35 protein-coding genes and 1 tRNA gene are annotated in these 44700 nt (G+C 59.0%); 23 read left to right on the top strand and 13 right to left on the bottom strand.

The genetic code is table 11. From position 1 onward, the window contains the following. Positions 1 to 123 precede the first annotated feature (123 nt). The 4 genes from queA to NW849_RS04330 all read right to left on the bottom strand — a co-directional run bounded on the left by queA (position 124) and on the right by NW849_RS04330 (position 5002). The gene (gene queA / locus NW849_RS04345; protein WP_414356113.1) at positions 124 to 1302 is read right to left on the bottom strand and encodes a tRNA preQ1(34) S-adenosylmethionine ribosyltransferase-isomerase QueA; all 1179 of its coding nucleotides are present in this window, start codon (positions 1300 to 1302) and stop codon (positions 124 to 126) included. An 83-nt stretch (positions 1303 to 1385) separates the two neighbouring features. Then, complete coding sequence (gene dcd, locus NW849_RS04340) at positions 1386 to 1967, bottom strand: dCTP deaminase (protein WP_011433274.1); 582 nt, start codon at positions 1965 to 1967, stop codon at positions 1386 to 1388. 73 nt (positions 1968 to 2040) lie between these two features. Further along, positions 2041 to 2748, bottom strand: a complete 708-nt coding sequence (locus tag NW849_RS04335; protein ID WP_414356112.1) for a cob(I)yrinic acid a,c-diamide adenosyltransferase — start codon at positions 2746 to 2748, stop codon at positions 2041 to 2043. A 1042-nt stretch (positions 2749 to 3790) separates the two neighbouring features. Then, positions 3791 to 5002, bottom strand: a complete 1212-nt coding sequence (locus NW849_RS04330; RefSeq protein ID WP_414356111.1) for a phosphodiester glycosidase family protein — start codon at positions 5000 to 5002, stop codon at positions 3791 to 3793. A gap of 336 nt (positions 5003 to 5338) precedes the next feature. On the opposite strand from NW849_RS04330, the gene NW849_RS04325 reads away from it, so the two are divergent. Then, the gene (locus NW849_RS04325) at positions 5339 to 6265 is read left to right on the top strand and encodes a D-isomer specific 2-hydroxyacid dehydrogenase family protein (RefSeq protein WP_414356110.1); all 927 of its coding nucleotides are present in this window, start codon (positions 5339 to 5341) and stop codon (positions 6263 to 6265) included. A 56-nt stretch (positions 6266 to 6321) separates the two neighbouring features. Here the strand turns inward: NW849_RS04325 and NW849_RS04320 are convergent, their stop codons facing one another. The 3 genes from NW849_RS04320 to gltX form a co-directional block, all read right to left on the bottom strand. Beyond that, positions 6322 to 7404 (bottom strand): isocitrate/isopropylmalate dehydrogenase family protein, encoded by a 1083-nt coding sequence (locus NW849_RS04320; RefSeq protein ID WP_414344678.1) that lies wholly within the window; start codon positions 7402 to 7404, stop codon positions 6322 to 6324. A 167-nt stretch (positions 7405 to 7571) separates the two neighbouring features. Then, positions 7572 to 10829, bottom strand: coding sequence for a GAF domain-containing sensor histidine kinase (locus NW849_RS04315; protein ID WP_414356108.1), 3258 nt, complete (start codon positions 10827 to 10829; stop codon positions 7572 to 7574). A gap of 79 nt (positions 10830 to 10908) precedes the next feature. Further along, positions 10909 to 12348: a glutamate--tRNA ligase gene (gene gltX / locus NW849_RS04310; protein ID WP_414356106.1), complete on the bottom strand. Its 1440-nt coding sequence runs from the start codon at positions 12346 to 12348 to the stop codon at positions 10909 to 10911. A gap of 234 nt (positions 12349 to 12582) precedes the next feature. Here gltX and NW849_RS04305 point away from each other — a divergent pair, with 234 nt between their 5' ends. From NW849_RS04305 to NW849_RS04290, 4 genes are all read left to right on the top strand, one after another. Continuing rightward, positions 12583 to 12933 (top strand): hypothetical protein, encoded by a 351-nt coding sequence (locus NW849_RS04305; protein ID WP_414356105.1) that lies wholly within the window; start codon positions 12583 to 12585, stop codon positions 12931 to 12933. A 111-nt stretch (positions 12934 to 13044) separates the two neighbouring features. Next, positions 13045 to 15837 carry a cation-translocating P-type ATPase gene (locus NW849_RS04300; protein ID WP_414356114.1) on the top strand — a complete coding sequence of 931 codons (2793 nt, stop codon included), beginning with the start codon at positions 13045 to 13047 and terminating at the stop codon, positions 15835 to 15837. Positions 15838 to 16078: 241 nt separating this feature from the next. Beyond that, the gene (locus tag NW849_RS04295) at positions 16079 to 20401 is read left to right on the top strand and encodes a PAS domain S-box protein (RefSeq protein ID WP_414356103.1); all 4323 of its coding nucleotides are present in this window, start codon (positions 16079 to 16081) and stop codon (positions 20399 to 20401) included. A 34-nt stretch (positions 20402 to 20435) separates the two neighbouring features. After that, positions 20436 to 21668, top strand: a complete 1233-nt coding sequence (locus NW849_RS04290) for a response regulator (protein WP_414356102.1) — start codon at positions 20436 to 20438, stop codon at positions 21666 to 21668. Positions 21669 to 21703: 35 nt separating this feature from the next. Here NW849_RS04290 and NW849_RS04285 read toward each other — a convergent pair whose 3' ends face one another. Continuing rightward, positions 21704 to 22075 (bottom strand): HesB/IscA family protein, encoded by a 372-nt coding sequence (locus tag NW849_RS04285; RefSeq protein ID WP_414356101.1) that lies wholly within the window; start codon positions 22073 to 22075, stop codon positions 21704 to 21706. A gap of 113 nt (positions 22076 to 22188) precedes the next feature. On the opposite strand from NW849_RS04285, the gene NW849_RS04280 reads away from it, so the two are divergent. From NW849_RS04280 to dusB, 5 genes are all read left to right on the top strand, one after another. Then, complete coding sequence (locus tag NW849_RS04280; RefSeq protein ID WP_041437346.1) at positions 22189 to 23157, top strand: ribonuclease Z; 969 nt, start codon at positions 22189 to 22191, stop codon at positions 23155 to 23157. 29 nt (positions 23158 to 23186) lie between these two features. Continuing rightward, positions 23187 to 24050 carry an RDD family protein gene (locus NW849_RS04275; protein ID WP_414356098.1) on the top strand — a complete coding sequence of 288 codons (864 nt, stop codon included), beginning with the start codon at positions 23187 to 23189 and terminating at the stop codon, positions 24048 to 24050. 91 nt (positions 24051 to 24141) lie between these two features. Continuing rightward, on the top strand, positions 24142 to 24336 hold the full coding sequence (gene rpmG, locus NW849_RS04270; protein ID WP_011433240.1) for a 50S ribosomal protein L33: 195 nt from the start codon (positions 24142 to 24144) through the stop codon (positions 24334 to 24336). 29 nt (positions 24337 to 24365) lie between these two features. After that, positions 24366 to 24581, top strand: a complete 216-nt coding sequence (rpsR, locus tag NW849_RS04265) for a 30S ribosomal protein S18 (protein ID WP_011433239.1) — start codon at positions 24366 to 24368, stop codon at positions 24579 to 24581. Positions 24582 to 24597: 16 nt separating this feature from the next. Beyond that, a complete protein-coding gene (gene dusB / locus NW849_RS04260; RefSeq protein ID WP_414356096.1) occupies positions 24598 to 25683 on the top strand; it encodes a tRNA dihydrouridine synthase DusB in 1086 nt (361 codons plus the stop codon). 81 nt (positions 25684 to 25764) lie between these two features. Here the strand turns inward: dusB and leuB are convergent, their stop codons facing one another. The 3 genes from leuB to petB all read right to left on the bottom strand — a co-directional run bounded on the left by leuB (position 25765) and on the right by petB (position 28346). Beyond that, positions 25765 to 26880: a 3-isopropylmalate dehydrogenase gene (gene leuB, locus NW849_RS04255; RefSeq protein ID WP_414341994.1), complete on the bottom strand. Its 1116-nt coding sequence runs from the start codon at positions 26878 to 26880 to the stop codon at positions 25765 to 25767. 207 nt (positions 26881 to 27087) lie between these two features. Next, positions 27088 to 27600 (bottom strand): cytochrome b6-f complex subunit IV, encoded by a 513-nt coding sequence (gene petD / locus NW849_RS04250; RefSeq protein WP_011433236.1) that lies wholly within the window; start codon positions 27598 to 27600, stop codon positions 27088 to 27090. Between the two features lie 98 nt (positions 27601 to 27698). Further along, the gene (gene petB, locus NW849_RS04245; RefSeq protein WP_041436518.1) at positions 27699 to 28346 is read right to left on the bottom strand and encodes a cytochrome b6; all 648 of its coding nucleotides are present in this window, start codon (positions 28344 to 28346) and stop codon (positions 27699 to 27701) included. 188 nt (positions 28347 to 28534) lie between these two features. Between petB and NW849_RS04240 the strand changes: the two genes are divergently transcribed. The 4 genes from NW849_RS04240 (at position 28535) to NW849_RS04225 (ending at position 32587) form a co-directional block, all read left to right on the top strand. Continuing rightward, positions 28535 to 29812, top strand: coding sequence for a S41 family peptidase (locus NW849_RS04240; protein WP_414356094.1), 1278 nt, complete (start codon positions 28535 to 28537; stop codon positions 29810 to 29812). Positions 29813 to 29947: 135 nt separating this feature from the next. Then, positions 29948 to 30502: a phycobiliprotein lyase gene (locus NW849_RS04235; protein WP_414356093.1), complete on the top strand. Its 555-nt coding sequence runs from the start codon at positions 29948 to 29950 to the stop codon at positions 30500 to 30502. A 74-nt stretch (positions 30503 to 30576) separates the two neighbouring features. Beyond that, a complete protein-coding gene (locus tag NW849_RS04230; RefSeq protein ID WP_414356092.1) occupies positions 30577 to 31101 on the top strand; it encodes a tetratricopeptide repeat protein in 525 nt (174 codons plus the stop codon). A gap of 145 nt (positions 31102 to 31246) precedes the next feature. Next, complete coding sequence (locus NW849_RS04225) at positions 31247 to 32587, top strand: hypothetical protein (protein ID WP_414356091.1); 1341 nt, start codon at positions 31247 to 31249, stop codon at positions 32585 to 32587. 123 nt (positions 32588 to 32710) lie between these two features. Here the strand turns inward: NW849_RS04225 and NW849_RS04220 are convergent, their stop codons facing one another. After that, complete coding sequence (locus tag NW849_RS04220) at positions 32711 to 33028, bottom strand: DUF3067 family protein (protein ID WP_414356090.1); 318 nt, start codon at positions 33026 to 33028, stop codon at positions 32711 to 32713. 183 nt (positions 33029 to 33211) lie between these two features. Between NW849_RS04220 and NW849_RS04215 the strand changes: the two genes are divergently transcribed. Both NW849_RS04215 and NW849_RS04210 read left to right on the top strand, forming a co-directional pair. Next, positions 33212 to 33730 carry a cytochrome b6-f complex iron-sulfur subunit gene (locus tag NW849_RS04215; RefSeq protein WP_011433228.1) on the top strand — a complete coding sequence of 173 codons (519 nt, stop codon included), beginning with the start codon at positions 33212 to 33214 and terminating at the stop codon, positions 33728 to 33730. A gap of 228 nt (positions 33731 to 33958) precedes the next feature. Then, complete coding sequence (locus NW849_RS04210; protein ID WP_414356089.1) at positions 33959 to 34942, top strand: apocytochrome f; 984 nt, start codon at positions 33959 to 33961, stop codon at positions 34940 to 34942. 62 nt (positions 34943 to 35004) lie between these two features. Here NW849_RS04210 and NW849_RS04205 read toward each other — a convergent pair whose 3' ends face one another. Next, a complete protein-coding gene (locus NW849_RS04205; protein ID WP_414356088.1) occupies positions 35005 to 35835 on the bottom strand; it encodes a PhzF family phenazine biosynthesis protein in 831 nt (276 codons plus the stop codon). Between the two features lie 208 nt (positions 35836 to 36043). Between NW849_RS04205 and groES the strand changes: the two genes are divergently transcribed. From groES to NW849_RS04170, 7 genes are all read left to right on the top strand, one after another. Then, positions 36044 to 36355: a co-chaperone GroES gene (gene groES / locus NW849_RS04200; protein ID WP_011433225.1), complete on the top strand. Its 312-nt coding sequence runs from the start codon at positions 36044 to 36046 to the stop codon at positions 36353 to 36355. Positions 36356 to 36445: 90 nt separating this feature from the next. Continuing rightward, positions 36446 to 38080 carry a chaperonin GroEL gene (gene groL, locus NW849_RS04195; RefSeq protein ID WP_414356087.1) on the top strand — a complete coding sequence of 545 codons (1635 nt, stop codon included), beginning with the start codon at positions 36446 to 36448 and terminating at the stop codon, positions 38078 to 38080. Positions 38081 to 38420: 340 nt separating this feature from the next. Continuing rightward, positions 38421 to 39215 carry a DUF429 domain-containing protein gene (locus NW849_RS04190; protein WP_414356086.1) on the top strand — a complete coding sequence of 265 codons (795 nt, stop codon included), beginning with the start codon at positions 38421 to 38423 and terminating at the stop codon, positions 39213 to 39215. Positions 39216 to 39330: 115 nt separating this feature from the next. Further along, complete coding sequence (locus NW849_RS04185) at positions 39331 to 40494, top strand: GuaB3 family IMP dehydrogenase-related protein (protein ID WP_414356085.1); 1164 nt, start codon at positions 39331 to 39333, stop codon at positions 40492 to 40494. 41 nt (positions 40495 to 40535) lie between these two features. Beyond that, positions 40536 to 40607, top strand: a tRNA-Val gene (locus NW849_RS04180). 299 nt (positions 40608 to 40906) lie between these two features. Continuing rightward, on the top strand, positions 40907 to 42487 hold the full coding sequence (locus NW849_RS04175; RefSeq protein ID WP_414356083.1) for an iron uptake porin: 1581 nt from the start codon (positions 40907 to 40909) through the stop codon (positions 42485 to 42487). 444 nt (positions 42488 to 42931) lie between these two features. Then, the gene (locus NW849_RS04170; protein ID WP_414356081.1) at positions 42932 to 44515 is read left to right on the top strand and encodes an iron uptake porin; all 1584 of its coding nucleotides are present in this window, start codon (positions 42932 to 42934) and stop codon (positions 44513 to 44515) included. Positions 44516 to 44700 lie beyond the last annotated feature (185 nt).

The following is a 44700-nucleotide window of genomic DNA, read 5'->3' as shown; positions in this document are numbered from 1 at the left end:
TTCTACTCAAAGCTTTGCGGGATACCGCCATTCTGTTTGGAAACAAACAGAATGCTATCGCTGCATAGTTGAACAGTAATGTTCAGCAGTGTTCAGCGTAAATGTATCAGGTCAGCCCCAGCCCTAGGGCAAGATGAGCATGCCATCCCCAAAGGAATAGAAGCGATATCCCTGCTCGATGGCCTCTCGGTAGAGATCCAGCAGCCTTTGCCGCCCGATCAGCGCAGCCACCAGCATCATCAGGCTGGAGCGGGGCAGGTGAAAATTGGTGACCAGTCCTTGAATCACCCGCCAGGAGTAGCCGGGGTAGATGAATAGATCGCTTTTCCCCTGCCAAGGCTGCAAGGTGCCAGAGGCTGCCGCGGTTTCCAAAGAGCGCACCACAGTCGTTCCCACCGCGATCACCCGCCCCCCTCGGGCTTGGGCTTTTTGGATGGCTGCCACCGTTTCTGCCGGCACCTTGAGCCACTCGCTGTGGAGACGATGCTCGGTTACCCGCTCCGCTTCCACCGGTCGGAAGGTACCCAGGCCGATGTTCAGGGTGATGTAGGCCGTTTGGATCCCTTTTTGGGCCAGCCGCTCCAGCAGCTCCTGGGTAAAGTGCAGCCCTGCCGTGGGAGCAGCCACCGAGCCGGGGTGTTTGGCCCAGAGGGTTTGGTAGTCTTCAGGGCGAACTTGTCCTGAGCCCGGGGATCCGGAAGCCTTGATGTAGGGAGGAAGCGGGATCCGGCCCACCTGTTCCAGGATTTCCTCAAAAGGTTGCGCCCCTTCCCACTCAAACTGCACCACTCGCCCGCCGGTTTCCAGATCCAAAGCCAGAACGGTGGCCCTCAGCCCAGAGGGGGATCCCTGCTTGCTCCAAAAACCAATCCGATCCCCCACCTTCACCCGTTTGCCCGGCCTGACCAAAACCCGCCAGCTCCACGCCTGATCCGGCAGAGGTTGGGCGGCGGCAGGGATCCCTTCCAGGCAAGGCTCCAGCAGCAACACTTCGACCCGCGCCCCAGAGGGTTCCTTAGCCCCGAACAGGCGGGCCGGGATCACCTTGGTATCGTTGAGAACCAGCAGATCCCCTTCCTGCAGGTAGTCGGGCAGATGGCAGAAGCGGCGATGCTCGTGCCTATCCGGGTGCACCACCAGCATCCGCGCCTGATCCCTGGGCTCCACCGGCGTTTGCGCAATCTGGTCTGGAGGGAGAGTGTAATCGTAGGAAGCTGTAAGCAGATCGGGATTGGACTCCCTATCGCCCAAAGGCTCAGCCTCACCGGGGGGAGCGGCAGCAGGCGAAAAAGAGTCAGGCATGGAGATGAATCAAGATGGGGTTCTACGTGGATCCAGCATAGCCAACCGGATCCCGCCAACCCTCTCCCTTTTGAGGGAAGCAGCTAAACCTTGGCCACCACCACCTGCTGCGGCTGATCCTGATACTTGCCGGCGCGGTCGGCGTAGGTCACTTGGCAGGGATCCCCTTCCAGAAACAGAAGCTGTACCACCCCTTCGTTAGCGTACACACGGCAGTCGGCGCTGGAGGCGTTGGAAAACTCCAGAGTGAGATAGCCCCGCCATCCCGCTTCAGCCGGCGTCAGGTTGGCAATCAGACCCACCCTGGCATAGGAAGATTTGCCAATGCAGATCACGGTAATGTTATCCGGGACTTGCAGCCGTTCCAAGGACACCCCCAACCCATAGGAATGGGCCGGGATGATAAAGTAATCCCCCATCTCGTCGTGGTGCAGCTCCACCGCTTCCAGATTCTTGGGGTTAAACCGCTTGGGATCCACCACCGTGCCGGGCACATGGCGAAAGATCTTGAACTCCACCGGCGACAGGCGGATGTCGTAGCCGTAGGAAGACAGCCCGTAACTCAAAACGGGCCGAGATTCAACAGCGCGCACCAGCTCAGGGCAGAACGGCTCGATCATCCCTCGCCGCGCTTGCTCACAGATCCAGCGGTCGTTTTTTAACATGGATGCAGCCGGTTCCCTAGGGAGTGGGGGGAAAAGCAACAGTTACCATATGTACTGTTTCTGTCAGCTTCTGTCAGCAGTGCGGAGCAACATAGGGTGCCGTAGGCATAGCACTTGTGCCGTTGAATTGAGGGGGATCCAGAGAACAGGCAACATTCCCATCGGCAGTGCGGAGCCCTGGGCCTGGGATGCCACGTAGGCGCAACTGCGTGATCAAGTCGGCCCGCTCCAGAAACGAATCTGGCATCTCCGGCCCGGTGATCACCATGTCCATGGAGATGGGGCGTTGGTCGATTAAGCTCAGCACTTCCGCTTCTGGGATCAGGCCCAACTTCACAGCCAAGCTCAGCTCATCCAACACCACCAAGTCATAGCGGCCACTCCTGACAGCCTCCTGGGTAAATTGCCACAGCTCATCCAATGCCACCCGCTCCTCAGGCTCTAGGTGAGGTGTATCGATGCAGCGGTGCAGGCGACAACGAACCCACTCCAAGGATCTGCCCAGGGAGAGACGATTTTCGGGCCCCTGATTGATCCCACCCTTGAGAAATTGCACGATCAGCACCCGCGTTCCCTGGCCTGCCAAGCGCATCGCCTGAGCCATGACGGGCGTAAACATGCCCCGGCTGGGGTGGGTGTAAAGCTGCAGGGATCCCTGGGGAACCAACTGGGCGGAGAGGGCTCCATCCCGCTGAAGGAAGCGGTCGCCGGCAGCAGAGCTGGCTTGAGCAGTAGGCTGTTTGACGCGGGCCACAGGAAAGGCATCCTTGGGGGAGGGCATAGGATTTGGGGAGGCAGTGCAAACCACGTTCTAATCTCAAGAGCAGGCTAGTGGACACGGCCCTAGGTTATAGGGCCTACAAGTGGTGGAGAGCGTCGGCTATGGATTCCATGAAACACCACCTGTGCGTATCCGTCAACGAGTCGGTTCTGCTTCCGGCCAGCATACAAATCATCCTAAATAGAGTGATAGAAAATACAATCCTTGCCCATCCTAGCTTTTCGGCACGAGAGGCAATACCTGAAAAGAAAAGCTTTGACAGAGGATCTTAATAAAATTTCAGGCCCAGCACAAAAGCTTGTGTGCAGGGCTACCTTACTTGAGTATAGAGGTGCTCTATAAAAATTCGAGGAAAAGATAATTTCTTCCAAATAAGGTTGACTCTCACAAACGGGAATGCCAGCACCGGCAGCCTATCCACCGAGAGCAGCGAGACTTAGCCCACCCCAGAAGCCTTGCCCGACAGGAGCTCCACTCTGTCGGGAGTTGGATAGATCCACACATTGCCGAACATTCGCAGTGGAAAGAATTGCGACCACAACTCCAAATACTTAATTTCCAGACTCGAAATTAACAAAATGCAAATTCGTCAATTATCTTCGTCAAAAAATGATTTATTGACAATATTTTTGAGAATCGCATCCGATTCAGCGAGAAACACAAGGGATTGTGTACATTTTAGATTCTGAGGCCGTTTTCTTCGAGAGATTGACTCTTTAATTATTTTTCTTACCGATCTCGGAGCCGATATTTCCATTTAATTTAACCTCTATTTCTACTCTGAGAAATGAGCATTGGGCATTCAGTTTGGATCCCATTTAAGATTGACCTGCACAAGCTCCGGAGCTTTGGGTGCCGAGATTGCCGGGATCCAGAGCCGAGTCCTTTCCTTCTTGAGAAGTCTTCTCCTAGCAAGGTAGATCCAATCCTGGAGAATACCTGATCCCTCATCCAAGCAGCCGGGAAGTCCAGGGATCCCACCCTCGATCCCTGGATCAAAAAGACACTTCCTGCCAGTACGAAAGGCTGCCTTTGTTCTCTGCTACCGACTTGGACTTGGGAAAAATCCCAAGCCATTGTGAACTCGGGGTGTGCGCCGCCGGGAGGGACTGGGATCCGTCTCACTGTTGGGTGGGCTGGCTTCTGGGTGTCGGTGTTCCAAATTGACGGCTTCTCCCCCCAGCACCAAGGTGGAAGCATTGCCCCCATCCAAGTTCAGGGCATGGCGACAGCCCAATTGCTGCATCAACTGTGCCATCTCCAGCAGGGTGAGCCCTTGATTTTCCTGGGCATTGCCGGCGGTAACCAGCAGCAAATGTCCGCTGTCCAGTTGGCCGATGGCACTGCGGGCGGCTCGCTGCCGGCGAAAGAGAGGCTGAAATCCCTCCAATCGGGCATCCAAAACCACCTGTCCATCCAAGAGCAAGAGCGGCCCTGCGCCCAAGAGGTGAGGATAGGCTTCCAGCTCAGGCGGATCCAAGCGCAGATAAAAGCTGAGGCGATCCCCAGGAACCAGCTTGCGGGCTTCTAGGGCACCTTCTAGCCCCCGCCCTGCCAATACATACCCCTCACTGGGAATCTGTACCGTTAAACTGCCGGCCAGGCCAGCCATCAGAATCTCTTGCACCCGATCCTCCCGCACCATCACGAGCATTTCGTCGTCCGTTTGGGTGGTGTAGGTGGATCCCCAGTCGGGGGTGAACTGGGAGATGCCGGGCAGGATATAGCCTGTATTGATGCCCACCACTGGGATTTGATCCCCAATGGCATTGCGCAGCTCTGCTTGCATCCGCAAACGGGCAAAGCGCACGGATCCCCCTTCTTGCCCTGCCGTCCCATCCGACCAGGCGATGACCCCACGACCCAAAATGGGGCTGGAGATCCAACGGCCATCCCGACGAATTGCCCCCAGCGGCTGACGGGTGTTGCGGTTGAAAAACCCACCGTTAATGGCGGCTACTGCTCCCTGTTCGGGGCCAAAGGAAGACAGCTCCCCCAGACCCACCAGCCCCGCAGGTGCAGCCCAGATAGGCCGCAGTTGGCCCGCTGCGAGAGAAATGACCACGATAGAAACGGGGATCCGATTGTCTCCAACCCAAACCTCCTTCTGGTACAAAGGGATCCCTTGCACCACCCGCACCGGCTGCACACCGAGGGTCACCTGAGCTTGAGCAGCCACGCTGGGCAAAAAGAGAGCAGCAGTGCAGGCTAACCCCCAGCCCATGACCCAGGCGCTCAGCTTGGTTTTGGACATGTCTTCACGTCTTTAGGGCTTCACCATTGTCATTGGGAGATGATTATCCCCCTGCGGCAAAGGTTCCCATCACAATGAGCGACAACAGGATCCCGGGAAAGAGCAGCGTCACCAAGATCAGCAGTTCGGATAGGGTCATTGGGGAATGCTACCTACTTAAGGATTGAGCCAACACAGCAGCCCTAATTTTCACCCTAGCGATCCTATGGAAGTGGCCCAGGATCCCTTTGGGATCCCTTAACACTCGATCACCGGTTTTTGCGGCTGCCCGTGCATGCCATCTCTCGCTCTGCCGACAGTATCCTGGCAAGGGGAAAGCCTTATCCAACGGTTCCTATGGGCATCCAAGGCAAACGCATTGCCGTCGAACCCGACAATCTTCGCCCCTGGCTCAAAGAGGCTGTTTTGGCAGGGGGTGGCGAAATTGTGCCCCTGGCAGAAGCAGAAGCCTTGGTCTGGGCCGATGCCTTTGATGTGCCCGGCCTGAAGTGCTGTCTGGCGGAAGGGAAAGGGATCCGCTGGGTGCAGTTGCCCTGGGCGGGGGTAGAGCCTTTTGTCCGGGCAGGGGTTTTGCATCCTGCCTATGTGTGGACTTGTGGCAAGGGAGTCTATGCTCAACCGGTGGCGGAACATGCCTTGGCCCTGACCTTGGCCGGCTTGCGCGACTTGAAGATCCGCGCCTTGGCCCAAACTTGGCAGGAGGGCTCCGGTACCAGCCTCTGGGGTAGCCGTGTGGTCATTTTCGGGGCCGGGGGCATCGCCCAAGAGTTGATCAAGCTGTTGCAGCCTTTTCAGTGCTCCATCGACGTGGTGCGTCGTAAGGCGGATCCCTTGCCGGGGGCCACGCGGGTGGTGACACTCGCGGAACGGCAAACGGTGTTGGCAGAGGCAGACGTGGTGATCTTGGCCTTGGCTCTCACGCCGGAAACTGAGGGGATCATCGCCCAAGCTGAGTTGGAGCAGATGGGATCCCAGTGCTGGCTGGTGAATGTGGCGCGAGGCAAGCACATCGTGACCTCCGACTTGGTGGCCGCCCTGCAGCAGGGGGTCATTCGCGGGGCCGCCTTGGATGTCACGGATCCCGAGCCCCTACCGGATGGGCATCCCCTCTGGAGCTTGCCCAACTGCCTGATTACCCCCCACACTGCTCTTACCGATGCCATGATTGTCCCAGCCCTCTCTAAGCGGGTGCGAGAAAATGTGCGGCGCTTCCGGGCCGGGGATCCCTTGCTGGGGGTGGTGGATCCGGTTTTGGGGTATTGAGTCCTCTAGCCCCCCTCCCTTGAGGAGCCTGGGATCAGAACATTTGACGCCAAACCCTACTGCGGAGCCATCTCCTGCACGCGGGCAGCAATGGCCTTGGCCATTTCCTGAGTGCCGACAGGATCCCCTGTGGCCAGGTCATAGGTGACCTGCTTGCCCTCGGCGATCACCGCCTGCACCGCCGCCTCCACCCTTGCGGCAGCCTCCCGCTCTCCTAGGTAGCGCAGCATCATCGCCCCGGAGAGGATCAGAGCGCAGGGGTTGACTTTGTTTTGGCCAGCGTACTTGGGAGCAGAGCCGTGAATGGCCTCAAAAACCGCAATGCCGTCGCCGATGTTGGCCCCCGGCGCCACCCCCAGCCCGCCGATCATCCCCGCGCACAAGTCGGAAATGATGTCCCCATAGAGGTTGGTGAGCACCAGCACATCGTAGAGCTGCGGCTTTTGCATCAGTTGCATGCACATGTTGTCCACGATGCGATCTTCAAACTCGATGTCGGGGTACTCCTGGGCCACCTCCCGTGCCACCTGCAAAAACAAGCCATCGGTGAATTTCATGATGTTGGCTTTGTGAACTGCCGTCACCTTCTTGCGGCCATTCTGGCGGGCGTACTCAAAGGCAAATTTGACAATGCGGCGGCTGCCGAAGTCCGAAATGGGCTTGATGCCGATGGCGGATCCCTCGCGGATGGGTTTGCCGGAGAGGCGCATCATTTCCTCCCGCGCTTGGATGGCTTCCGGCGTGCCCCGTTCAAACTCGATCCCGGCATAGAGATCTTCGGTATTTTCCCGCACCACCACTAGGTCGATGTCTTGAAAAGGGCTTTTGACACCGAGCATGGATTTGGCCGGGCGCAGATTGGCGAAAAGATCCAGCTCCTTGCGAATGGCCACGTTGACCGAACGAAAGCCAGTACCTACGGGAGTGCCAATCGGCCCTTTGATCGCCACTTTGGTTTCCCGAATGGACTCCAACACCTGGGGTGGCAAGGGGGTGCCGTATTTTTCAATCACCTCCACCCCTGCCTCTACCGGGATCCATTCGAACCGAACCCCAGTAGCCTCCAAGACCGTGGTCATCGCCTTGGCCACTTCCGGGCCGATGCCATCCCCAGGGATCAAAGTCACACGATAGGCCACAGATGCTTCTCCTCGCAGTGTTAACGACAGCGCAAAAACTCCGTCCTGCCGGCGTGAGAGGATCCCTCCACCAGACAGGTTAGAGAACCGGGAACCCTTGAGCTTAAACGACTATAGAACAGGTTGAGACTGAAAATGCTGCGTCTGCTACCTCAGAAAAGGGGGGGCTAGCCGCAAGATCGGGGACTCGGCGGCAGAGGGACTCGCAGCTCTACAACTGTGCCACTGCCAAAGCGGCGATTACGCCAAGCAATGCTTGCCCCGATCAACTCGGCTCGGTAGCGCATGTTGAGCAACCCGTGTCCATGGCCAGACGGCTGGGCGGGATCCACCCCACTCTTGGACTCCGGCATACCGCAGCCATCGTCGATGATCTTCAGCTCCAAGTGGGTGTAGGGAGCCTGAGGGTTGGTAGAGGAACCCGCGTCCTGTTGCGCCTTGGGCTGAATGATGAGATCGATGCGCCGTGCCCCTGCGTGTTTGACGATGTTGTTCAGAGCCTCCTGCACGATGCGGAAAATGTTGCTCTGGCAGGTGGGGCTGAGACGGGAGAGCAGGCCATCGGCTTGGTTGTCGAAACGGGTGAGGAGAGGATGGGGGGAACGTTGGGCGGCCCGTTCCAGGAGACTGCGCAGAGCGGGGCCAAGGTTAAAGGCCCGCATGGCCGTCGGCTGCAAATCTTCCACGATCCCGCGCAATTCGGCCATGGTCTCTCGCAGTTGGGCGCTCATGGCCCGCAACTGAGCCTGTCCGGCTGGGCCAATGGTCGGATCGCCGGATAGCTCTTGGATCTGGCGAGACAAAGCTCCCAGATCTGCCAAGGTTTGGTCGTGCAAATCGGCGGCCAACCGACGACTTTCCGCCTCTCGCCCCTCGGTTAGGCCCCGCAAAGCTGCTGCCGTCGCCTCCTGACGGCGAACCTGCTCGTAGAAAGAGGCCCGCTGCAAGGCTACTGCCGCAATGTCCGCCAGCGCGTTCACCAAGTCCGTATCTCTGGGGGAAAATCCGGCGGCTTCTGAGGCGATATCGGCGGTTTTGCTTCCCCGAACTGCCGGCTCAAACGGCGGCATGAAGGCGCAAAGCACCCCGGCCACCTGGCGAGCATCGGTGACTATCGGCACACCCAACAGGGAGCGGATGCCCTTTTGCAGCAGATGGCGGCGGGCGTGGGCAGACAATGGGAAGGTGTTGACATCTGGAATCAGCAGCGTGTTCAGGTGGCTGTAGCAATTGACCCAGAGGAGCTGGCTTAGCTCAGGGGGCAGCGTCTGTCCCCTTTGGGAAGGGATCCCCGGCTGACGGCAATACTCTTGGATGATGGCCAGAGGTTCTGCAGGAGCGCCGGCCAAGGGTTGCTGAGCCAAAGGACTCCGTCCCGCCTCTGGTGGGGCTGTTGCTCTGCCTACGGCAGGGGAAGGGGAACCGCAAGGCTGTCGCGACGAGGCTGCGAACGGCTCATGGCCACTGCAGGGCGCCACAAAACTGCACCGCTCAACCTGCAAAGCCTCTGCCATGCCCTCGAGGGCAATCTGCACCACCTCCTGGGGATTGTAGGTGCCGCTGAGGCGCTGGGCAATCTGGCGCAAAAGGCTTTCCCGCTGGGCAGAGCTACGGGTTTGCTCGTAAAGCCGCGCTTGCTTGAGGGCGATCCCCGCCTGCTCGGCCACGGCTTCTGCCAACTCCAGATCCTCCGGCTGCCAAGGACGAGGGGTCAGGGAATCGCTGCCAGGGTAGCGGATTAGGGCAATGCCCCCCAACAGTTCTTGGGGCCTGTCCGGATGCTCAGAAGCAAATAGGGGCACCAACAACAGCCCACTCCCCTGGCTCTGAGGCTTTAGATCGGCCCAGGACTGAGCCGTCTGCGGCTCCGGCACCACCACAGGCCCCCTCAAGGTGGCGAGCAAACTGGCCCCCAAGCGCAACTTGGCTCGAATCGTCTCCGGCAAGTCCGGCGGGATCCCAGGCTCAACCCAGGGGCAATCTGGGGATCCCACCAACGGCCCCCTTGTCGGCAACAGAGTGTCCAGCAACGACTCCGTCCCGCCCACGCGAACGGTGGGGGAAAGCTGCGGCGCATAAAGGCCAACAGGGTGTAGCAGCTCCTGCTCCGGCTGCCAGAGGGCCAAGATACACACATCTGCCTGAAAAGCCGCCCCGATCTGCTGGGTGATCGCATGGAAGAGGGTGGTGGGCTCCAGGCTGGAGCGAATCGCCGCCGTGATCGAGTGCAACAGAGCCAGCCGTTCCGTCTGCTGATGGGCATGCTCGAACAGGCTGGAACGGGTGAGGGCAATGGCCAGTTGAGAGGCCACCGAGCGCAACAGCTCGATCTCCTCCGGCTGCCAAAGGTGGGGTGTGGTGACGTACACTCCCAACAACCCAATCATCTCCCCTGGCTCTGCAGCCAAACCGGGCCGTCCCCCATCCTTCCCGCCAACCTCCGAAAGCCCTACTCCTGCCGAGCCCACCGACTGCACCGGGATCAGCACCGCCGAGCAAGCCTGCAGCGCCTGGAGAGCGGCCAACCCCTCTGGGGTCAGGAGATCTCGATCCGGCAGCAGAGGCAAGGCTATTTGCACCACCTGCCCCGTCCGCAGGCGCTCGCACAGCGAGCCAAAGTCCTGGATCCGGTACACCTCTCCTAGGGAGGGGGTTAGCCCAGGGCTCAGGGCCTCATGGCTGACCCGAACCGTCTGCTGATCCGGGCTGAGACTGTAAAAACAGCAGCGGCTCAGCCCCTTCACCCCTTTCGAGAGAAAGGCCTGCTGCAGCTCCTTCAGGGCAGTGCTGACGATTTGATCCCACTGCAAAAAGCGGTGAACAGTGCTGGTGATGCGGTTGAGCAGCGCCTCCCGCACCGCCTGCCGTCGGCTGCGCTCCAGCAGCTTGGCATTGATGATGGCGCTGGCGATATAGGAACAGAGGAACTTCACCACTTCCAGAAAGCTGGCTTCCAGAGGTGTCCGGCTCAACAGAGCCAAAGCCCCCAGCCGCTCCTCCCCTCGGTTAATCGGGTAGGCAACAAAGCCCCGCAAGCCATTGGCCTTCACCCACTCCGGGGCGGGCATCCAGGCTTCTTGGGCGGGATTGTTGCTCAAAAGCGGCAGCCCCTCCTGGGCCACCCGTCCTAAAGGGCTGTCGTCAGGATAGATCCGCTGAATTTGGTCGTGAGCAGGGCTGAGCAGGCCGGCATGGGCCACCGACTGAAAACATCCTTCCTGCGGGTCGAAAATCCAAAGGCGAGCTGAGGCCGCGCCCAGGCGATTTACCATCTGCTGTACCAAGGTCTGGGCCAGCTTGAGCACACACTGCTCCAGCTCCCCCATCTCTACAGAGTCCGAAGAGGATGGGGAAGATAACTGAGAAGAGAGCAGCACCAGTTCTTGGACAATTTGGTTTGCAGCCTGTAGCTGGCGTGACAGCATGGGATCCCGATTGCGGCAGCGGTGCGGAGCACTTTCAACAGAGGCAACCGAAGGCATGACAGCAAGAGATGGGCTTCCATCAACAAGAAACCAACTTCTGCACAGCCTCTAACCGCCCCAAAGCCCAGCCCCGCCGCTGGAGAAGGGCAAAAGATTCCAGCAAATCCGGCCCCTGCAGATCCCCTGTCAGGGCGGCCCGCAAACTCTTCATCAGCAGGCCCTTTTTCATGTTCTGGCCCTTGGCCACCTGATCCACCAGCGGTTTTAAGCTGTCCGCCGAAACCTGGGGCAGCTCGGCAGCAGCCAACGTGGTGGCCATTGCAGCCATAGCCTCTGCCACCCCAGGCAGGCGCAACTGTTCCAGAGCTGGCAACGTGTAGCTGAGGGGCTCCTGAAACAAAAAGCGGCTGAGCGGAGGAGCCTCTGCCAGGCGGTCGATACCATCGGCAATCAGGCGGGCCACATCTTCCAACCAGGTGGGATCCGGCACCTCGGAAAGGTCAAACCCTGCCGCCTGCCAAAAGGGGGTGAGCCGTTCTACCAGTTCTGGCGGAGAAAGCCGCTTGATGTACTGGCTGTTGATCCAGTTGAGCTTGTCCCAGTCAAAGCGGGCAGCCGCACGGTTAACCCGGTCAAAGTCGAACAGCGCAGCCGCCTTTTCCAAAGAGAAAAGCTCTTCCCCATCCGGGGGCGACCAACTGAGCAAAGCCAAATAGTTCTTGAGAGCTTCCGGCAAAAAGCCCAGTTGCTGGAACTCTGCTACCGAAGTTGCCCCATCCCGTTTGGAGAGCTTTTTCCCCTCCGGGTTCAGGATTAAAGGAGAATGCGCGAACTGGGGAGGTTCGTAGCCAAGAGCACGGTAGAGCAAAATCTGCTTGGGGGTATTGCCGATGTGATCTTCGCCGCGAATCACATGGGTGATGCCCATGTCAATATCATCCACCACCACCGCCAAGTTGTAGAGAGGGTAGCCATCCGCTCGGGCAATGACCATATCCCCCCCCAAGTCCTGGGTGTTCCAGGTAATGGGGCCGCGAATGAGATCCACCCAAGACACTTCCAGGGGCTCCTCGATTTTGAAGCGGATCACCGGCTGCCGACCCTCGGCTTCGTAGGCCCGTCGCTGGGCTTCGGTGAGAAAGCGGTGGCGGTTGTCGTAGCGGGGGGCTTTGCCGGCGGCCTTCTGGGCAGCGCGCATCTCCTCCAGCTCCGCCTCGCTGACGTAGCAGCGGTAGGCCAACCCTCGATCCAGAAGCTGCTGTACCACCGCTTGATAGCGCTCGATGCGCTTGGATTGGTAGACCGGCCCTTCGTCCCAGTCTAGGCCCAACCAGGCCAGGCCCGCCAAAATGTTGCGGGTGTAGCGGGGCAAAGAGCGGTCGCGGTCGGTGTCCTCGATGCGCAAAATGAACCGGCCACCGTGGCGACGGGCATACAGCCAGTTGAACACTGCCGTTCGGGCGGTGCCGATGTGCAGATTTCCGGTTGGGCTGGGGGCAATGCGAACACAAACACTCACAGGTCTAAGGATCCCAAGCAGAGTATCCCGATCCTAGTCGGCGGCGAGATCCTTTGTCATGTTGGCGTTCTATTGGGTTGCAGGCGGTTGCCAATCGAGGCATTTCGAGTAGAATCCGCCTTAGCTGCCGGTCAAAAGGTAGGCTTCATGGGGATCCAAGTCAATGAGCAACGTTCAAACCCCGCTTTTTTCCGGTGTTGAGGAAAAGCTGTAGCGCAGGAGGAATCACAGCACATGCGTCTGACTTCGGCCATTCTTCTGGGTTGTCTATCCGCCGGGATCCCGATTGGATCCGCCTTGGCCCAAATTGCCTATCCTTCCTATCCGGTGGGAGATGCCCTGGATAGGATCCTGTTGGATACAGGCAGGAATGTGGATCCGGTCATTTTCCCTGAGGAGGTGGTGCGCTCCCAGGCCCGGCAGACCACCGCCTTCTTCACCACGCTGCTGAACCAACGCACCAACATCCCACCCCTGCGCTCGCTAGATTTGCCCAGTCCCTATCAGGCTTCGGTTCGTACCCAGGCCGGATATTACCGCGTCACCCAGACAGAGCCCGTTTTGGATTTTGAAATCTTGCGCTAGGCAGGGCAGGTATTCGGGGCCTACTCCAGCACCGGTCTGCTGCTGTCAGAATCCTCCTCCTGTGGGGCGGGGAGTATGTCAAAATGCGGCAAGAACCCTCGAGTGGTCGCGATGATCCCACCGGATGGATCCCCCCTTGCTTCTGTTCCTGCCTGGCATAGCCTCACCCTTGCCGCCGCCATCCAGAAGTTGCAGACCGATCCCGATCGTGGCCTCACCACTCAGCAGGTGATCCAGAGGCAGCGGCAATATGGCCCCAATGAGCTGATCACCACTTCTTCTGGCCGTAGCTCCTGGCAAGTCCTGCTGGATCAATTCCGCAACATCATGCTGCTGATGCTGATCGCCGTAGCGGCGATCTCAGCCACTTTGGACTTGCAAGAAGGCGAGTTTCCCAAAGATGCCCTGGCCATTTTGTTGATCGTTGGCCTTAACGGTGGCCTGGGCTATTTGCAAGAAAGTCGGGCGGAAAAAGCGCTGGCGGCCCTGAAAAAACTGGCCTCCCCTACCGTGCGGGTGGAGCGGGATGGCCTGTGGCAAGAAGTTCCAGCCAGCCAACTGGTGCCGGGGGATCGCGTGCTGCTGGAAGCCGGGGTACAGATCCCAGCCGATGGGCGCTTGGCCGAGGCCGTGAACCTGCAGGTGCGGGAAGCAGCTTTGACCGGAGAAGCCACCCCTGTAACCAAACAGGCAGATTGCGTACTCCCGCCGGACATCGAGCTGGGGGAACGGCGCAACATGGCCTTCATGGGCACCGAAGTGATTCAGGGGCGAGGGATCCTCTTGGTTACTGCCACCGGCATGAACACGGAGCTGGGCAAGGTGGCGAAGCTGCTACAAACGGTGGAAAACGAGCCCACTCCCCTGCAGCGGCGCATGAGCCAACTGGGCAATGTGCTGGTGTCGGGATCCCTGGCTTTGGTGGCCTTGGTGGTGGGGATAGGGTTGCTGCAAGCCGGGAGTATGGCCCCTTTCACCTCGCTTCTGGAAACCTCCTTGAGCATGGCCGTGGCCGTGGTACCAGAGGGGCTGCCTGCGGTGATCACTGTCACCCTAGCCATTGGCACCCAACGCATGGTGCGCCGCCATGCCCTCATCCGCCGCCTGCCAGCAGTGGAAACCCTGGGATCCGTCACCACCATCTGCTCCGACAAAACCGGCACCCTCACGGAAAACAAAATGGTGGTGACCGACATCGTTACCCCCGACCGCCACTACCACGTCAGCGGCAGCGGTTACATCCCCAAGGGCTCCTTCTACTGCGGCGGCCAGCTCATGGATCCAGAGAGCGCCCCAGATTTGCAGGCCATCTTGCGGGCCGTGGTGTTCTGCAACGATGCCCTGTTGCAGGCCAGTCTCCAACCTGTTGCCGGGCGTAACCCTCGGTCTGCAGTTTCTTCCCCCCCTTCAACGCCCACCTGGTCCATCCTGGGGGATCCCACCGAGGCCGCCCTGCTGGTGGCAGCCGCCAAGGCCAACCTCCACAAAGGCTCTTTACAGGAGCGCTACCCACGGGTGCAGGAGCTCCCCTTCAGCTCGGAACGAAAACGCATGAGCGTGGTGATCCAAGAAAACGGCGGCTATTGCGTCTACATCAAGGGATCCCCAGAGCTGGTGCTGGAGCGGTGTGATCGCATCCAGAAAGGGGGAACTTGGCAGGAGCTGTCGGAAACCGATCGCCAGGCCATCCTCGGCACCAATAACCGCCTGGCCGCCCAAGGTATTCGGGTTCTGGGGGTAGCCACCCAGAGGCTAGAGCGGATCCCGGACAACGGGGAAGAGGTGGAGCACAACCTGGTTTGGCTGGGCCTGATGGGGATGCACGATGCTCCGCGACCAGAGGCACGAGAGGCCGTGGCCCGCTGCCGAGAAGCTGGGATCCGCACGTTGATGATTACCGGCGACCACCAACTGACAGCTGTTGCCATTGCCCGCCAGCTGGGCATTCTCGAGTCGGAGGATCAGGCGATTGACGGACGCACCCTCTCCCGCCTGAGTTTTGAGGAGCTGCTGCAAACGGTGCAGACGGTCAACGTCTATGCCCGCGTGGCACCCGAACACAAGCTGCGCATTGTCCAGGCCTTGCAAAAGCAAAACGAGTTCGTGGCCATGACCGGGGATGGGGTCAACGACGCCCCTGCCCTGCGCCAAGCGGATATTGGCATCGCCATGGGCATCACGGGCACCGATGTGAGCAAAGAGGCCAGCGATATGGTGCTGCTGGACGACAACTTCGCCACCATCGTGGCAGCCATTGAAGAAGGGCGAGTGGTCTACAGCAACATCCGCCGCTTTGTGAAGTACATTTTGGGCAGCAACATCGGTGAGGTGCTGACAGTGGCTGCTGCCCCCATCCTGGGCTTGGGGGATGTGCCGCTGACACCCCTACAGATCTTGTGGATGAACTTGGTGACCGATGGCCTGCCCGCTCTGGCCTTGGCTTTGGAACCGGCGGAGCCAGGGGTGATGCAGCGCCCCCCCTTCAACCCCAAAGAGAGCATCTTCGCGCAGGGCCTGGGAGCCTACATGGTGCGCATCGGCGTGGTTTTTGCCATCTCCACAATCCTCATGATGGCCATTGTGGAAGCCTACATCCCCCACTGGCGCACGATGGTCTTCACCACCTTGTGTATCGCCCAGATGGGCCATGCGCTGGCCGTGCGCTCCAACGAGAAGCTCACCATCGAGACCAACCCTTTCTCCAACCCCTACCTGCTGGGCGCGGTCCTGACCACTCTGCTCTTGCAATTGGCTCTGCTCTATGTGCCTTTCTTGCGCAGCTTCTTTGGCACAGAGGAGCTAACCCGCACTGAACTTTTGATCTGCTTGGGCTCTAGCACCGTGGTTATGGTCTGGGTGGAGTTGGAAAAACTCTATTGCCGCTGGCGCAAGGGATCCCGCTGAATCTTCACAATTATTTTTCACAATAAAGCATCTTCACAATAAAGAGTCTCTCTCCCTACTGCACCCAGAAACAAAGCTTTGAGCCAAGACTCATTTCCCCAAAAAGCCACTCTTGAGGAATCCTGCCCATTGCATAGAGGCCATTTCCGCAAGTTAGCTGAGCTTCCCCTTTTGACCTCCAAGATAAGCTGGAAAGACTTGCTGGGATACTGTGGAAAGGGGGCAGGAATCTCTGGGTTCTATGCACAGAGAGCTATGGGCGGTAGGGAAAACGGTGGGCCTGGTGGATCCCTCTGGCCTTGCCTTTTGGCTGCTGGGATCCCTCTTCTTGGCTCTCCTGCTGCTTGGCGTCAGCCTGGGGGAAAGTCAGCCGCTTTCTGTCTTCAGAGGGATCCTGGGATCCCTTTCTCGAAGATTTCCCTTCCAACCTCCTAGAGGCACCCCCAGCCCAGAGGCTCGTTTTCGGGCAGCCTTGGAAGCCAGCTTGGATGCTATTTACCTGCTGGAGGCGGTGCGCGATCCCGTTACCCGCGAGATCCGCGACTTTGTCTTTGTGGATGTCAACGCCAAGGGGGAAGAGCTCATTTCCCTCCAGCGCCGGCAGATCATCGGCCAGCGGCTGTGCGAGCTGCTGCCCATCAACCGCTGGGGGGGCTTTTTTGAGAAATACAAGCGAGTGGTGGAAACCGGCATTCCTCTGGAAGAGGAGTTCCCCATTTCGGGGCAGCCGGGCTTGAAGGCCAGTTGGATCCATCACCAAGTGGTGCCGGTGGGCGATGGGATCCTCATCACCAGCCGCGACATCAGCGAGCGGGTCAAGATGGAGCGGGCTCTACAGGAAAGCGAGTCTCGCTACCGCGCCCTCTACGAGGCCATTCCCGACTTGATTTTTGAGCTCAGCGCCGAGGGAGTCATTCTTCATTGCAAGCCTTCCCCTTACGTTCCCACCCGACATCCGCCTGAGTTTTACGTGGGTCGCCGCGCCCAAGACGTGTTTACTGGCTCGCTGAAAGAGCAGTATCCATCTCTGGCGGAGGGGGCCTTGGTCAGCCAGACGCCGCAGTACCTAGAGTACGAAGTTGAGATTGAGCCGGGGATCCGCTGCTATCGGAGAGCCTGCGTTGTCGCTCACGGGAGAGACAAAGTTTACATCCTGGTGCGGGATATCACCGAGCGGAAACAGGCGGAGTTGGCCCTTAGAGAAATGGAAGCCACCCAGCGGGCCATTCTCCAAGCCATCCCCGACCTTATTGTTCGCCTGAATCGCCAGGGCATCTGCCTGAGTTTTATTTCCGGCGGCGATGTCCATCTTGACTGCCCAGCAGAGCGCCACTTAGGTCGATCCCTCCAGGAGATTCTGCCGCTGGAGCTGGCAGAGCAGCGGCTTTTCTATGTTCAGCAGGCTCTGGCCACCCAAACCCAACAGCGCTACGAGTACAGCATTGAAGTCCGAGGGGAGGTACGCCACGAAGAAGCCCGCATTGTCCCTCTCAACAGCCAGGAAGTCCTGGTGATCGTGCGGGATATTACAGAAGCCAAGCAGGCAGAGCTGGCCTTGAAAGCCGCTGAACAGGTGCAGCGAGCCATTCTAGAAGCCATTCCCGACTTGATCTTTCGCCTGGACAGCCAGGGCATCTGCTTGAGCTTTGTCTCCGGGGGCGAGGTTCTTCCCTATGGCTCGCCGGACACCTACGTGGGCCGATCCCTGCAGGAGCTTTTGCCACCGGAGTTGGCCGAGCGGCGGCTTTTCTTTGTTCAGCAGGCTATAGCTACCCAGACGCGGCAGCGCTACGACCAAAGCATCGAGATTGAAGGGGAGACCCGCCACGAAGAGGTGCGCATTGTGCCCCTCAACGCCCAAGAGGTGGTGGTGATCGTCCGCGATGTAACCGACAGGGTGCGATCCCAGCAGGCCGTCCAGGAAAGCGAGCAGAAGTTCCGGGCGCTGTTTGAGAATGCCGCTGTGGCCATCCTCATCCGTCATGCCGAGACCGGCGAGATCCTGGAGGCCAACTCCCAGGCCATTGCGGCCTATAGCTTCTCCAGTTTGGAGGAGCTGCGAGCCTTCGACGCTTCCGAGCAGTCTCCCTATCGCCAGGCTCTTCGGGGCGGGGAGTTCTCGCTGCAGTCCTACTTGGAGCAAGCCCGCCAGCAGGGATCCGCCCGCTTTGAGTGGCAATGGCAGCGGCAGGATGGCCAGGTTGTCTGGGAAGACGTGTTTGTGCAGCCCCTTGTCTTGCGCGGGATCCCGTGTTGGGTGTTTACCGCGGTGGACATCACTGCCCGCAAGTCGGCAGAAGCGGAGCTGGAGCAGTTTTTCTCGGTAGCTCTGGATTTGCTCTGCATTGCCGATGCCCAAGGGTACTTTCGCCGTCTCAACCGCGCCTGGGAGACTACGCTGGGCTATTCTCTGCAGGAGCTGCAGAGCCGACCCTTTTTGGAGTGGGTTCACCCGGAAGATGTCCCCGCCACGCAGGCGGCCATGCAGCAGCTTGTCGAAGAGAAACGGCTGGATCACTTTGTCAACCGCTACCGCACTCAGGACGGCAGCTATCGCTTCATCGAGTGGCGAGCCTCTTTGGCCGGATCCCTGTTCTACGCCGCCGGACGGGATATCACCCTAGCCAAGCTGGCAGAAGAGCAGATGAAAGCAGCCAAGGAAGCTGCCGAAGCCGCCAGCCGGGCCAAGAGCGAGTTCCTGGCCACCATCAGCCACGAGATCCGCACCCCCATCAACGCCATCCTGGGAATGGCTAACCTGCTGCTGGACACCTCTTTGGATCGACAGCAGCAGGATTGGGTGCAGACCATCCGCTATGGAGGCGAGGTGCTGCTGAACCTAATCAACGACATCCTCGATTTCTCCAAGATCGAGTCCCAGAAGCTGGAACTGGAGGAAATACCCTTTTCCTTGCCGCAGTTGGTGGAGGAGCTGCTGGATTTGATGGCCGCCCAAGCCCAGAGCAAGGAGCTGGAGCTGATGGCCTGGGTGGATCCCAACCTGCCGCCAACCTTGATAGGGGATCCGGGCCGCCTGCGGCAAATTTTGGCCAACCTGCTCAGCAACGCCATCAAGTTCACCCCCCAGGGAGAGGTAGTGGTGACGGTCGAGGCAGGGGAGAGGGATCCCGAAAAGCAATGGGTCAACGTTCAGGTGCGGGATACAGGCATTGGCATTCCCCCCGAAAAATTGGATCGCCTCTTCAAGCCCTTCAGCCAGGTGGATAGCTCCATCAGCCGCCAGTTTGGGGGCACCGGCCTGGGCCTGGCCATCAGCCAGCGTCTCTGCCAGCTCATGGGGGGAGCAATCGGGGTGGAAAGTCAGCCGGGCCAGGGATCCACTTTTCGCTTTCGCATCCCCCTAAAGAGGCCAGACCAGGAGCTGTTGCCAACCGCCGCGCCGGATCCGTGCTTGGCCGGCAAGCGGGTTTTGCTGGTGGAAGACAACGCCAGTCAACGGCGGTTGCTATCCCGACTGCTGAGCGCTTGGGGCATGGAGGTAACCTGTTGTGCCTTGGCGGCAGAAGCCCAGGCTGCAGTTAGAACTCGTCCTTTTGACCTGGCCCTTCTGGATGCCACCCTGCCAGACCGGGATGGCTTGACCCTGGCGGCTGACCTGCAGACAGCGCAACCCCGCCTGTTGCCCATAGTGCTGACGGGGCGCAACTTCATCTCCACAGGAGACCCTCTCCCCACTTTGGCCAAGCCGGTCAAAGCCTCCCAACTGCGGAAGCTGCTGCTGGGGCTTGTGGGAGAAAAAGCTCCTTCCTCCTTATCTTCCTCTCCCGCCGCTCCTCCCTCCATTTGGGACGCGACCCTGGCCAGCCGCTACCCACTGCAGATCCTGGTGGCAGAGGATAACCCGGTTAACCAGAAGGTGATTCGCCTCATGCTGGAGCGATTGGGCTACCGGCCCGACATAGTCGGCAACGGTCTGGAAGCCGTCCAAGCTCTGCGCCTGCGACCCTACGATCTGGTGTTGATGGATATGCAAATGCCGGAGCTGGATGGTCTTGCGGCCACCCGTCGCATCCGTGCTGAGCTGCCCCCTGAGCGCCAGCCTCGCATTGTTGTCCTCACGGCCAATGTGTTTTCGGAAGGCCGTGCTGCCGCCGAAGCTGCCGGGGTGGATGGCTACCTCACCAAACCCTTGGAGCCAGCCGCCCTAGTCCGGGTTCTTCAGGGATCCCCTCCCCTTCCCAAGCCGGCCAGCCAAGAAGAGGATCCGCCCCTCGACCCCGTTATCCTCGCCCAGATGCGGGCAGTCTTCAGCTCTCCAGAAGCCTGGCAGGAGATGATCCAAACCTACCGGCAGGACAGCGAAGCTCTATTGGGATCCCTGCGGCAGGCCCTAGAGCAGCGGGATCCCCAAGCCATTGCTCGGTTGGCCCACCGCCTCAAAGGCGGCAGCAGCACCCTAGGCGCCAAACGTCTGGCCGAGCTGTGTCAGCAGTTGGAAAAGCTGGTTCATGCCGAGCCAGCCAGTTCTGTAAAATGGGATACTATAGAGCAAGCCCTGCAGAAGCTGGAGGTGGCATATCGGCAAGTTATCCTCAGTCTCTGAGTGCAGAGCTTTTCTCCCTCTCCTCTCGATGCCTATGCTGAAGCCCAATCCCCACCCTCCGGCCAGCTCGCCGGCGGTTCCTGGGGCCAAGGCGGGATCCCCCTCTCCTGAAAAGAAGCCGTTGTTGTTGATCGCGGACGATGAGCCCAGCCAGCGAATCTTGGTTCGCTACGCCCTTGAGCGAGAAGGCTACCAAGTCCTGGAAGCCAGCAGCGGCGAAGTCTGTCTGCAGCTAGCCGCTCAACACCCAGTGGATATGGTCTTGCTGGATGCGGTCATGCCGGATGTGGATGGGTTTGAGTGCTGTCGCCGCCTCCATGCTCAAAACTCGGATCTGCCCATTCTCATCGTCACGGCGCTGGAAGATGAGTCCTGCGTGGATGAAGCCTTTGCTGCCGGGGCCAGCGATTACATTTCCAAGCCCATTCGTTGGGCGGTTTTGAAGCGGCGTATCCGTCACCTGATCCAGGCCAGCCAAGCCCAACGCCACCTGCGGGAACTCAACCAAGCCCTAGAAGCCAAAGTGCAGGAACGTACCGCCCAGCTGGCCTGCCAGGTACAGGACTTGCAGCAGCTCAGCCGCCTTAAGGATAGCTTTCTGGCCAGCGTTTCTCACGAGCTGCGCACTCCCCTCACCAAGATCAAGCTGGCCCTGGAACTGTTGGGCCGCACTCCTCTCAACGAGAAGCAGTGCCAATACCACCGCATTGCCCTGGAAGAATGTCAAGCTGAAATCGAGCTAATCAACAGATTGCTGGATCTGCAGAGCCTAGAAGCCAAAGAGTTGGGCTCTGCGGCTGCCGCCATCGATCTCCACAGCCTTTGCACAGGCCTACTCAATGGGGTGCGAGAACGGGCTCAGGCTCGGCAACTGAAGCTGGAGATGGCGGAGCTGACCTCATTCCCGGCAGTGCTCTACAGCTACCCGCAGCAGCTAACCCTGATCCTGAAGGAACTGCTGGAAAATGCCTGCAAGTTTACCCAGCCGGGCGGAACCCTCCGCTTGGAGGTGCAAGCCTTTCCCGGTGGGGTTGAGCTAAGGATTGGCAATACCGCCCAAATCGAGCCTGACCACCTGCCCCACCTTTTCGAGCGCTTTTACCGGGTGCCCTCTGAGGATCCCTGGGCGCAACCGGGCAGCGGCCTTGGACTGGCCTTGGTGAAGCAGTGGGTGGAGTATCTGCAGGGCCAAATCCGGGTCACCAGCCAGAAGGGATGGACTTGGTTTGTCCTTTGGCTGCCCAGCCTAGAGCCCTCCAACCGTTGACGCCCAAAGGCGGGTGGGAGGCAGCGATTGAGACTTTAGTGACCAACGACAGCAGCAGTCTCAGCAGTGGCAAAGGAGGTGCCACACCCACAGCTAGCTATTGCATTGGGGTTCCTGAAGCGGAAACCGCCCCCCAGCAGATCCTCGGAAAAGTCGACGGTGGTGCCGCTGATCAAGGTCATACTCAAGGGATCCACTGCCACCTGGATATCCCCAAAGTCGAAGGTGTGATCGTCAGGGTTGGCCCGAGACTCGAAGTTCATTACGTAAGAGAGGCCAGAGCAGCCGCTCGGCTTGACCCCTAGACGCAGGATGGGCTGGGATCCCTCTTTTTCGTACTTGCTGCGCAGGCGCTTCAACTCTTGGATGGCGCTATCGGTCAGGGTGATCATGACGAGAAGGCTCAAGGGTACGTTCTACTCCCCATCCTATCAGGGGTTTTTTCTCGGCCAGCGGGAGCAGTTGGTAAGCTAGGGATCCCAATCCTTGAGGTCTTGCCCCTGTGACAGATCCCAATGCCATTCGGATCACCTTTTTGGGCACCAGCTCCGGCATGCCCACCCGCCAGCGCAATGTCTCTGGGGTGGCGGTGCAGTTTCCCCAGCGGTCGGAATGGTGGCTGTTCGATTGTGGCGAGGGCACCCAGCACCAGTTGCTACGCCTAGACGAGCTGCGCCCCAGCCAGTTGCGCCGCATTTTCATCACCCACATGCACGGGGATCACATCTACGGCCTGCCGGGGCTGTTGGCCTCCTGTGGCTTGGGCAGCACCCCTGAGCACATCGATATCTACGGCCCGCCGGGCCTGGAAGAGTACCTGAAGGCGGTGTTGCGCTACAGCGAGACGCGCATCCCCTACGGCTTCCGCGTTCACACCGTCGAAACCGGTCTCATCCTGCAAGAGCCGGAATACTCCGTCTTCTGCGCGCCCTTGGATCACCGGGTGCCCGCCTTCGGCTACCGCGTGGTGGAACAGGATCGGCCAGGCAGCTTTAATGTGGCCAAAGCCCAAGCCGATGGGATCCCCTTTGGCCCTCTGTATGGGCAGCTCAAGGCCGGCCAATCCATCATCTGGCAGGGCCGCTGCTTTCACGGACGGGATTATGTCGGGGATCCCATTCCGGGCCGCAAATTTTCCTACTGCACCGACACCATTTTCTGCCGCAACGCCGTCGATCTCTCCCGGGCTGCCGACTTGGTGATCCACGAGGCCACTTACGCCCAGGCTGACTTAGAGCTGGCCCGCCGCTCCAAGCATTCCACCGCCGCCATGGCCGCCCAAGTGGCTGCCGAAGCCAAAGCTCAAGCCCTAATCCTCACCCACTTCAGCCCCCGCTACACCCCAGAAGCCCCCATTACCTTGGAAGACCTACTGGCAGAAGCTCAGGCCATTTTTCCCAATACCCTGCTGGCCCGCGATCGGCTGACCTACGAGATCCCCCGTCGCAGCCCGTCCCCTCTGCCGGTGGGTGTGGGCTTGCCTCGCTAGAATGGTAGAACTGACTGTCTCAACCGGCAATGACGGATCCCAGACCCTACCCCGAACGCCCCCAATTTCCAGAGCGGCCCAAAACCGAACAACTGGATCAAAGTGCTGGCGAGTGGCGAACCTTCAGCGCTTTGCCCCCTGCCACTTCTCTGCCCCCGGTTCAAGCCGAGCGGCCAGTCCCGCAAACGGCTGCTGAGGGGGAAACCCTGCCGAAATTGGCTCCCTGGAGTAAACGGATAGGGGCCTTTGCCCTCGACTTTGGGCTGGGGCTGGGGATCTCCTACCTAGCCCAAGGCTTGGCTGCTCTGGTAGGGGCCAATGCAGGCGCCGTGGACATGACCGGCTATCTCGCCTTCTTCGCCACCTGGCTGGTGAACCGCGGCTATTTCCAATCCCGTCCTGAGGGCCAAAGCCTCGGCAAATGGCTGCTGAACATCAAAACCCTGGATCCCGAAACCGAAGCCTCGCCGCACCTGGTTCGCTCTCTGGCTCGAGAGGGAGTGCTCTCCCTCTTTGTGCTTACAGAGGCCCTGCTGGTGCCTCTGGCTGCGGATGGGCTGTTTGCCGTCTTCGACAAGGAAAAACGCCAAACCATTCACGACCGGGCTGGACGCACCCTGGTCGTGGAAGCGGAGCGGGGCTATCACCTGGATGAAAAAGTCCTGCAGTTTTTGCAGGACATCCTAGAGGGGGACGCTGCTGACGACGTCAAATCGGCTGCTCGCGACCTGCTGCGCCAAGCCCAGCGCAATGACACCGTGCGGGATCTGTCCAAGCAGTTGCAGCGCCTGAGCAAAGATGTGGATCGCAACGCCCGTAGCCTACGGCAACAAACGGGCAAGCAAGTGAAAACTTGGGTTGATTCCGTCAAGGAAAAGTTGGATAATTGGTGATCGCCCTTATTGAGGCAAACCCATATCTCCAGCCTCAGGATCTGGGATTGCAGTTTCCTCATTGCCGTTTACCTTCGTCTTGGGATCCGTCATGGCCAAAGCAAAGGGTGCCCGCATCATCATTACTCTGGAGTGTACGGAGTGCCGCACCAACGTCAACAAACGTTCTCCAGGCGTGAACCGCTACACCACCACCAAAAACCGCCGCAACACAACAGCCCGCTTAGAGCTGAAGAAATTCTGCCCCCACTGCAACCGCCACACCGTCCACAAAGAGATTAAGTAGTTCAAGCCGTTTCGCCGTTCTCCTGACCTATGGTTTACGCTCGCCGCCGCCTGTCTCCCATTAAGCCGGGAGAGCCCATTAGGTACACCGATGTGGAGCTGCTCAAGAAATTTGTTACCGAGCGAGGCAAGATCTTGCCCCGCCGCATCACCGGCCTGACCGCCAAACAGCAGCGGGAGCTCACTGCCGCGATCAAACGAGCGCGCATCATGGGTCTTCTTTACTTTGTCAACAAAGAGGGATAGCTTTCTCCGGATCCCGATGGGCCTGCAGCTTTCGCCGGAACTCCAAGCCCGCTTGTCCCCACCCCTCGATATCGGTGGGGTGAAGGTTTTGAGTCGCGTCTTTCAGGCGCCGCTGTCAGGGGTAACCGACCAAGTCTTTCGAGGGCTGGTGCGCCGTTTTGCCCCCCACAGCTTGGTTTACACGGAAATGGTCAGCGCGACCGGCTTGCGCTATGCCCGCCAGTTGCCCCGCATCATGGAGGTTGGTGAGGGGGAGCAGCCTATTGGCATCCAACTGTTTGATTGTCGGCCCGACTTTCTGGCGGAAGCAGCCCGCATGGCTGTGGACGAAGGGGCGACCTTGGTGGACATCAACATGGGCTGCCCGGTGAACAAGATTACCAAAAACGGCGGCGGCTCTTCTCTGGTTCGCGATCCCGACACGGCAGCACGAATTGTGGAGGCGGTGGCCAAAGCGGTGGAGGTGCCCGTAACCGTAAAAACGCGCCTGGGCTGGTCGGATCAGGAGATCAACATTTTGGATTTTGCCCACCGTCTGCAGGAGGCAGGGGCGCAACTGCTCACCCTGCATGCCCGAACACGCGCCCAAGGCTTCAACGGCAAAGCCCGCTGGGACTGGATCCGCCGCGTCAAACAGCACCTGCGCATTCCCGTCATCGCCAATGGGGATATTTTCTCGACAGCCGCAGCGGTGAAGTGTTTGGAGGAAACCGGCGCCGATGGGGTGATGTGCTCCCGTGGCACCATGGGCTACCCCTTTCTGGTAGGGGAGATTGATCACTTCCTGAAAACCGGTCAAGAAAGACCAGCCCCCACTCCCCTGGAGCGAATTCAAATGGCCTTAGAGCATCTGCGCGGTCTCTGGGAGTACAAGGGAGAACGTGGCATCCGTCAGGCCCGCAAGCACATGACTTGGTACATCAAAGACTTTGCCGGAGCCTCTCAATTCCGCGCTCTCCTCTGTCGCATTGAGACGGTGCAGGAAGGGGAGGCTCTGCTTCTTCAAGCCATGGAGCGCTGCCAAGAAGCCACACTTCGACCGGAAGAGACGGTTGAAGCGACTGAAGAGGTCGACCTTCTCCCTGAAGCCGGTTGGGCGTAGCTCCAAGGATCCCCACAATTGGAAATTGCTTGGAAATCGCCGCACGTCTGCCTTGGCTGTAGCCTGTGGCCCCGAAAAAGGCTATTGCGCCTGCTGCTGGGACAGGGCTGCCACCAACTTTTCTCCCATTTCCTGGCAACCCACTAAAGTCATTCCCTCAGAGTAGAGGTCTGGGGTGCGGTACCCTTGCGCCAAAACGGCTTCTACCGCCTGTTCGATGCGGTCGGCAGCTTGCGGCTGATCCAGGGAGTAGCGGAGCATCAGGGCGCCGGAGAGCACCTGGGCAATGGGGTTGGCTTTGTCTTGTCCGGCAATGTCGGGAGCCGACCCATGTACCGGCTCGTATAGGCCGGGGCCAGAGGATCCCAGAGAGGCAGAGGGCAGCATGCCAATGGAGCCGGTCAGCATGGCCGCTTCATCGGAGAGGATATCGCCGAAGAGATTGCCCGTGAGGATGACGTCGAACTGCTTGGGCCAGCGCACCAACTGCATGGCGGCATTGTCGATGTACAGGTGGGAAAGTTCCACCTCCGGGTACTCAGCCGCAATGACATTGACCCGCTCCCGCCACAGTTGCGACACCTCGAGAACGTTGGCTTTGTCCACCGAGCAGAGCTTGCGCCGACGCTTGCGGGCCAGCTCGAAGGCAACTCGGGCAATCCGATCCACCTCAGCTTCGCTGTAGACCATGGTGTTCACGCCACGCCGGGATCCCTGGGCATCCGTGAAGATTCCCTTGGGCTGGCCGAAGTAGATGCCCCCCGTCAGCTCCCGCACCACCACCAGGTCGATCCCCGAGATCACCTCTGGCTTCAGGGAGGAAGCCCCCACCAGTTGAGGGAAGACTTTTACCGGGCGCAAGTTGGCAAACAGCCCCAGCCCCGCCCTCAAGCCCAACAAGGCCCGCTCCGGGCGTTTCTCAGGAGGCAGAGCGTCATACTTGAAGTCGCCGACAGCAGCCAGATAAACGGCATCGCTCTCTTGAGCCATTTTCAGGGTTTCTGCCGGCAAGGGATCCCCGGTCTGTTCGTAGGCGGCCCCGCCGATCAGGCCCTCTTGCCACTGAAGAGCAAATCCCATCTGCCGGGCAACTGCATCCAAAACGGCTCGTCCCACCCGCATGATTTCGGGGCCGATGCCATCTCCGGCAAGGGCTGTGATCCGATAGGTTCGAGCAGTTGAAGAAGAAGTGCTCATGAGCGGTCAAGCTGAAGATGAGGGCGTAGAGATACTACCATTTCGGCGGACTGGCCCATCCCTTGGCACACAGGTTTGCAGACAACTCCTCTAAAAAGCTCTCCAAATAACAAAGTGCAGCCTGGCCACCAACCTGCTGCACTCTGATGGTGATTCTGATGGTGATGATGACGATCAACCCATCAAGCGGGAGTCCCAGATGTTCTTTTAGAACAAGCCCAAGGTGACCCACTTATCCAAGGGCAAGGTGGCACCTATGCCCAGGTAGAGGGTGACCAAGGTGCCGATCAGGAACACCGTTGTCGCCACTGGGCGGCGCAAGGGGTTTTGGAACTTGTTGACGTTTTCGATGAAGGGCACAAACAAGAGACCCACAGGAATGGCAGACATCAGAGCAATTCCCAACAGCTTGTTGGGAGCAATCCGCAGGATGTGGAAGGCGGGGTAGAGATACCATTCCGGCAGAATTTCCAGAGGCGTAGCAAAGGGATCCGCCGGCTCCCCTACACCTGCCGGATCCATGACTGACAGGCCAACGATCACTCCAATAGTGCCCAGGATCACCACCGGAAACATAAAGAGCAAATCGTTGGGCCAAGCGGGCTCACCATAGGTCATGTGGCCCATGTTTTTCTTCAGCTTGGCTACAACTTTGGGGTTGTCTAGATCAACCTTGCGGGTAATGGCCTCGGTCGCTATCACCTGTTTTGAGACGGCCATGGGAGTTCTCCTTATCTAGGGACAAAAGTTCTGAAAAAGTGGCAGGTAAAGATCCCAGTTACCAGGAAAGTCAAAGGCGTCTGGGAGTCAAACCTTGCTCACAAAGGCCCAGAAATGCCTTGGCGGCGGATCATCAAAAAGTGCATGGTCATAAAGACTGCGGTCAGCCAGGGTAGCACGAAAGTGTGCAAGCTGTAGAAGCGAGTCAGGGTAGCTTGACCAACCGCTTCGCCACCCCGGATCAGTTGCACCAACAAGTCGCCCACCACCGGAATGGCACTGGGCACACCTGAGACGATCTTGACTGCCCAGTAGCCCACCTGATCCCAGGGCAGGGAGTAGCCGGTAACGCCGAAGGAGACGGTCAGCACCGCCAAGATTACACCGGTTACCCAGGTCAGCTCGCGGGGCTTCTTGAATCCCCCCGTCAGGTAAACCCGGAAGGTGTGTAGGATCATCATCAGCACCATCATGGAGGCACTCCAACGGTGGATGGAGCGCAGCAGCCAGCCGAAGTTCACCTGGGTCATGATGTAGTTCACCGACTCAAAAGCCTCGGCCACCGTCGGACGATAGTAAAACGTCATGGCGAAGCCGGTGGCAAACTGAATTAAGAAGCACACCAGCGTCACCCCGCCGAGGCAGTAGAAGATGTTAACGTGAGGCGGAATGAATTTTCCCGTTGCGTCGTCGACGAAAGGCGTAATCTCCAGCCGCTCGTCCAACCAGTCGTAAACTTTGCTCATAATGTCTGCATTTTTTGAAGTTGGCTCTCGAGGGCGGGGCAAGCCCACTCTCCTCAGCAATGTAACACAATCTTTTAACACTATCCTGGCGCCGGGCTCAGCTTGGGAACCAAGATCTTGATCCCAGTAGGCCAGACGAGCTTTTGATATTGCGTTTTGTTCATGTTTCTTAATGTTTTTTGGGATCGATGGTTGTGCAGAAGCCGAGATACACAGGGATCCTTTGGAGAGGGTGGGGGATCCGCCTTGTCTTGCTTGGGTGTTTGCTCTGGGCGAGTTTGGCCATAGGCCCCTGTCCGGTGCAGGCCAGCCGTTGGGGAGAAGAGCAGCAACTGCTGGCGCAGGCTTGGGCCTACGTGGATCGGGCCTACGTGGATCCGGGGTTTAACGGGCAAAACTGGTGGCAGGTGCGGCAGCGGTTTCTCTCCCGGCCCCTGAAGGAGCGCAAGCAGACTTACCAGGCCATCGAGGAGATGTTGGCCACTCTGGGGGATCCCTTTACTCGCTTTCTGGATAAAGAGCACTACCTCAGCCTGCAGACCTCCACAGCCGGCGAGCTGAGCGGTGTCGGCTTGCAGATTGCCATCGATGAGCAGGGGGCGGTGCGGGTGATTGCCCCCATGGAAGGCACTCCTGCCGAGCAGGCCGGGATCCAACCCCAGGATGAGATTTTGGCGGTGGATCGGGTGCCGGTGGCGGGGCTGAGCCTGGACGAAGTGGCCGAGCGGATGCGGGGGCGCAGCGGCACGCCGGTTACTTTGAAGCTGAGGCGGCAGGATCGCATTTGGGAGGTGGAGCTGGTACGCCAATCGATCACCATCAACCCCGTGCGCACCCGTTTTTTTGAGCTGCCTCAGGGATCGGTGGCCTACATTCGCCTCAGCCAGTTCAACGGCAATGCTGCCGCTCAAGTCCGCCAAGCCATTCGAACCGCAGAAGCTCAAGGGGTGCGGGGCTACATTCTCGATTTGCGCAACAATCCGGGGGGACTCTTGCAGGCGGCTATCGAGATCGCTCGCTTCTGGATCCCCAAGGGCGACATTGTGCTGGTGACGGATCGCCACGGCATTCAGGACAGCATTCCCGCCACCGGCGAGGTGCTTACAGAGGCGCCGCTGGTGGTCTTGGTAAATCAGGGCAGCGCCAGTGCCAGTGAAGTGTTGGCCGGGGCACTTCAGGACAGTGGGCGAGCCCAACTGGTAGGAACGCGCACCTTTGGCAAGGGGCTCATTCAATCCCTGCTGGAGCTGGCGGATGGCTCGGGGCTGGCGGTGACCACGGCCAAGTACCTCACCCCCAGCGGCCACGACATCCATCGCCAGGGGATCCAGCCCGATGTGGTGGTGGCGGAGGGATCCGTTCCTCTGACGGCGGAAACCTTGGCCGGGCCGGAGGACATCCAGCTCCAGCGAGCCCTGGAGTTGTTGGGGCAGCTCCAAGGGATCCGGGTGGCCAAAAGCCCGTGAGGAAGGGGATCCCACGGTAGAACTCAATCGTTGGCATTCAGGATTTGGATTCCTGGTTGTTTTCGATTCGTTTTAGGATCGAAAGCAGGGTTTCCCGTCCAGCGCTGATCTCTGACTCTGTCCGCTCCCGCCCGCATGAACGCTATCCAGCAATTTCACCACTTTTTCAACTGCTGCATTGGAGCTTGGCGCACAGAGCGCACCTACCATTACCTAGACCGTGGCGAGGTGGAGCGCTCCCGCACCGAGTTCACCATTCGCACCCTCACCCCTGAGCTCAAGCACAAGGTGCTCGCCGACAACAACTACCCCAACCACAACGTGGATGGTTTTCTGGGCTTTCACTTGGCTTTTGAGACGGTTTCCGAAAAGGGTGAGGAGGCCGGGCAAGAGCTGAACATGCTGTTCGTCCCTCGGCAGGAAACCCCCTTGGGGCTGCAGGGAGACTACCTGCGGGATCGGGCCTATGAGGAAGATCGCCCGATGGTGGCGACTTTCCGGTTTGATCCCGGATCCCTGCAACTGGTGATGACCACCACCTACACTCGTGTGGTTGCCGTAGATACCATCACTCTACTGAATCCGCGCCTGCGCCTGCGGCAGATCCTCACCTACCAGCGTCCCCCTCAGGGTCAGCCTTTGCAGGAGCTGTTGCTGGTGGGGTTTGGGGTAGAACAGAAGCTGACGTGACCTACTCCCGCACTCATGCTGATGCATAGAGGACGGGGCTTCCCGGCGGTCTAGCTAACCTGCGGATCCTGAGCATGACGCTTCCCGAAGACTTGAGATTGTCTCAGCACTTGGCCCTGATCCAGTCGAGGTTCGAGCGAGGACAATATCGGCAGGCGCTAGAGCAGGTTAGGCAGGCCCAAAGCCGCTATCCGCAGTCGGGTAAGCTACGGCTCTGGCAGGCCCTGGCCCAAGAGGCCCTTGGCGAAACGCAGGAGGCCATCCTGTTGGTTCAAACCTTGCTGCGCAACCCAGATCCAGAAGTCGCCCAGCAGGCTCGCTATGTCTTGGGCATCTGGCAAGCCCCTCGTCTGCGACGTTCGGCGGAGTGGTTGAGCGAAATTCCCGATCTCAGCCGGCTGGAGGAAACTGATCCCCCGGAATACCGCTTGGCCTATGGGCGCTCTCAACGCAAAGGCCCTTCCCCAAGATCTGGCGCTCCTTCTGGGGATCCCCTCAGCCGCCGTGAAGTGGATCCCCCGTTGGATACCCAGCCCCTCATCTGGGTGTTGATCGGGATCCTCTCGACCCTGCTGGCCGTGATGGCTTGGCTGCCCTAGAGGGGGGTATAACCCTCGCCGCTGCTGGGTTAGTGGGGAGATACTGGGAGTAGAGGAAACGATAGGTCTAGCTCAGGGGAGCGGATCTGCGTCCAGGGATCCCGACAGGCTCCTCGGCAATTGGGGCAGAAAGCGGAGGTTAAGAGTGGCTACACAAACATTGGTGATGGATGCAGTGGAGCAGTTGGGCCTGCGGGTCACGCTGGGAGATATTGCATCCAGCACGGGCTTGGCTCTACACGAGGCCAAACAAGAGCTGCTGAATTTGGCCCAAAAGGCGGAGGGGCATCTCCAGGTTTCCCGGCAGGGGGAGATTACCTATGTTTTCCCGCCGGATTTTCGCAGCATTCTCAAGCGCAAGGAGCAGCAGGATCGGCTAGCAGCCCTGCGTCGCCGGTTGTGGGGGGGCTTCCTCTATGGGTTGCGCATCTCCTTTGGCATTCTGCTGGTGGTGTCAATTGTCTTGATCGTCCTGGCGTTGATTGCCTTGCAGATGGCCAGTAGCCGCGAGCAGGACAATCGCAGCCGATCGCGGGGGATAGGGTTTTATTACTTCCCCAACCTTTGGATCGGCAACCCCTTCTGGGATCCTTACCCCTACTATGGGAGCTACTCCGGTCGGACGCGCCCCCGCCAGCCGCAAAAATCCGAGCTGAACTTCCTGGAAGCGGTGTACAGCTTCCTCTTTGGGGACGGGGATCCCAATGCCAACCTGGAGGAGGAGCGCTATGCCCTCATTGGCCAACTGATTCGTGCCAATGGGGGGGTGATCGCAGCGGAACAGGTGTTGCCCTACCTGGATGTGGAGCCGGGATCCCCGGCCTTGGAATACGAAGATTACATGCTGCCCATTTTGCTCAAGTTCGACGGTCAGCCGGAGGTCAGCGAGGACGGGGACATTGTCTACCGCTTTCCGGAACTGCAGGTGGCCGCCTCAGAGCGTGAGCCCAAGAGGATCCCCGAAGTGTTGCAGGAGAAACCTTGGGTGTTCAGCCGGGCCACGCCTGGTCAACTGACCCTGGCAGGGGGTTTGGGAGTTCTCAATTTCTTTCTGGCCGCCATTCTCTATGGGGCACGGGAAGAGGTGGCAGCGGCAGCCGGCAGCAATGCTTTTTTAGCCTTCATCTACCCGTTGATTGGGTTTCTGTTTCTCTACGGCAGCCTCTTTTTGGCGGTGCCCGCCGTTCGCTGGCTAGCCTTGCAAATCCGCAACCAGGGGGTGGAGCATCGCAATCGTGTCCGGCAGCTTTGGCGAGAGCATCTGCAGCATCCCACAGAGGCGCTGCTGCGCAAACTTAGCTTTGCCCGCCGCTTCCGCCGTCAGGAAGTTGTGCCAGAGTCAGACACCATTTACTCAACCGATCGGGATTTGATCGAGCAGCGGGACTACCGTCTGGACGATCCGGTGTTCCGCCAGCTTTTGGAATCCAAAGCTCAGCAGGATCGCCCCGAAACCGAACAAGTGCGCCAGCAGCGTCCGCTCTAGAAAGGGCATGGCCTTTGGGCAAACTCCCGGTCTACCGTTTAGGCCGAGACAGATTCGAGTTTCTTGGCCAGCCGGCGAATCCAGCGCTTAGGTTTGCTTGGACTTCTTTCTCCCCAGGAGAACTCACAACAACCACTCGGAGACTCGCTCCCCCACCTTCTGCAAATCCAGAGGAATGGCCACCGCCTTGCCCATACGAGGTCTCTGACGGGTGGACTCGATCTCCCGACGCACCGCTTCCCACACCCCCCAAGCCTGCAAATGGGCCAGCACGTTCTCCAAGTGGGCCAAATACTCGGCCTCGCTCAAGGGGAAGGAGGGCTGCTCCAGATAGCGCCACATCACCAGCAACACCACCTTCTGCTGGATACGCCGCAGCTGCACGTCGTAGGAATAGCCCCACTTCTCGCGCAACAAAGCTTGAAAGTCGGATCCCTTCATCAGGACTGCTTGAGACTGGCTTGGATCTGGCTCCAACCTTGCCGGGTGGGCCGCTCACCTTGGGAAGAAAGGCTACGGCCTCTTCCAGCGTTGCATTTCTTAACGATATTGGCCAGAGGGGTCGGTTAGGATGATGTCGCTTGTCAACGAACGTTAAAACTTCTCAGGTTTGCATTTGCCATTATGACGGAAGCGGTTAGCAACTTTGAAGCGCCCCCCATGAGCCGGCGGGTTCTTCTCAATGCCCTGCTCAGCGGCTCTGTGGGAGTCGTGGTGGTGGGCGCCCTCTACCCGGTGGTGAAGTACTTTATTCCGCCCTCTGCCGGTGGAGGGGGTGAGGGCCTCATCGCTCAGGACGCCCTCGGCAAGCCCATCAGCGTCAGTGAGCTGTTGGCCACCCATGCTGCCACGGACCGGGTGCTGGCCCAAGGTTTGAAAGGGGATCCCACCTACATCGTGATCGACAATGGGGCGGTGGCCAACTACGGCCTCAACGCGGTTTGCACCCACCTTGGCTGCGTGGTGCCCTGGAATGTGGGGGAAAATTTGTTTAAGTGCCCTTGCCACGGATCCCAGTACGCGGCCAATGGCAAGGTGATTCGGGGGCCGGCTCCCCGCTCGCTGGAGCTGGTGAGCGCCACGGTGGATGGCGACAACGTTCGCTTCAGCCCCTGGCAAGGCCCTGATTTCCGGGAGACCTAAAGGGCAAGGGATCCCGCCAGTTCTGCCCAGGCAATTGCGTCAGCGGTGCGGAGCACCTTTCCAGTCCAACTGTTGACCGGCCCCTGATCTCCCTGATCTAGAAGGATGGTGAGGTAAGGATCCTGGCTGTGCCGGCTTTTGCCAAGGGATTTGGGGCAAGTCGTCGAGATGGCTATTTCAAGACTGTGTCCTAAAGCTGTGATTGAAATCCATTCTGAGCTGAGAGTTATGAAGCGAATTGGCTTAGTCTTCTGCGCGCTGCTGCTGCTGCTGGGGATGGGGGCACGTCCGGCGGCAGCCTACCCCTATTACGCCCAGATGGCCTACGACAACCCCCGCGAGGCGACCGGAAAAATTGTCTGTGCCAACTGCCACCTGAACGCCATGCCCACTCGCGCCGAGGTGCCCCAGGCAGTCACCCCCGGCCAGGTGTTTACCATCAAAGTTGGGATCCCTTATGACCTGAGCAAGCAGCAGGTGCTGGCAGACGGCAGCAAGGGTGGGTTGAATGTGGGCGCGGTGGTGGTCTTGCCGGAGGGCTTCCGTTTAGCCACCGAAGCCGAGATGACCGAGGAACAACGGCAAGAAACTGCCGAGACCTACATCACCCCCTACAGCGACGCGAAGCCCAACATCCTCCTGGTCGGGCCTTTGCCGGGCGAGCAGCATCAAGAAATCGTCTTCCCGGTGGTGGCCCCTGACCCGAAAGAGGATCCCTCGGTGGCCTTCATGAAGTATCGCGTTTACATTGGGGCCAACCGGGGTCGCGGTCAGCTCAACCCCGACGGCAGCCTCAGCAACAACAACGTCTTCCGCGCCCCAGCCACGGGGCGTCTAGTCAACATCGCCACCCTCAACTCCGATATCAGCGATCTGCCGGCTGAATTGGCCAGCCTGGTGCCCCCGGAATACGAGCTGCCGGGCACGAGAGTTCTCAGCTTCGAGACCGAAAGCGGGATCCAAAACCTGGTGGTGCCGCCTGGGCCGGAACTGGTGGTTGCCGTTGGCGACAGCGTCAAAGAAGGGGATCCCGTCACCAACAATCCCAATGTGGGCGGCTTTGGCCAGGTGGAGCGGGATCTGGTGCTGCAAAGCCCGGAGCGGGTGAAATGGCTGGTGGCTTTCCTGGCAGCCGTTACGATTGCCCAGCTCTTATTGGTGCTCAAGAAAAAGCAGGTGGAGCTCATTCAAGCCGCCGAAATCCTTGGCTAGCTCAAGCTCTTTCCTGGCCTGCACCTCGGAGGTATCCGAGGTGTTTTTTGTTCGGTAGGGTTCTAAGGTAGCCTCAGCTCTCCTCTGATCACCTGCACAGCCTGCCCGGCAATCTCCACGCGAGAGCCGAGATCGCGACACCAGAGCTCCCCGCCGCGGCTGGATAGCTGGTGGGCCTGTAACTCAGAGCGACCCAGGCGTTTGGCCCAATAGGGCATCAAAAGACACTGGGCGGATCCCGTCACTGGATCTTCCGGGATCCCCAGCCGAGGGGCAAAAACGCGGCAGACAAAATCCGGCCCATTCCCCAGAGCCGCCCCAGAGGCTGTGACGATCAACCCCGGAACGGGGAGTGCTTGAACCTGGGCCAGATCCGGTTGCACCTGCTGCACCTGTCCCGCCGAAGCCAGCACCGCCACCCCCATACCCCCGCGGTACAGCTCCACAGGTGGGATCCCCAAAGCCGCTGCCACCTGCTCCTTGGCTTCTGGCCAAGGTTCCGGAGTTTGAGCAGGAAAATCCATGGCCAGGCGATCCCCTTGCCGCCGCACCTGCAACAGGCCACTGCGGGTGGAAAAGGCTACCCTCTCCGCCTCAGGATGCACCTCGGTGAACAGCACATGGGCACCAGCCAAGGTGGCGTGGCCACAGAGATCCACCTCCGTCGTCGGCGTAAACCAGCGCAGCCCATAGTGGGGAACCTCGCCCTGGGATCCCTGAGGCAGTAAAAAAGCCGTCTCCGATACATTGTTCTCTGCGGCAATGGCTTGCATCAGCGCCTCTGGCAACTCCTGGGGCAGCAGACACACCGCTGCCGGATTGCCGCCGAAAGGCACCGCCGTAAATGCATCCACCTGAAAAAACGGGATCCGCACGTTCTCAACCCAGCCCAACTCAGGCCATGATCCCACACCGGCACCAAAAGTAGGGGGATCCGCACCCCGACCGCACCTGCCAAAAGCGGGATCCCGCTGACAAAGGCTATTGTCAGGCCAGAAAGTTGGCTGATAAACTAGCACTCGTAAGTCGAGAGTGCTAAGTCGCTTCCCCTCGGGAAGCGGAATTAATGGAAATTCGTTAGGATCACGGAGGACATTCGTCATGGCTGCAGTGGCTCTTAACGTCTCTACCCTGAAGCCGCTGGGCGACCGCGTGCTGGTCAAAATCGCTCAGCAGGACGAGAAAACCGCAGGTGGGATCTTCTTGCCGGACACTGCCAAGGAAAAGCCCCAGGTGGGGGAAGTGGTTGCTGTTGGCCCTGGCAAGCGCAACGACGAGGGCAAGCTGATCCCGATGGAACTGAAAGCCGGCGACAAAGTGCTCTACTCCAAGTATGCCGGAACCGAAGTCAAGCTGGGCAGCGATGAATATGTGCTGTTGGCCGAGCGGGACATTCTCGCCATTGTTCAGTAATGGTCAGTGATTCAGCAGCAGTTCAACGAACGATTGAATCCTTGAGACTCTGTTTCACCCTTACCTGCATTTGCATCGGAGAGGTTGACTATGGCCAAATCAATCATCTTCAGTGAAGAAGCCCGCCGCGCTCTAGAGCACGGCATGGATATTTTGGCAGAAGCCGTAGCCGTTACCCTGGGTCCCAAAGGGCGCAACGTCGTGCTGGAGAAGAAGTTTGGCGCCCCCCAAATCATCAACGACGGGGTAACCATTGCCAAAGAAATCGAGCTGGAAGACCACATTGAGAACACAGGCGTTTCCTTGATCCGGCAGGCGGCTTCCAAGACCAATGACACGGCTGGGGATGGCACCACCACGGCCACGGTCTTGGCTCACGCCATGGTGAAAGAAGGTCTGAAAAACGTGGCTGCCGGCGCCAACCCGATTGCCCTAAAGCGGGGGATCGACAAGGCGGTGAAGTTTTTGGTAGACAAAATCGCCGAACATGCCCGCCCGGTCGAAGATTCCAAAGCCATTGCCCAGGTGGCGGCCATTTCCGCCGGTAACGATGAAGAAGTGGGCCGTATGATTGCCGAGGCCATGGACAAGGTGGGCCGCGAAGGGGTGATCTCCCTGGAAGAAGGCAAGTCCATGACCACCGAGCTGGAAGTGACGGAAGGGATGCGCTTCGACAAGGGCTACATCTCCCCTTACTTCGTCACCGATACCGAGCGGATGGAAGCGGTTCTGGAAAACCCCTACATCCTCATCACCGATAAGAAGATCACCCTGGTGCAAGACCTGGTACCGGTTCTGGAGCAGGTGGCCCGCGCCGGTCGTCCTCTGCTGATCATCGCCGAAGACATCGAGAAAGAAGCGCTGGCTACCCTGGTGGTGAACAAGCTGCGGGGTGTGCTGAGCGTGGTAGCGGTAAAAGCCCCTGGCTTCGGGGATCGCCGCAAGGCTATGTTGGAAGACATTGCCATCCTGACCGGTGGTGAGGTAATCAGCGAAGAGCGCGGCCTGAAGCTGGAGAACGCTCGCCTCGATTCCTTCGGCACTGCCCGTCGCGTCACGGTAACCAAAGACAATACCACCATCGTGGCGGAAGGCAACGAAGCGGCCGTGAAAGCTCGTTGCGAGCAAATTCGCCGTCAAATTGAGGAAACCGACTCCACCTACGACAAAGAAAAACTGCAAGAGCGCCTGGCCAAGCTCTCCGGCGGTGTGGCAGTGATCAAAGTGGGCGCGGCCACTGAAACCGAGATGAAAGACCGCAAGTTGCGCCTGGAAGATGCCATCAACGCCACCAAAGCGGCGGTAGAAGAAGGGATCGTTCCCGGCGGCGGTACCACCTTGGCACACCTGATCCCAGTGGTAACCGAGTGGGCGCAAGCCAACCTGTCCGGCGATGAACTGGTGGGGGCCAACCTGGTCGCCCGCGCTCTGGGTGCTCCGCTGCGCCGCATTGCTGAGAACGCCGGCCAAAACGGCTCCATTGTGCTGGAGCGGGTGAAAGATAAGCCCTTCAACACCGGCTACGATGCTCAGAACAACGCCTTCGTGGATATGTTCGAGGCGGGCATTGTAGACCCGGCCAAGGTTACCCGTTCCGCCCTGCAAAACGCCGCTTCCATTGCGGGGATGGTGCTGACCACCGAAGCAATCGTGGTGGACAAGCCCGAGCCCAAAACCAACACGCCGGCAAGCAGCGGCAGCGGCATGAGTGACTACGACTACTGATCTGTTGATTGCCACAGGGAGGCGGATCCCTTAGGCTCACCGAAGAGTTTGGGGGCACTCCGCTTCCGGGCTGAGCATCTTGGATGAATCTCTGGGGATCCCCTGGTAGGATCCCTTTTCTTGTGGATTTTCATCAAGACGCAGGCAATCCGGCGGGATCATTCCCAACGACCGTGAGACAGCAGCGAAACTGTTTGTGATGCTGATCCCTAACCCCTTTTCTCAGAGGGAGAGGGTCTGGGGGTGAGGGCGCTAGAGCCATGCAATCGGGAACTGCCTCAAACTGGTTTTTTGATAACGACTCTGATTCTGTCCAACTTGAAGAGAAGGGGAAGGCGGTGTGGCTCAGTTGATCTGCATTGGCCTGGATCTGGCCTGGTCAACCCGCAACCCTTCCGGTCTGGCCACGCTGCGAGTCCAGCTCGGGGATCCCGGCAGGCAGAACTTGACAGGCCATCTGGTCGATAGCCGCATTCTCCAAACGGATGAGGAGATCCTGGACTATATTCAAGCTCAGGCGGGCGAAGATCCCTGCTTGGTGGCGGTGGATGCCCCCCTGCGCGTCCCCAACCTCAGCGGACAGCGACGGGCCGAGGCCGAACTGAACCGGGTGTTTCGCGCCTATGCAGCCGGGGCCCACCCAGCCAACCGCCGGCTTCTAGAAAAAAACGGCCAGGTGAGAGGGGAAGCCTTGGTGCAAGCCCTAGCCAGTTATGGCTTTCGGGAGCAGGCCAGCATCGAGCGAGGAAAACTTACCCGCCAAGTGACCGAGGTCTTCCCCCACAGCGCCTTGGTCAGCCTCTTTGGCCTCAGCCGCACCCTAAAATACAAGGCCCGCCCTCGACGCACCTGGCCGGAACGGCAACAAGCTTGGCAACTTTACCAGCATCATCTGCGCTCTCTGGCTGCCGCTGACCCGGCTCTCCAGGATCACGAAGAGCTGCTCCAAGTGAAGGTGGGATCCCTCAAGGGCCGTCGACTCAAAAACTACGAAGATCAGGTGGATGCGTTGATGTGTGCCTACATCGCCCTCTACGGGTTCCGTTGGGGATCCGAGCGCTGCCGCAGTTTCGGCAACCTGCAAGAAGGGCACATTTTCACGCCCTTGCCCCCTCGAACCTCTGAGGCTGATTGAGACCCGCTCCGGGATCGCAGGTGGAAATCCCAACCAGAAGAACAAAACTCTCGCTAGCCTTGGATCCCTCCTTGGCGGCATGATAAAAACAAGGGATCCGCAGAACAGGGGAAAAATGGACGTGCAACTGGGCCGCAATCGGCAGGCAAGACGCGCTTACGGGCTGGATGAAATCGCGCTGGCCCCAGGCAGACGAACGCTGGATCCCAGCCTGGTGGACACCCACTTCACTCTGGGAGGGATCCAACGGCAAATCCCCATCATCGCCAGCGCCATGGATGGCGTGGTGGATGTGCGAATGGCCATTTTGCTCTCGGAGCTGGGAGCTTTCGGGGTGTTGAACCTGGATGGCATCCAAACCCGCTACGCCGATCCCGATGAGGTGTTGGATCAGATTGCGTCGGTGGGCAAAGACGAGTTTGTGCCCCTAATGCAGCGCCTCTACGGCGAGCCGGTGAAGCCAGAGCTAATCCAAGAACGCATCCGCCAGATTAAAGCCTCCGGCGCCATTGCCGCCGCTAGCTGCGTGCCCGCCCACGCCGCCCAATACGGCCCCCTGGTGGCGGAAGCCGGGGGGGATCTGTTCTTCGTTCAGGCCACGGTAGTTTCCGTCCACCACAAGGTTCCCGAAGGCATGGAACTGCTGGATCTGGCCCAATTTTGCCGGTCGATGCCCATTCCTGTTGTGGTGGGCAACTGCGTTACCTACGATGTCGCTCTGGAGCTGATGCAGGCCGGAGCTGCCGGTGTCTTGGTGGGGATCGGCCCTGGCGCTGCCTGTACTTCCCGAGGCGTGTTGGGGGTGGGAGTGCCGCAGGCTACGGCCATCGCCGACTGTGCCGCTGCACGGGAGCAGTTTTTGGCGGAAACCGGCGCCTACGTTCCCATCATTGCCGATGGCGGATTGGTGACCGGCGGCGATATTTGCAAGGCCATCGCCTGTGGAGCGGACGCAGTGATGATCGGATCCCCCTTGGCCCGCGCCCATGAAGCCCCCGGTCGCGGCTTTCACTGGGGCATGGCCACCCCCAGCCCCATCTTGCCCCGCGGCACCCGCATCCGCGTGGGATCCACCGGCACCTTGGAAGAAATCTTGCGCGGCCCCGCCCGCCTGGACGACGGTACCCACAACCTCTTGGGCGCCCTGCGCACCAGCATGGCCACCTTGGGGGCTGCCAATCTTCGAGAAATGCAGCAGGTGGAGATCTGCATTGCCCCTTCCCTGCTCACAGAGGGGAAGGTGTACCAGAAGGCGCAAAGCCTGGGCATGGGGAAATAGTCCCTTGGGAATGCTAAACTCGGTGGACTGGGATCCCTCGGGGGCGGTTAGCTCAGCGGTAGAGCGCCTGCCTTACAAGCAGGATGTCACTGGTTCGAGTCCGGTACCGCCCATCCCCACCGGAGCTTGCAGCTTGAGAGCTCTGTCTCAGTTTGAGATACACCCGCTAGCCAGAGCCGGATCCCTGAGGTAGAGTAGTGGATATCGAGCCTCGATCATCTACCGCAGTTGGGTCTCGCATTGAGTCTTGCCCAGAAAGTGTGTAAAGTGGTAGACGATGTGGACTTCGGCTGTATCATGTCTTCCCAGAGTCCGCGATTGCCAGGCTCGTTGTTGAGGTAGGCAGTTTGTCGCTTCTATGAGGACATCCCTACAGCCAAAAAGGTGTGAGGAAAAGAACAAGGAGAGAAACATGCCCGCGAAACACGCGAACTACTGGAAAACGCTGCTGGCCGGCACTCTGGGTGCAGCAGCGGTCCTGACCCCTGGAGTGGCTTATGCCCAAGCTACCGGGCCGGTCACCTCCATCTCTGAGCTTTCGGATGTGCAGCCCACCGACTGGGCCTTCCAAGCCCTGCAATCCTTGGTGGAGCGCTACGGTTGTATTGCCGGCTACCCTGACCGCACCTTCCGCGGCAACCGGGCTATGACTCGCTTTGAGTTTGCCGCCGGTATGAACGCCTGCTTGGATCGCATCAATGAGTTGATTGCAGCCGGTTTGGCCGACAAAGTCTCCAGGGAAGACTTGGCCACTCTGCAGCGCTTGCAAGAGGAATTTGCTGCTGAGCTGGCAGCCCTGCGCGGGCGGGTGGATGCCCTGGAAGCCGATGTTACTGATTTGAAAGGGAAGGTCTTCAACCCGGTTACCAAGTTGAATGCCCAAGTCATCGCCGCTGTTGTAGGCAGCGCTCTCACGGAAGACAGAGTTGTTGATGGGAAGGTAGTAGCAGAGCAAAACCAAGCCAACATGACTCTTCCCTATCGGGTACGCTTGAACTTCGATGCTTCTTTTGTGGGTCGCGATCGCCTGCGCATTCGTCTCCAAGCTCGCGATGCGGTAACCACCTTCTTTGAGGGTGACCCAGGCGTTGGCTTCCAAGGAGGCGCGGGTGGTACCTTCACCCTTGCCCAGCTGGTTTATCAATTTCCTGCTTTCGACCGCGCTGCTACTATCTACACGGGCATTACGGGTACGGGAGTGTCGAGCGTTCTGCAGTACAGCACGCCCTTTGATGCCCTGTCGGACTTTGCCGATGCTCCCAACTCTACGGCAGATGTGCCCAGCGGAACCCTATTTGGTTTTCGCTACCGTTTGAGCGACCAGTTTCGTTTAGCCTACGCCTACAGCACCAGAAGAGGGCAAGCCTTGGGGAGAGGCTTTGGCGACAGTGGCTTAACAGGTGATGATAGCGCTCACACCGTCGAGCTGGGCTTCTTGCCAACCGAGAGCTTGGAGTTTTACCTTCAGTTTGCTTCCACCTACCTGCAGCAGGCGAACGACGGCCCCACCTTCCTGGCCACGGGTAAAAGTCTCTTCCGTGGACCGGTAAGAAGAACTCGGGTAGATGTCTCTGCGCGGGTAAACGCCTTTACAGTCGCAGCCAACTGGGAGATTAGCCCTCGCATTACCTTGTCTGGCTGGTTTACGGCTGGCAATGTGGATTACAACCTGCCCAATGTGGTACCAGCTGGTACTGTTGATCCGGGTGAGGAAGACTTTAATGGTTTCCTCTTTGGCTTTGTTTTCCCTGACCTCTTTGTGGAGGGTGCCAAAGGCGGGATTGTATTTGGGCAGCCAATCGTGACCACAGACAACGACGGAGTGTGGGATACTCGCCCCTTCGTTGTGGACGTCTACTACAGCTTCCCGGTCAACGAGTACATTACTCTAACGCCTGCTGCCTACTTTGTGAGCAACCCCAATGGCGGCAGACCCGGAGACAACGACCCAACCATTGGCGTGGGGGCTTTGCGAGCTGTGTTTACTTTCTAGTTCCTAGCTCCTCACGCTTACAGCCAAATTGCCAGGCAGGGATCCACTACGGTGGATCCCTTCATTGAATAAGAATAATCAACTCCTCTGTGGGGATAAGGATGCTGGCATTGAAGAGCTTGAGGTTGAGCTTAAGACGAGGCCATGGGCTACAAAAAGCGCACTGCGTGAGATCTGCCCAGGTCTTTGCCACAGGCTCGGTGTAGGTGTGAGAATGGCGGGAACAGATACCCATGTCTTGGCCACAGATGTGGGGACACCGCATTAACTGTAGGGCAGACCGGACAGCAAGAGGATGTGGACTTCGGCTGTATCATAATCTCCACATCATGTCTTCACCGAAGTCCGCAGTTGCCAGACTTGTTCTTGAGTTAGGCAATTGGTTATCTCTAGAAGACATCCCTACAGCCAAAAAGGTGTGAGGAAAAGAACAAGGAGAGAAACATGCCCGTGAAACACGCGAACTACTGGAAAACGCTGCTGGCCGGCACTCTGGGTGCAGCAGCGGTCCTGACCCCTGGAGTGGCTTATGCCCAAGCTACCGGGCCGGTCACCTCCATCTCTGAGCTTTCGGATGTGCAGCCCACCGACTGGGCCTTCCAAGCCCTGCAATCCTTGGTGGAGCGCTACGGTTGTATTGCCGGCTACCCTGACCGCACCTTCCGCGGCAACCGGGCTATGACTCGCTTTGAGTTTGCCGCCGGTATGAACGCCTGCTTGGATCGCATCAATGAGTTGATTGCAGCCGGTTTGGCCGACAAAGTCTCCAGGGAAGACTTGGCCACTCTGCAGCGCTTGCAAGAGGAATTTGCTGCTGAGCTGGCAGCCCTGCGCGGGCGGGTGGATGCCCTGGAAGCCGATGTTACTGATTTGAAAGGGAAGGTCTTCAACCCGGTTACCAAGTTGAATGCCCAAGTCATCGCCGCTGTTGTAGGCAGCGCTCTCACGGAAGACAGAGTTGTTGATGGGAAGGTAGTAGCAGAGCAAAACCAAGCCAACATGACTCTTCCCTATCGGGTACGCTTGAACTTCGATGCTTCTTTTGTGGGTCGCGATCGCCTGCGCATTCGTCTCCAAGCTCGCGATGCTGTGACTGAGTTCTTTGATGGGGATCCCGGCCTTGAGTTTGGCGGCCGTGGCGGCGGCACTTTCACCCTGGCCAAGCTGATCTACCAATTCCCAGCTTTCAACCGAGCAGCTACCATCTACACGGGTATCGTTGGCTCAAGTGTGTTCGATGTATTCAACTACAGCACACCCTTCGAAGCTCTCTCCGACTTTGCTGATGCTCCCAACTCCACGGCGGACGTGCCAGGTGGAGCTCTGTTTGGCTTCCGCTACCGACTCTCGGATCAACTACGCTTGGCCTACAGCTACAGCACCAGGAACGCTCAAGCCTTGGGCAAGGGCTTCGGCGACAGCGGTATAACCGGTAGCGATAGCGCCCACGCGGTGGAGCTGGGCTTCCTGCCGAATGAAAATCTAGAGATTTACCTGCAGTTTGCCAGTACCTATCTGCAGAAGGCAAACGATGGCCCTGAGTTCTTGGCCAACGGTACAGCTCTTTTCCGTGGCCCTCTGCGGAGGACGATGGTAGATGTTTCTGCCCGTGTCAATGCTTTCTCGGTGGCAGCCAACTGGGAGCTTAGCCCTCGAATTACCGTATCCGGCTGGTTTACTGCTGGCAATGTGGATTACAACTTGCCCAACGTGGTACCGGCTGGCACCATTGATCCGGGTGATGAAGATTTCAACGGGTTCCTGTTTGGCTTTGCTTTCCCGGATCTCTTCATTGAGGGTGCTCAGGGCGGTGTGGTGTTTGGCCAACCGATTGTCAGCACCGAGGAGGGAGTTTTTGACAGCCGTCCTTTCATCGTGGATGTTTACTACAGCTTCCCGGTGAACGAGTACCTCACCCTTACCCCGGCAGCCTACTTTGTGAGCAATCCCAATGGTGGGCCTAGCAAGTCTGGGGATACCGATCCAACCATCGGCGTGGGTGTCTTGCGGGCTGTGTTTGCTTTCTAGTTCCCAGAGTCCTTACGCTGACATTCAAGTCGTTAAGTTAAGTAGGGATCCACTGCAGTGGATCCCTTTTTTGGTTCAAACCTTACTTTATGGTCATTTCGACTCAGACTAGGTTGTGTTGATCTTTCATTTGAGCCAAAAGAGAGCACTGACGAGATAGAGAAAACTCAAGAAGTTCCTGGCCA

It is taken from the genome of Synechococcus sp. R55.3 (assembly GCF_047461975.1).
In the GTDB taxonomy this organism is placed as follows: Bacteria; Cyanobacteriota; Cyanobacteriia; order Thermostichales; family Thermostichaceae; genus Thermostichus.
The sequence above is the reverse complement of the archived record's forward strand: the minus strand, read 5'-3'. Positions and strand labels throughout refer to the sequence as shown.

Bases quoted from the DNA above. Each gene is read 5' to 3' on its own strand.
- NW849_RS04305 (WP_414356105.1), top strand. From the start codon at position 12,583: ATGCGTCTGACTTCGGCCATTCTTCTGGGTTGTCTATCCGCCGGGATC.
- NW849_RS04215 (WP_011433228.1), top strand. From the start codon at position 33,212: ATGACGGAAGCGGTTAGCAACTTTGAAGCGCCCCCCATGAGCCGGCGG.
- NW849_RS04170 (WP_414356081.1), top strand. From the start codon at position 42,932: ATGCCCGTGAAACACGCGAACTACTGGAAAACGCTGCTGGCCGGCACT.
- petB (WP_041436518.1), bottom strand. From the start codon at position 28,346: ATGAGCAAAGTTTACGACTGGTTGGACGAGCGGCTGGAGATTACGCCT.
- NW849_RS04300 (WP_414356114.1), top strand. From the start codon at position 13,045: ATGATCCCACCGGATGGATCCCCCCTTGCTTCTGTTCCTGCCTGGCAT.
- groES (WP_011433225.1), top strand. From the start codon at position 36,044: ATGGCTGCAGTGGCTCTTAACGTCTCTACCCTGAAGCCGCTGGGCGAC.
- dusB (WP_414356096.1), top strand. From the start codon at position 24,598: ATGGGCCTGCAGCTTTCGCCGGAACTCCAAGCCCGCTTGTCCCCACCC.
- NW849_RS04235 (WP_414356093.1), top strand. From the start codon at position 29,948: ATGAACGCTATCCAGCAATTTCACCACTTTTTCAACTGCTGCATTGGA.
- NW849_RS04175 (WP_414356083.1), top strand. From the start codon at position 40,907: ATGCCCGCGAAACACGCGAACTACTGGAAAACGCTGCTGGCCGGCACT.
- NW849_RS04295 (WP_414356103.1), top strand. From the start codon at position 16,079: ATGCACAGAGAGCTATGGGCGGTAGGGAAAACGGTGGGCCTGGTGGAT.
- NW849_RS04230 (WP_414356092.1), top strand. From the start codon at position 30,577: ATGACGCTTCCCGAAGACTTGAGATTGTCTCAGCACTTGGCCCTGATC.
- queA (WP_414356113.1), bottom strand. From the start codon at position 1,302: ATGCCTGACTCTTTTTCGCCTGCTGCCGCTCCCCCCGGTGAGGCTGAG.
- rpsR (WP_011433239.1), top strand. From the start codon at position 24,366: ATGGTTTACGCTCGCCGCCGCCTGTCTCCCATTAAGCCGGGAGAGCCC.
- NW849_RS04325 (WP_414356110.1), top strand. From the start codon at position 5,339: ATGGGCATCCAAGGCAAACGCATTGCCGTCGAACCCGACAATCTTCGC.
- NW849_RS04315 (WP_414356108.1), bottom strand. From the start codon at position 10,829: ATGCTGTCACGCCAGCTACAGGCTGCAAACCAAATTGTCCAAGAACTG.
- NW849_RS04220 (WP_414356090.1), bottom strand. From the start codon at position 33,028: ATGAAGGGATCCGACTTTCAAGCTTTGTTGCGCGAGAAGTGGGGCTAT.
- NW849_RS04335 (WP_414356112.1), bottom strand. From the start codon at position 2,748: ATGCCCTCCCCCAAGGATGCCTTTCCTGTGGCCCGCGTCAAACAGCCT.
- NW849_RS04275 (WP_414356098.1), top strand. From the start codon at position 23,187: ATGACGGATCCCAGACCCTACCCCGAACGCCCCCAATTTCCAGAGCGG.
- NW849_RS04240 (WP_414356094.1), top strand. From the start codon at position 28,535: ATGGTTGTGCAGAAGCCGAGATACACAGGGATCCTTTGGAGAGGGTGG.
- NW849_RS04210 (WP_414356089.1), top strand. From the start codon at position 33,959: ATGAAGCGAATTGGCTTAGTCTTCTGCGCGCTGCTGCTGCTGCTGGGG.
- petD (WP_011433236.1), bottom strand. From the start codon at position 27,600: ATGGCCGTCTCAAAACAGGTGATAGCGACCGAGGCCATTACCCGCAAG.
- NW849_RS04330 (WP_414356111.1), bottom strand. From the start codon at position 5,002: ATGTCCAAAACCAAGCTGAGCGCCTGGGTCATGGGCTGGGGGTTAGCC.
- rpmG (WP_011433240.1), top strand. From the start codon at position 24,142: ATGGCCAAAGCAAAGGGTGCCCGCATCATCATTACTCTGGAGTGTACG.
- NW849_RS04185 (WP_414356085.1), top strand. From the start codon at position 39,331: ATGGACGTGCAACTGGGCCGCAATCGGCAGGCAAGACGCGCTTACGGG.
- groL (WP_414356087.1), top strand. From the start codon at position 36,446: ATGGCCAAATCAATCATCTTCAGTGAAGAAGCCCGCCGCGCTCTAGAG.
- NW849_RS04290 (WP_414356102.1), top strand. From the start codon at position 20,436: ATGCTGAAGCCCAATCCCCACCCTCCGGCCAGCTCGCCGGCGGTTCCT.
- dcd (WP_011433274.1), bottom strand. From the start codon at position 1,967: ATGTTAAAAAACGACCGCTGGATCTGTGAGCAAGCGCGGCGAGGGATG.
- leuB (WP_414341994.1), bottom strand. From the start codon at position 26,880: ATGAGCACTTCTTCTTCAACTGCTCGAACCTATCGGATCACAGCCCTT.